The 57671-nt window shown below is 76.6% G+C and carries 53 protein-coding genes (1 of these 53 running past the window's edge); 42 read left to right on the top strand and 11 right to left on the bottom strand.

What is annotated here, in order from left to right; translation table 11 throughout:
• From mraZ to ACI78R_RS20785, 18 genes are all read left to right on the top strand, one after another.
• Positions 1-8: the 3' end of a division/cell wall cluster transcriptional repressor MraZ gene (gene mraZ, locus ACI78R_RS20870; RefSeq protein WP_073422411.1), read on the top strand. The gene continues 427 nt to the left of window position 1, outside the view; 8 of the gene's 435 nt are visible here — the last part of the coding sequence; its start codon lies off the left edge, out of view; it ends in the stop codon at positions 6-8.
• Between the two features lie 449 nt (positions 9-457).
• Positions 458-1483, top strand: a complete 1026-nt coding sequence (gene rsmH / locus ACI78R_RS20865; RefSeq protein ID WP_457042130.1) for a 16S rRNA (cytosine(1402)-N(4))-methyltransferase RsmH — start codon at positions 458-460, stop codon at positions 1481-1483.
• On the top strand, positions 1480-2193 hold the full coding sequence (locus tag ACI78R_RS20860; RefSeq protein ID WP_457042129.1) for a hypothetical protein: 714 nt from the start codon (positions 1480-1482) through the stop codon (positions 2191-2193). The genes rsmH and ACI78R_RS20860 overlap by 4 nt, the downstream gene beginning before the upstream one ends.
• 2 nt (positions 2194-2195) lie before the next feature.
• On the top strand, positions 2196-4235 hold the full coding sequence (locus ACI78R_RS20855; RefSeq protein ID WP_457042128.1) for a peptidoglycan D,D-transpeptidase FtsI family protein: 2040 nt from the start codon (positions 2196-2198) through the stop codon (positions 4233-4235).
• A gap of 88 nt (positions 4236-4323) precedes the next feature.
• Complete coding sequence (locus ACI78R_RS20850) at positions 4324-5868, top strand: UDP-N-acetylmuramoyl-L-alanyl-D-glutamate--2,6-diaminopimelate ligase (protein WP_457042127.1); 1545 nt, start codon at positions 4324-4326, stop codon at positions 5866-5868.
• Positions 5865-7292 (top strand): UDP-N-acetylmuramoyl-tripeptide--D-alanyl-D-alanine ligase, encoded by a 1428-nt coding sequence (locus ACI78R_RS20845; protein WP_457042126.1) that lies wholly within the window; start codon positions 5865-5867, stop codon positions 7290-7292. Before ACI78R_RS20850 ends, ACI78R_RS20845 begins: the two co-directional genes overlap by 4 nt.
• Positions 7289-8368, top strand: a complete 1080-nt coding sequence (gene mraY, locus ACI78R_RS20840; RefSeq protein WP_073422416.1) for a phospho-N-acetylmuramoyl-pentapeptide-transferase — start codon at positions 7289-7291, stop codon at positions 8366-8368. The genes ACI78R_RS20845 and mraY overlap by 4 nt, the downstream gene beginning before the upstream one ends.
• 155 nt (positions 8369-8523) lie before the next feature.
• Positions 8524-10026 (top strand): putative lipid II flippase FtsW, encoded by a 1503-nt coding sequence (gene ftsW, locus ACI78R_RS20835; RefSeq protein WP_457042125.1) that lies wholly within the window; start codon positions 8524-8526, stop codon positions 10024-10026.
• Positions 10023-11138 (top strand): undecaprenyldiphospho-muramoylpentapeptide beta-N-acetylglucosaminyltransferase, encoded by a 1116-nt coding sequence (gene murG / locus ACI78R_RS20830; protein ID WP_457042124.1) that lies wholly within the window; start codon positions 10023-10025, stop codon positions 11136-11138. Before ftsW ends, murG begins: the two co-directional genes overlap by 4 nt.
• Positions 11128-12627, top strand: coding sequence for a UDP-N-acetylmuramate--L-alanine ligase (murC, locus tag ACI78R_RS20825; protein WP_457042123.1), 1500 nt, complete (start codon positions 11128-11130; stop codon positions 12625-12627). The genes murG and murC overlap by 11 nt, the downstream gene beginning before the upstream one ends.
• Positions 12624-13409, top strand: a complete 786-nt coding sequence (locus ACI78R_RS20820) for a cell division protein FtsQ/DivIB (protein WP_457042122.1) — start codon at positions 12624-12626, stop codon at positions 13407-13409. The genes murC and ACI78R_RS20820 overlap by 4 nt, the downstream gene beginning before the upstream one ends.
• Positions 13410-13787: 378 nt before the next feature.
• Positions 13788-15050 carry a cell division protein FtsZ gene (ftsZ, locus tag ACI78R_RS20815; protein WP_073422419.1) on the top strand — a complete coding sequence of 421 codons (1263 nt, stop codon included), beginning with the start codon at positions 13788-13790 and terminating at the stop codon, positions 15048-15050.
• Between the two features lie 10 nt (positions 15051-15060).
• Positions 15061-15792, top strand: coding sequence for a peptidoglycan editing factor PgeF (pgeF, locus tag ACI78R_RS20810; protein WP_457042121.1), 732 nt, complete (start codon positions 15061-15063; stop codon positions 15790-15792).
• Positions 15793-15814: 22 nt separating this feature from the next.
• Positions 15815-16564, top strand: a complete 750-nt coding sequence (locus ACI78R_RS20805; RefSeq protein WP_457042120.1) for a YggS family pyridoxal phosphate-dependent enzyme — start codon at positions 15815-15817, stop codon at positions 16562-16564.
• Entirely contained in the window at positions 16564-17469 is a 906-nt protein-coding gene (locus ACI78R_RS20800; protein ID WP_457042119.1) for a cell division protein SepF, read from the top strand. Before ACI78R_RS20805 ends, ACI78R_RS20800 begins: the two co-directional genes overlap by 1 nt.
• A gap of 68 nt (positions 17470-17537) precedes the next feature.
• Positions 17538-17834: a YggT family protein gene (locus ACI78R_RS20795; RefSeq protein ID WP_073422422.1), complete on the top strand. Its 297-nt coding sequence runs from the start codon at positions 17538-17540 to the stop codon at positions 17832-17834.
• Between the two features lie 64 nt (positions 17835-17898).
• The gene (locus tag ACI78R_RS20790) at positions 17899-18618 is read left to right on the top strand and encodes a DivIVA domain-containing protein (RefSeq protein WP_073422423.1); all 720 of its coding nucleotides are present in this window, start codon (positions 17899-17901) and stop codon (positions 18616-18618) included.
• Positions 18619-18717: 99 nt separating this feature from the next.
• Positions 18718-19386 carry a hypothetical protein gene (locus ACI78R_RS20785; protein WP_457042118.1) on the top strand — a complete coding sequence of 223 codons (669 nt, stop codon included), beginning with the start codon at positions 18718-18720 and terminating at the stop codon, positions 19384-19386.
• 122 nt (positions 19387-19508) lie between these two features.
• On the opposite strand, the gene ileS is transcribed toward ACI78R_RS20785, so the two are convergent.
• Positions 19509-22664, bottom strand: a complete 3156-nt coding sequence (ileS, locus tag ACI78R_RS20780; protein WP_457042117.1) for an isoleucine--tRNA ligase — start codon at positions 22662-22664, stop codon at positions 19509-19511.
• A gap of 95 nt (positions 22665-22759) precedes the next feature.
• Between ileS and ACI78R_RS20775 the strand changes: the two genes are divergently transcribed.
• Positions 22760-24271 (top strand): potassium/proton antiporter, encoded by a 1512-nt coding sequence (locus ACI78R_RS20775; protein ID WP_073422426.1) that lies wholly within the window; start codon positions 22760-22762, stop codon positions 24269-24271.
• Between the two features lie 103 nt (positions 24272-24374).
• Here ACI78R_RS20775 and mqo read toward each other — a convergent pair whose 3' ends face one another.
• Positions 24375-25868 carry a malate dehydrogenase (quinone) gene (gene mqo, locus ACI78R_RS20770; protein WP_073422427.1) on the bottom strand — a complete coding sequence of 498 codons (1494 nt, stop codon included), beginning with the start codon at positions 25866-25868 and terminating at the stop codon, positions 24375-24377.
• A gap of 22 nt (positions 25869-25890) precedes the next feature.
• Here mqo and lspA point away from each other — a divergent pair, with 22 nt between their 5' ends.
• From lspA to ACI78R_RS20740, 6 genes are all read left to right on the top strand, one after another.
• Positions 25891-26676, top strand: coding sequence for a signal peptidase II (lspA, locus tag ACI78R_RS20765; protein ID WP_457042116.1), 786 nt, complete (start codon positions 25891-25893; stop codon positions 26674-26676).
• 77 nt (positions 26677-26753) lie between these two features.
• Entirely contained in the window at positions 26754-27689 is a 936-nt protein-coding gene (locus ACI78R_RS20760) for an RluA family pseudouridine synthase (protein ID WP_073422428.1), read from the top strand.
• Positions 27690-27748: 59 nt separating this feature from the next.
• Entirely contained in the window at positions 27749-28585 is an 837-nt protein-coding gene (locus ACI78R_RS20755) for a CPBP family intramembrane glutamic endopeptidase (protein ID WP_457042115.1), read from the top strand.
• The gene (locus ACI78R_RS20750; RefSeq protein ID WP_457042114.1) at positions 28582-29025 is read left to right on the top strand and encodes a GNAT family N-acetyltransferase; all 444 of its coding nucleotides are present in this window, start codon (positions 28582-28584) and stop codon (positions 29023-29025) included. Before ACI78R_RS20755 ends, ACI78R_RS20750 begins: the two co-directional genes overlap by 4 nt.
• A gap of 212 nt (positions 29026-29237) precedes the next feature.
• Complete coding sequence (gene dnaE, locus ACI78R_RS20745) at positions 29238-32810, top strand: DNA polymerase III subunit alpha (protein ID WP_245794837.1); 3573 nt, start codon at positions 29238-29240, stop codon at positions 32808-32810.
• A gap of 70 nt (positions 32811-32880) precedes the next feature.
• Positions 32881-33606 (top strand): hypothetical protein, encoded by a 726-nt coding sequence (locus ACI78R_RS20740; protein ID WP_457042113.1) that lies wholly within the window; start codon positions 32881-32883, stop codon positions 33604-33606.
• Here the strand turns inward: ACI78R_RS20740 and ACI78R_RS20735 are convergent.
• Positions 33603-34457, bottom strand: a complete 855-nt coding sequence (locus ACI78R_RS20735; protein ID WP_457042112.1) for an LON peptidase substrate-binding domain-containing protein — start codon at positions 34455-34457, stop codon at positions 33603-33605. The genes ACI78R_RS20740 and ACI78R_RS20735 overlap by 4 nt on opposite strands.
• 112 nt (positions 34458-34569) lie before the next feature.
• Here ACI78R_RS20735 and hisD point away from each other — a divergent pair, with 112 nt between their 5' ends.
• From hisD to hisH, 6 genes are read left to right on the top strand one after another with little or no spacing between them, the layout of a single operon-like run.
• Positions 34570-35874 (top strand): histidinol dehydrogenase, encoded by a 1305-nt coding sequence (gene hisD, locus ACI78R_RS20730; protein ID WP_457042111.1) that lies wholly within the window; start codon positions 34570-34572, stop codon positions 35872-35874.
• Positions 35871-36989: a histidinol-phosphate transaminase gene (locus ACI78R_RS20725; protein ID WP_457042110.1), complete on the top strand. Its 1119-nt coding sequence runs from the start codon at positions 35871-35873 to the stop codon at positions 36987-36989. Before hisD ends, ACI78R_RS20725 begins: the two co-directional genes overlap by 4 nt.
• A 5-nt stretch (positions 36990-36994) precedes the next feature.
• Positions 36995-37591: an imidazoleglycerol-phosphate dehydratase HisB gene (gene hisB, locus ACI78R_RS20720; protein ID WP_457042109.1), complete on the top strand. Its 597-nt coding sequence runs from the start codon at positions 36995-36997 to the stop codon at positions 37589-37591.
• Complete coding sequence (locus ACI78R_RS20715; protein WP_175562954.1) at positions 37592-37768, top strand: hypothetical protein; 177 nt, start codon at positions 37592-37594, stop codon at positions 37766-37768.
• 26 nt (positions 37769-37794) lie between these two features.
• A complete protein-coding gene (locus ACI78R_RS20710) occupies positions 37795-38382 on the top strand; it encodes a nucleotidyltransferase family protein (protein ID WP_457042108.1) in 588 nt (195 codons plus the stop codon).
• 1 nt (position 38383) lies between these two features.
• Positions 38384-39019: an imidazole glycerol phosphate synthase subunit HisH gene (hisH, locus tag ACI78R_RS20705; RefSeq protein WP_073422436.1), complete on the top strand. Its 636-nt coding sequence runs from the start codon at positions 38384-38386 to the stop codon at positions 39017-39019.
• A gap of 18 nt (positions 39020-39037) precedes the next feature.
• Here hisH and ACI78R_RS20700 read toward each other — a convergent pair whose 3' ends face one another.
• Positions 39038-40072 carry a molybdopterin-dependent oxidoreductase gene (locus ACI78R_RS20700; RefSeq protein ID WP_457042107.1) on the bottom strand — a complete coding sequence of 345 codons (1035 nt, stop codon included), beginning with the start codon at positions 40070-40072 and terminating at the stop codon, positions 39038-39040.
• Between the two features lie 63 nt (positions 40073-40135).
• Between ACI78R_RS20700 and ACI78R_RS20695 the strand changes: the two genes are divergently transcribed.
• From ACI78R_RS20695 to ACI78R_RS20680, 4 genes are all read left to right on the top strand, one after another.
• Positions 40136-42451: a M20/M25/M40 family metallo-hydrolase gene (locus tag ACI78R_RS20695; protein WP_457042106.1), complete on the top strand. Its 2316-nt coding sequence runs from the start codon at positions 40136-40138 to the stop codon at positions 42449-42451.
• An 87-nt stretch (positions 42452-42538) separates the two neighbouring features.
• Positions 42539-42931: a hypothetical protein gene (locus tag ACI78R_RS20690; protein WP_457042105.1), complete on the top strand. Its 393-nt coding sequence runs from the start codon at positions 42539-42541 to the stop codon at positions 42929-42931.
• A gap of 3 nt (positions 42932-42934) precedes the next feature.
• Positions 42935-44512, top strand: a complete 1578-nt coding sequence (locus ACI78R_RS20685) for a sensor histidine kinase (RefSeq protein ID WP_457042104.1) — start codon at positions 42935-42937, stop codon at positions 44510-44512.
• Positions 44509-45168 (top strand): response regulator transcription factor, encoded by a 660-nt coding sequence (locus ACI78R_RS20680; RefSeq protein WP_454555682.1) that lies wholly within the window; start codon positions 44509-44511, stop codon positions 45166-45168. Before ACI78R_RS20685 ends, ACI78R_RS20680 begins: the two co-directional genes overlap by 4 nt.
• Positions 45169-45223: 55 nt before the next feature.
• On the opposite strand, the gene ACI78R_RS20675 is transcribed toward ACI78R_RS20680, so the two are convergent.
• The 4 genes from ACI78R_RS20675 to ACI78R_RS20660 form a co-directional block, all read right to left on the bottom strand.
• Positions 45224-45583, bottom strand: a complete 360-nt coding sequence (locus ACI78R_RS20675; RefSeq protein WP_457042103.1) for a hypothetical protein — start codon at positions 45581-45583, stop codon at positions 45224-45226.
• A 130-nt stretch (positions 45584-45713) separates the two neighbouring features.
• Positions 45714-46172: a hypothetical protein gene (locus ACI78R_RS20670; protein WP_457042102.1), complete on the bottom strand. Its 459-nt coding sequence runs from the start codon at positions 46170-46172 to the stop codon at positions 45714-45716.
• An 88-nt stretch (positions 46173-46260) separates the two neighbouring features.
• Positions 46261-47499 (bottom strand): hypothetical protein, encoded by a 1239-nt coding sequence (locus ACI78R_RS20665; protein ID WP_457042101.1) that lies wholly within the window; start codon positions 47497-47499, stop codon positions 46261-46263.
• A 56-nt stretch (positions 47500-47555) separates the two neighbouring features.
• Positions 47556-48518 carry a helix-turn-helix transcriptional regulator gene (locus tag ACI78R_RS20660; RefSeq protein ID WP_457042100.1) on the bottom strand — a complete coding sequence of 321 codons (963 nt, stop codon included), beginning with the start codon at positions 48516-48518 and terminating at the stop codon, positions 47556-47558.
• 107 nt (positions 48519-48625) lie between these two features.
• On the opposite strand from ACI78R_RS20660, the gene ACI78R_RS20655 reads away from it, so the two are divergent.
• Positions 48626-49027 carry a VOC family protein gene (locus tag ACI78R_RS20655; RefSeq protein ID WP_073422445.1) on the top strand — a complete coding sequence of 134 codons (402 nt, stop codon included), beginning with the start codon at positions 48626-48628 and terminating at the stop codon, positions 49025-49027.
• Positions 49028-49030: 3 nt separating this feature from the next.
• Here the strand turns inward: ACI78R_RS20655 and ACI78R_RS20650 are convergent, their stop codons facing one another.
• Positions 49031-49786 (bottom strand): SDR family NAD(P)-dependent oxidoreductase, encoded by a 756-nt coding sequence (locus tag ACI78R_RS20650; RefSeq protein ID WP_073422446.1) that lies wholly within the window; start codon positions 49784-49786, stop codon positions 49031-49033.
• Between the two features lie 10 nt (positions 49787-49796).
• Positions 49797-50408: a nitroreductase family protein gene (locus ACI78R_RS20645; protein WP_336029639.1), complete on the bottom strand. Its 612-nt coding sequence runs from the start codon at positions 50406-50408 to the stop codon at positions 49797-49799.
• 59 nt (positions 50409-50467) lie between these two features.
• On the opposite strand from ACI78R_RS20645, the gene priA reads away from it, so the two are divergent.
• Genes priA through hisF form a run of 3 tightly spaced genes read left to right on the top strand, consistent with a single transcriptional unit; the run spans position 50468 to position 52382 of the window.
• Complete coding sequence (gene priA, locus ACI78R_RS20640) at positions 50468-51202, top strand: bifunctional 1-(5-phosphoribosyl)-5-((5-phosphoribosylamino)methylideneamino)imidazole-4-carboxamide isomerase/phosphoribosylanthranilate isomerase PriA (protein WP_073422448.1); 735 nt, start codon at positions 50468-50470, stop codon at positions 51200-51202.
• A complete protein-coding gene (locus ACI78R_RS20635) occupies positions 51199-51591 on the top strand; it encodes a RidA family protein (protein WP_457042099.1) in 393 nt (130 codons plus the stop codon). Before priA ends, ACI78R_RS20635 begins: the two co-directional genes overlap by 4 nt.
• A complete protein-coding gene (hisF, locus tag ACI78R_RS20630; RefSeq protein WP_073422450.1) occupies positions 51588-52382 on the top strand; it encodes an imidazole glycerol phosphate synthase subunit HisF in 795 nt (264 codons plus the stop codon). The genes ACI78R_RS20635 and hisF overlap by 4 nt, the downstream gene beginning before the upstream one ends.
• Positions 52383-52418: 36 nt before the next feature.
• Here the strand turns inward: hisF and ACI78R_RS20625 are convergent, their stop codons facing one another.
• Positions 52419-53057: a TIGR03085 family metal-binding protein gene (locus ACI78R_RS20625; RefSeq protein ID WP_073422451.1), complete on the bottom strand. Its 639-nt coding sequence runs from the start codon at positions 53055-53057 to the stop codon at positions 52419-52421.
• A gap of 112 nt (positions 53058-53169) precedes the next feature.
• Here ACI78R_RS20625 and ACI78R_RS20620 point away from each other — a divergent pair, with 112 nt between their 5' ends.
• The 3 genes from ACI78R_RS20620 to ACI78R_RS20610 form a co-directional block, all read left to right on the top strand.
• The gene (locus tag ACI78R_RS20620) at positions 53170-54945 is read left to right on the top strand and encodes an ABC transporter ATP-binding protein (RefSeq protein ID WP_457042098.1); all 1776 of its coding nucleotides are present in this window, start codon (positions 53170-53172) and stop codon (positions 54943-54945) included.
• Complete coding sequence (locus tag ACI78R_RS20615; protein ID WP_457042097.1) at positions 54942-56771, top strand: ABC transporter ATP-binding protein; 1830 nt, start codon at positions 54942-54944, stop codon at positions 56769-56771. The genes ACI78R_RS20620 and ACI78R_RS20615 overlap by 4 nt, the downstream gene beginning before the upstream one ends.
• A gap of 320 nt (positions 56772-57091) precedes the next feature.
• Positions 57092-57671, top strand: a 580-nt coding sequence (locus ACI78R_RS20610) for a DUF222 domain-containing protein (protein WP_457042096.1), incomplete at its 3' end; no start/stop codon positions are given.

Genomic DNA, 57671 nt, shown 5'->3' with positions numbered 1-57671 from the left:
TCTCCTGACCCCGTGCCGCCGGTCGCCCGGCAGCCGCGCACCGTCGCGAGCCGTCTTCCCCGCGGCTCGACCGGATGCGGCCCGAACCGCCTTCCCCGCGGCTCGGTCCGCCGCAGCGGCACCGCGACCGGCACCCGGCCCCACCCCCCGCGGGGTCCTCCTGACGCACTTCCCCGGCGCCAGGCGGCCCTCGCGGGGGGTGGGGACCCCACTCCACCCCACCGGCCCCACGCCGCCCCACCGCGGTCGCCGTCCCCGCGCGACCTCCTCCGCTCAGGACCTCCTCCGCTCAGGCACCCCCTCCCCGCGGCCCGCGCCCGTCCCCGGCGCCCCACCGGTCGCGCGGCACGCCCGCCGAGCTCCCCCAGCCGACCCGCTGTCCGCGCCACCATGTGCAGCACGTGCGTCCCGGTGACGCCCGTCCCCGCGCGGGGAGCCCGACCCGAGGAGACCGACGATGACCACGCCCGAGCCCCCGCGGCCCGCGCCGCAGGACTCGGCGGCATCCACACCGCAGGACTCGGCGGCGCCTCCCGTGCACGTGCCGGTCCTCCTCGACCGCGTCACCGACCTGCTCGGCCCGGCCTGCGCTGCCGAGGGCGCCGTGCTGGTCGACGCCACCCTGGGCCTCGCCGGCCACGCGCTGACCCTCCTCGACGCCCACCCCGGCCTGCGGCTGGTCGGCCTCGACCGCGACCCGCACGCCCGCGCCGAGGCCGCCGCCCGCATCGCGGCCGCCGGCCACGCCGACCGCGCCACGCTCGTGCCGGCCGTCTTCGACGAGCTGCCCGACGTCCTCGACCGCCTCGGCCTCGACGAGGTGCACGCGGTGCTGTTCGACCTCGGCGTCAGCTCCCTGCAGCTCGACCGCGCCGACCGCGGCTTCAGCTACGCCGCCGACGGCCCGCTGGACATGCGCATGGACCCCGGCGCGCCGCGCACCGCCGCCGACGTCGTCAACACCTACTCCGCCGCCGAGCTCGCCCGCGTCCTGCGCGTCTACGGCGAGGAGCGGTTCGCCTCGCGGATCGCCGGCGCGATCGTCCGCGAGCGCGCCCGGGAGCCGTTCACCGGCACCGAGCGGCTCGCCCACCTGGTGCGCGACTCGATCCCCGCCGCCACCCGCCGCACGGGTGGCAACCCGGCCAAGCGGACGTTCCAGGCGCTGCGGATCGAGGTCAACGACGAGCTCGGCGTCCTCCGGCGGGCGCTGCCGGCGGCACTGGACGCGCTGGCGGTGGGCGGCCGGGTCGCCGTCATCACCTTCCACTCCCTCGAGGACCGGATCGTCAAGCAGGCCCTCGCCGAGCTCGCCACCGACCGGACCCCGCCGGAGCTGCCCGTCCGGCTGCCCGAGTACGGGCCGGTGCTGCGGCTGCTCACCCGCGGCGGCGAGGCCGCCTCGGAGGCCGAGGTGGCCGCCAACCCCCGGGCCGCCTCGGCCCGCGTCCGCGCCGCCGAGCGCATCCGGCGGGCCGCGTGAGCGCCGCGGCCCGCGCGTCCCGCGAGGGCGCCGCCCGCGCCGTCCCGCCGTCCCCGAAGGGCGCGACGGCGTCCCGGTCGGCGACGGCGAAGGCCACGACGGCGAAGACGGCGACGGCGAAGACGGCGACGGCGAAGACGGCGACGGCGACGGCGACCGGGACGCCGGCCAGGACGCCCACGGCGACCACCGGCTCCGGGCACGCCGCCCGGCCGCTGCGCGCCCTGCCCTCCCGGCCCGTCCGCACGCTGCCCTCCCGGCCGGTGCGCGCCGGGGCGACCCGCGCCACCGGGCCCGCGCCGCGCGTGCCGTCGGTGCCGGACCTGCGGCTGCTCACCGGCGGGGCGGGCCTCGCGCGGGCCACCGGCGCCCGCCGCGCGCCCTTCGTGCTGCTGGTCGTGGTGCTGCTGGTGGCCACCACCATCGCGCTGCTCGTGCTCAACACCGCCATCGCCGTGAACTCGCTGCGGGCGGGGGAGCTGCGCAGCGAGAACGCCGAGAAGGCGGAGGAGGTGCAGGAGCTCGAGCGGCAGGTCGTCCAGGGCGGCGCGCCCGCGCGGCTCGCCGCCGCGGCCGTGGCCGCCGGGCTGGTCCCCGCCGGCACCGCCGCCTACCTGGTCGTCGGCCCTGACGGCACCGCCACCCTGCGCGGCACCCCCGAGCCGGCGCCCGCGCCGGAGACCGCACCGCCCGCCGCGAACGGAGGCTGACCGTGGGCCCGAGCGACCCCCCGCGCGACCGCCGTCGCGACCTCCCGCGCGAGCGGCCCCGCGACCTCGGCCGCGACGGGGCGCCGTCCCCCCGCGGCGCCCGCGTCCCGCGCGCCGGCGTCCCCCGGGACGGCTCCCGCCCGGCCTCCGTCCCGCGCCCCGTGCCCTCCCGCGACGGCGCCCCGCGCGCCGGCGGCCCCCGCGGCGGCGGGGCGACCCGCTCCGGCGCGTTCGAGCCGCGGCGCCCCGCCGGCCGCCGGCACAGCGGCCGCGCGCTGACCGTCGGACCCGCCCGCCTCTGGTGGGGCCTGGTGCTCGTCGTCGTCCCGCTGCTGGTGGTCACCACCCGGCTGGTGTGGCTGCAGGGCGTCGACGGGTCCGACCTCGCCTACCGCGCCGAGCAGAGCCGGCTGGCCGAGTACCCGCTCTCGGCGCTGCGCGGGGCGATCCTCGACCGCGACGGCAACCCGTTCGCCTACACCGTCGACGCGTCCCGCGTGACCGCCGACCCGCAGGCCGTCGAGGACCCGGAGCGCACCGCGCTGGCCCTCACCGCGCTGCTCGACGTGCCCGTCGACGAGCTCACCGAGCAGCTCGGCGGCGACGGCCGCTACGTGGTGCTGGCCCGCCAGGTGCCGCCGGAGACCGTCGACGCCATCCAGGACCTGGGCCTGGCCGGCGTGCTGTTCGAGGACGACCCGGTGCGGCTGTACCCAACTGGGATGGTCGGCGGCCAGGTGGTCGGGTTCACCGGCCGCGACGGCACCGGCCTGGGCGGGGTCGAGCTGCGCTTCGAGGACACCCTCGCCGGCACCGACGGCGACCGGCGGGTGGAGGTCGGCAGCGGCAACAACCCGATCCCCGCGGGCATCGACGAGTCGACGCCGGCCGTCGACGGCAGCACCGTCGAGCTGACCCTCGACCAGGACGTGCAGTTCGTCATGGAGCAGCGCCTCGCGCAGGCGTGCGCCGACGGCGCCACCACCCGCGCCTCGGCCGTCGTCCTCGACGTGCACACCGGCGAGGTCGTGGCCATGGGCTCCTGCCCGGGCTACGACCCCGCGCAGGCCGGCCGCACCGACCCCGAGCTGCTCGGCAACCCCGTCGTCTCCGACGTCTTCGAGCCCGGCTCGGTCATGAAGGCGGTGACGCTGGCCGCCGCGCTCGAGGAGGGCGTGGCCGAGCCGGACACCGTGCTGAACGTGAACGGCCACATCCAGGCCGGCGACGTCGTCGTCACCGACGCCCACGACCACGCCCCGGTGGACTGGACGGTCACCGGCATCCTGGCCAAGTCCAGCAACGTCGGCACGATCATGCTGGCCCGCGAGGTGGGCGACGAGCGGCTCGAGGAGTACCTGCGGGCCTTCGGCGTCGGGGCGGAGACCGGCGTCGAGCTCCCCGGCGAGAGCGCCGGCATCCTGCAGGACTCCGCGGAGTGGACCGAGAGCCGCGCGGCCAACGTGCCGATCGGCCAGGGCGTCTCGGTGACCACGCTGCAGATGGCCTCGGTCTACCAGGCCATCGCCAACGACGGCGTGCGGATCCCGCCGCGGGTGGTCTCCTCGGTGACCGCGCCCGACGGCACGGTGACCACCCCCGACGCGCCCGAGCCCGTCCGCGTCGTCAGCGAGCGGACCGCCGACGACCTCGCCTACATGCTCGAGGCCGTCGTCGGCCCCGGCGGCACCGCGCCGCTCGCGCAGGTCGAGGGCTACCGGGTCGCCGGCAAGACCGGCACCGCGCAGCGGGCCAACCCGGAGTGCAACTGCTACGACGGCGGCGGCTACGTGACGACGTTCGTCGGGTTCGCCCCGGCCGACGACCCGCAGTACGTCGTGGCCGTCGACCTCGAGCGGCCCAGCAGCTCCGCCGAGGGCGGGCAGGTGGCCGCGCCGGTGTTCGCCGACGTCATGCGCCACGTGCTCACCGACGCCGGCGTCGTGCCGTCGGGCACCGCCCGCCCCGAGTTCGCGATCACCCGCGAGGACCTCACCGGGGCGGTGGCGGGCGGACCGCCCGGCGGGCCCGCCGGCGACTGACGCCGGACCCGCGCGGGTGCGGGCGGTGCCCGGCGCGCGGGGCGCGGGTGCGCGGGGCCGGACCGGTCCGCCGGTAGATTGGCCCGACGTGACCCCGACCGGAACCGGGTCGGTGCCCCGGCCCCGGGGGACCCGCCCGCAGCCCCTCGCCGCGCTCGCCGACCTCGTCGGCGACCCCGTCCAGGGCGACCCCGCCACCGAGGTCGGCGGCGTCACCCTCGCCTCCACCGAGGTGCGGCCCGGCGACCTCTACGCCGCCCTCCCCGGCGCCCGCACGCACGGCGCCCGCTTCGCCGCCGACGCCGCCGCCCGCGGCGCCGTCGCCGTCCTCACCGACCCGGCCGGCCGCGAGCAGGCCGCCGCCACCGGGCTGCCGGTGTGCGTCGTCGACGACCCCCGCGGCCGCCTCGGCGACGTCGCCGCCCGCGTCTACGGGGAGCCCGCCCGCCGGCTGCCGGTCGTCGGCATCACCGGCACCAACGGCAAGACGACGACGAGCTACCTGGTCGAGGCCGGCCTCGCCGCCGCGGGCCGCGGCACCGGGCTGATCGGCACCGTGCAGTCGCGCACCCGCGCCGGCGGCACCGAGACGGCGTTCCCCAGCGTGCGCACCACCCCCGAGGCCCCGGTGCTGCACGCGCTGCTGGCCACGATGGCCGAGTCCGGCGTGGACGCCGTCGTCATGGAGGTCTCCAGCCACGCGCTGGTGCAGGGCCGCGTCGGCGGGGTGCCCTTCGCCGCGGCCGGGTTCACCAACCTCAGCCAGGACCACCTCGACTTCCACCGCGACCTCGAGGACTACTTCCAGGCCAAGGCGCTGCTGTTCGACGGCCGCGCCGCGCGCGAGGTGGTCGTCGTCGACGACGACGCCGGGCGGCGACTGGCCGGGATGCTGGGGGAGCGGGCGGTCACCGTCTCCGCCGACGGCGCCGCCGCGCACTGGACCGCCACCAACGTCGCGCCCGCCCCCGACGGCGGCTCCACCTTCACCGTCAGCGGCCCCGGCGGGTCGTGGCCGGCCAGCGTGCGGCTGCCCGGCCGGTTCAACGTCACCAACGCCGTCCTCGCCGTCGCGCTGCTCGACGCGGTCGGCGTCCCGGTCGCCGAGGCGCTGGCCGGCATCGCCGCCACCGTCGTCCCCGGCCGCATGGAGCCCGTCGACGCCGGCCAGCCGTTCACCGCCGTCGTCGACTACGCGCACACCCCCGACGCCGTCGCCACCGCGCTCGCCGCGCTGCGCGCCGCCACCCGGGGGAGGCTGATCACCGTGCTCGGCTGTGGGGGAGACCGCGACCAGGGGAAGCGACCGGCGATGGGCGCGGCGGCCGCGGCCGGCAGCGACCTCGTGGTCGTCACCGACGACAACCCGCGCTCGGAGGACCCGGCCGCGATCCGCGCCGCCGTGCTCGCCGGCGTGCCGGCCGACCGCCGCGACGCGGTCGAGGAGGTCGGCGACCGCCGCGCCGCGATCGCGCGCGCGGTGGCGCTCGCCCGCCCCGGCGACACCGTCCTGGTGGCCGGCAAGGGACACGAGTCCGGGCAGGAGGTCGCCGGCACGGTGACGCCCTTCGACGACCGCGCCGTGCTGCGCGAGGTGCTCGCCGCGACGACCGCCGGGGCGGCCCGCCGGTGATCGCCCTGTCCCTCGCCGAGGTCGCGCAGGCCGTCGGCGCCCCGCTGCCGGACGGTGCCTCCGGCACGGTCACCGCCGTCACCCTCGACTCCCGCGCCGTCGGCCCGGGCGCGCTGTTCGTCGCCGTCGCCGGCGAGCGCGTCGACGGGCACGACTACCTCGACGCCGCCGCGCAGGCGGGCGCCGTCGCCGCGCTCACCACCCGCCCCGGCGGCCCGCTGCCGGCGCTCGTCGTCGACGACACCGTGGCCGCGCTCGGCCGGCTCGCCGCCGAGGTGCACCGCCGGCTCGCCGCGGCGGGCCTGCGGACCGTCGGCCTCACCGGGTCCTCGGGCAAGACCTCCACCAAGGACCTGCTCGGCCAGGTGCTCGCCGCCGCCGGGCCCACGGTGAGCCCGCCCGGCTCGTACAACAACGACATCGGCCTCCCGCTGACCGTCCTCGACGCCGACGAGGGCACCCGCTTCCTCGTCCTCGAGATGGGCGCCCGGGGCGTCGGGCACATCGCCCGGCTGTGCGCCGTCGCCCGGCCCGACGTCGGCGTCGTCCTCAACGTCGGCTCCGCGCACCTCGGCGAGTTCGGCTCGGCCGACGTCATCGCGCAGGCCAAGGGCGAGCTCGTGGAGGCGCTCCCCGGGACCGGTACCGCCGTGCTCAACGCCGACGACCCGCGGGTGGCCGGGATGGCGCCGCGCACCCGCGCCCGGGTGGTCACCACCGGCCGCTCCGCGGGCGCCGACGTGCGCGCCGCCGGCGTCACCCTCGACGACGCCGCTCGCGCCCGGTTCACCCTCGTCGCCGGCGGCGAGGAGCACCCGGTCGCGCTGCAGGTCGTCGGCGAGCACCAGGTGGCCAACGCGCTGTCCGCCGCCGCCGCCGCGCTGGCCCTCGGCATGACGCCGGCCGCCGTCGCCGCGGCCCTGTCGCAGGCCACGCCGCGCAGCCGCTGGCGCATGGAGGTCACCCGCCGGGCCGACGGCGTCACCGTCGTCAACGACGCCTACAACGCCAACCCCGAGTCCATGCGCGCCGCCCTCGCCGCGCTGGCCGGGCTGCCGGCCGGCCGGCGGGTCGCCGTCCTCGGCGGGATGGCCGAGCTCGGCCCGGACGCCGCCGCCGAGCACGAGCGGCTCGGCCGCGACGCGGTCGCCGCCGGGGCCGACCTGGTCGTCGCCGTCGGACCCGATGCGGTAGGAGTAGTCACGGGTGCCACGGCCGCCGGTGCCCGCCACGGGGAGGGCGGCGAGGCGGACGCCGGGACCTCTCCGGGCAGCACCGCCGTCGCGGTGCCCGACCGGGCGGCCGCTCTCGTCTTCCTCTCGGAGGTGCTGGTGCCCGGTGACGTCGTGCTGGTGAAGGCCAGCCGGTCCCACGGGCTGGAGGTCCTCGCCGCGGACCTGCTGGACGCCGGGGCAGGCGCGTGAAGTCCGTCCTCATCGCCGCGGCGTTCGGGCTGGTCCTCTCCATCCTCGCCACGCCGCTGGCCGTCCGGGCGTTCCGGCGCCGCGGCTTCGGCCAGGAGATCCGCGACGACGGCCCCGAGTCGCACCTGTCGAAGAAGGGCACGCCCACCATGGGCGGCACCGTCATCGTCGGGGCGACCGTGGCCGGCTACCTGCTCGCCCACCTGTTCCTCATCGGCCAGCCCGGGCGGGGGGTCACCGCCACCGGCCTGCTGCTGCTGTTCCTCATGGTGGGCCTGGGCACCGTCGGCTTCCTCGACGACTACCTCAAGATCCGGCACCGCCGGAGCCTGGGCCTCAACAAGACGGCGAAGCTCGTCGGGCAGCTGGTGGTCGGGCTGACCTTCGCGATCCTCGCGCTCAACTTCCCCGACGAGGCGGGGGTGACGCCGGCGTCGGAGTTCGTCTCCTACGTCCGCGACATCGAGCCGCTGTTCGTCAGCGCCGTCGGCTTCGTCGTCCTGGCCTACCTGTTCATCGCCGGGTTCTCCAACGCGGTCAACCTCACCGACGGCCTCGACGGGCTCGCCGCCGGCTGCTCGGCGATGGTGTTCGGCGCCTACGTCGTCATGAGCTTCTGGCAGTTCACCCACGACTGCGCCGCGGCCGCCGTCGACGGCTGCTACCAGGTGCGCGACCCGCTCGACGTCACGCTCGTGGCCGCCGCGGCGATGGGCGCCTGCCTCGGGTTCCTGTGGTGGAACACCAGCCCGGCGCGGATCTTCATGGGCGACACCGGCTCGCTGGCCCTCGGCGGGCTGATGGCCGGCATCGCCATCGTCACCCGCACCGAGCTGCTGCTCATCGTCCTCGGCGGGCTCTTCGTCGCGGTCACGCTCTCGGTGGTCATCCAGGTGGCCTTCTTCCGCGCCACCCGCCGGCGGGTGTTCCGCATGGCCCCGCTGCACCACCACTTCGAGCTCGCCGGGTGGGCGGAGAACACCGTCATCGTGCGGTTCTGGCTGGTCACCGGCATGGCCGTCGCCTTCGGGCTCGGCCTGTTCTACGCCGACTGGCTGTCCATCACCGGCCTGTGACGGAGGACCCCCTCGCCCCCCACCCCTCGCAGGCTCGGGGCGGGCCCCTGCGAGGGGGCCGTTCCAGCACGTTCCGGCGGCGCGCGAGCGGGGGACCGGCGCGACACGCGGGGGAGCTGACCGTCCGGCGCGCCGTCAGCGGCGACGATGGCGGGATGGACGGCCGCTCCGAGTCCACCCGCACGCGCCGCACGCGCCGCAGCGGCGTCCCGGTGGCGTCCGCGGGTCCCGCCGCGCGGGTGCGCGGGCCGGCCTGGCTCGACGGGCCGATGACCAGCTGCCACCTCGTCATCGGGGCGGCCGGTCTGCTGCTGGCCATCGGGCTGGTCATGGTCTTCTCCGCCTCGGCCATCGAGGCGGCGCTCGACGACCAGCCGGCCTGGCGCCCCGGCGTCGACCAGCTCGTCTTCGCCGGCCTGGGCCTGGTCGCCCTGCTCATCGCCGTGCGCCTGCCCGCCGGGCTGATGCGCCGCTGGTCGGGGATGGCGCTCGTCGCCGTCCTCGTGCTGCTCGTCGCCGTCCTCGTGCCGGGGGTCGGCGTCGAGTACAACGGCTCGCGCGCCTGGATCGACCTCGGCGTCACCGACTTCCAGCCCTCCGAGCTCACCAAGCTCGTCGTCGCCCTGTGGGGCGCGCACGTCCTCGCCACCCGCGGCCGCAGCCTGACGCTCAGGACGCTGCTCGTGCCGCTGCTGCCGGTCTTCGTGGTCATCAGCGCGCTGCTCATGCTCGAGCCCGACTTCGGCGCCGTCGTCAGCCTGCTGCTCGTCGTCTCCGGCCTGCTGTGGGCCGGCGGCCTGCCCGGGCGGCTGTGGGGCCTCGGCATCGCGACCGCGGGCACGGTGGGCTACCTGCTGGTGAGCAGCTCGGAGTACCGCTGGGAGCGGGTGACCGCCTTCCTGCACCCCTTCGACGACCCCACCGACACCGGCTTCCAGGCCATCCGCGGCTTCTACGCGCTGGCCAACGGCGGCCTGTGGGGCGTGGGCCTCGGCAACAGCGCCATGAAGTGGAACCTGCTGCCCGAGGCGGAGTCGGACTACATCTTCGCGATCATCGGCGAGGAGCTCGGCTTGCTGGGCTGCCTCGTCGTGGTCACCCTCTACGCGGTGCTGGCCTTCGCCGGCTTCCGGATCGCCAACCGCTCGGCCGACCGCTTCGTGCAGCTGGCCAGCGTGGCGATCACCGTCTGGCTCGTCGGCCAGGCGGCCATGAACATGGGCTACGTGGTGGGGGTCCTCCCGGTCACCGGGGTCACCCTGCCGCTGGTCTCCGCCGGTGGCACCTCGCTGGTGCTCACCCTCTTCGTCGTGGGGATCCTCATCCGCTTCGCCCGATCCGAGCCCGAGGCCATCGAGCACGCCCGCAGCCGCGACCGCGGCCGGCTGGCGCGCTGGCTGCTGCCCGTGCCCGCACACGCCGTCGACCCGGTCCGCCCGGGCCGCACCCGTCCCACCACCCGGGGGGAGGCGCCCGCCGACGGCCGCCCCCGCGGCCGCTCCGGTGAGCGCCCGCCGGGCCGCCGGCCCGTCGAGCCGCGCCCGGTGCGCCGGCCCGCCGAGGCCCGCGGCGCCGAGCGCCGGGTGCCGCCACCGGCCGCGCGCCGGCCCGAGCGGGTGCCCGCCCGGCCCGCCGACCGCCCGGGGCGGTCCCGGTGAGCGCGCCGACCGGCCGCCCGCCGAGCGTCGTCCTGGCCGGCGGCGGCACCGGCGGTCACATCGAGCCGATGCTCGCGCTGGCCGACGCGCTGCGCCGCCGCGACCCCGCCCCGCGGGTCACCTGCCTGGGCACCGCCCGCGGCATGGAGACCCGGCTGGTGCCCGCGCGCGGCTACGACCTGCGGCTCATCCCGCCCGTGCCGCTGCCGCGCAAGCCGACGCCGGACCTGCTGCGCGTGCCCGGGCGGGTGCGCCGCGCCGTCGCCGACACCCGCGCGCTGCTGGCCGAGCTGCAGGCCGACGTCGTCGTCGGGTTCGGCGGATACGTGGCGCTGCCGGCCTACCTGGCCGCCCGCCGCGCGGGGGTGCCGGTCGTGGTGCACGAGCAGAACGCGTTGCCGGGCCTCGCCAACCGCATCGGCGCGCGGATCGCCGCCCGGGTCGCGGTCACCGTGCCCGGCACGCCGCTGCACCGCGGCGAGCACGTCGGCATGCCGCTGCGCACCGCGATCAGCGGCCTGGACCGCGCCGGGCGCCGTGCCGAGGCCCGAGCCGCCTTCGGGCTGGACGCCGACCGGCCCACGCTGCTGGTCTTCGGCGGCTCGCAGGGCGCCGCCTCGCTCAACCGCGCCGCCGTCGCCGCAGCCGACGCGCTCACCGCCGCCGGTGTCCAGGTGCTGCACGCCCGCGGCCCCAAGAACACCGACGTCGAGGTGCCGGCGCGACCGGCCGGCGCGGCACCGTACGTCGTCGTCGACTACCTGGAGCGGATGGACCTCGCCTACGCCGCCGCCGACCTCGCGCTGTGCCGGTCGGGCGCGGTGACCGTGGCGGAGCTGTCCGCGGTCGGGCTGCCCGCCGCGTTCGTGCCGCTGCCCATCGGCAACGGCGAGCAGCGGCGCAACGCGCTGCCGGTCGTCGAGGCCGGCGGCGGGCTGATCGTCGACGACGCCGACCTGTCCCCGCGGTGGATCGAGGCCACCCTGCTGCCGCTGCTCACCGACCCCGCCGCGCTCGCCGGGTACGCCGCCCACGCCGCCGCGGCCGGGGTGCCCGACGCCGACGACCGGCTGGCCGACATCGTCCTGGAGGTGGCCGCCGGTGACCGCTGACGCGACCGCCGCCTGGACCGCGCCCGTCCCCGCCCTCGCCGACCTCGGCGCCGTGCACTTCGTCGGCATCGGCGGCGCCGGGATGAGCGGCATCGCCCGCATCCTGCTGGCCCGCGGCGTGCGGGTGTCGGGCAGCGACCGGCGCGACACCCCGACCCTGCTCGCCCTGCGCGCCCTCGGCGCCCGGGTGGAGGTGGGCCACGCCGCGGAGCACCTCGGCGACGCCGACTCCGTCGTCGTCTCCTCGGCGATCCGGGAGGACAACCCCGAGCTCGCCGCGGCCCGCGCCCGCGGCCTGACCGTGCTGCCGCGCGCGGTCGCCCTCGCCGCGGTGATGGCCGGGCGGCGCAGCGTCGCCGTCGCCGGCACCCACGGCAAGACGTCGACCACCTCGATGCTCACCGTCGCCGTGCAGGCGTGCGGCGTCGACGCGTCCTTCGCCATCGGCGGCAACCTCAACGAGTCGGGCAGCAACGCGCACGCCGGCGAGGGCGACGTCTTCGTCGCCGAGGCCGACGAGAGCGACCGCTCGTTCCTGCTGCTCGCGCCGCACGGGGCGATCGTCACCAACGTCGAGGCCGACCACCTGGACAACTACGGCGACCTCGCCGCCGTCGAGGCCGCCTTCGACCGGTTCCTCGGCACCGTCTCGTCCGACGGGTTCGTCGTCGTGTGCGCCGACGACCCGGGCTCCGCCCGGCTGCGCGGCGTGCCCACCCCGGCGCGGCTGCGCACCTACGGCACCGCCGAGGACGCCGACCTGCGCCTGGTCGACCTCGACGTGGGCCCCGAGACCACCGCCTGGACCGCGGTGCTCGACGGCGCCGTCGTCGGGCGGGTGCGCATCCGGGTGCCCGGGGAGCACATGGCCCGCAACAGCGCCGCCGCGCTGCTGGCCGGCCTCGAGCTCGGCCTGCCCGCCGACGGGCTGATGGCCGGGCTCGAGCGCTTCGGCGGCGTGCACCGCCGGTTCGAGCTCAAGGGCACCGCCGCCGGCGTGCGCGTCTACGACGACTACGCCCACCACCCGACCGAGGTGACCGCGCAGCTGCGCGCCGCCCGGGCGGTGGCGGGGGAGGGCCGCGTGGTCGTGGCCTTCCAGCCGCACCTCTACAGCCGGACCCGCGAGTTCGCGACGGCGTTCGGTGAGGCGCTGGGCCTGGCCGACGAGGTCGTGGTGATGGACGTCTACGGCGCCCGGGAGGACCCGGTGCCCGGCGTCACCGGCGCGCTGGTCGCCGACGCCGTCCCGCTGCCGGCCGGCCAGGTGCTCTTCGAGCCGTCCTGGTCCGCCGCCGCGCCGGCGCTGGCCGCCCGCGCCCGCCCCGGCGACCTGGTCATCACCATGGGCGCGGGCAACGTGTCGATGGTCGGCCCCGAGGTGCTCGCCGTGTTGTCCGGGGAGGCCGTGCCCTCCGGGGAGGCCGTGCCCTCCGGGGAGGCCGTGCCCTCCGGGGAGGCCGTGCCCGGCGGGGACGCCGGCCGGTGAGCCGCTCCGGCCGGACGACGGCCGACCGGGAGCGCGCCGCGCCGGTCGAGGTCGCCCGGCCGGCCCGCCGCCGGCGGCGCGACAGCCCGCGCGACCGGCGGCGCCGCCGCCTGCTCGCCGCCGCCGCGGCGCTGGCCGTCCTGGCGCTGGCCGGGTGGGCGCTGTGGGCGAGCCCGCTGCTGTCGGTGCGCGACGTCCGCGTCGACGGCGCGACCACGCTGACCGCCGAGCAGGTGGTCACCGCGGCTGGGGTGGCCGAGGGCACGCCGCTGCTGCGGGTCGACGTCGACGCCGCCGAGGCGCGGGTGGCCCGGCTGCCCCAGGTGGCCTCGGTGCAGGTGGCCCGCGGCTGGCCGGGCAGCGTCGTCGTCACGGTGGTCGAGCGGCGGCCGGTCGCCGTCGTCGAGGAGGCCGGCACGCGCTCGCTGGTCGACGCCACCGGTGTGCTCTTCGACACCGTCACGGGCGAGTCGCCGGCCGGCGTCGTGCCCCTCGACGTCCGCTCGCCCGGGCCCGACGACCCCGCGACCCGGGCCGCGCTCGGCGCGCTCGTGGCGCTGCCCGGCGACGTCCGCGACCGGGTCACCGGCGCCGTGGCCCGCACCGCGGACGAGGTCACGCTGACCCTCGACGACGGCACCGTCGTCGTCTGGGGCGGCGGCGAGGAGGCCGAGGACAAGGCCGCGGTGCTCGCCGCGCTGCTGGCCGAGGTGGAGTCCGGTGAGCTGGAGCCGGCGGCGACCGTCGACGTCAGCGCGCCGGACGCCGTCGTCCTCCGCTGACGAGGTCTCCTGCCCGGCACGGGCGTCGCGCTGTGTGCGTGCCCGCCTCCGCACCGCTGACCGACCGGCGCGCCGCCGACACGCCCACATCCGCGACACGCCCGACACGGCAGATCGGTACGGATCCGTCCACGGACGTCGACGGCCGCGGGTCTCGACCTCGGATCGAGGGATCCGGCAGGCGGGTCGTCACCGGCTGTGGTGCAGATGTGACCAGCGGGTCGTGGGAGATCGGTGAGTTCCGGGACTCGCGACACGCCGGTGCGGGGAGGGTGCTTGATGGTCCCGACGCGCCCCACCTAACTTCGTCCGCGTCGACCCAGTTGACATAACACTAAGTCTCCACTTGAGGATGAGGGTCGAGGTCGGGAGCCCCACATGACACCTCCGCACAACTACCTCGCGGTCATCAAGGTCGTCGGCATCGGCGGCGGCGGTGTGAACGCGGTCAACCGGATGATCGAGGTCGGTCTGAAGGGGGTGGAGTTCATCGCCATCAACACCGACGCCCAGGCGCTGCTGATGAGCGACGCCGACGTCAAGCTCGACGTCGGCCGCGAGCTCACCCGCGGCCTCGGCGCCGGCGCGCAGCCCGACGTCGGCCGCCAGGCCGCCGAGGACCACCGCGAGGAGATCGAGGAGGTGCTCAAGGGCGCCGACATGGTCTTCGTGACCGCCGGCGAGGGCGGCGGCACCGGCACCGGCGGCGCGCCCGTCGTGGCCTCGATCGCCCGCAAGCTCGGCGCGCTCACCATCGGCGTGGTCACCCGCCCGTTCTCCTTCGAGGGCAAGCGGCGCGCGGTCCAGGCCGAGTCCGGGATCGAGGAGCTGCGCAACGAGTGCGACACGCTCATCGTCATCCCCAACGACCGGCTGCTCCAGCTCGGCGACCGCAACGTCAGCGTGATGGACGCCTTCCGCACCGCCGACCAGGTGCTGCTCTCCGGTGTCCAGGGCATCACCGACCTGATCACCACCCCCGGCCTGATCAACCTGGACTTCGCCGACGTCAAGTCGGTCATGTCCGGCGCGGGTTCGGCGCTCATGGGCATCGGCAGCGCGCGCGGCGACAACCGGGCGCTGCTGGCCGCCGAGCAGGCGATCGCCAGCCCGCTGCTGGAGGCCTCGATGGAGGGCGCTCACGGCGTCCTGCTGTCGATCTCCGGCGGCTCGGACCTCGGCCTGTTCGAGATCAACGAGGCCGCCTCGCTGGTGTCGGACGCGGCGCACGCCGACGCCAACATCATCTTCGGTGCGGTCATCGACGACGCCCTCGGCGACGAGGTCCGCGTGACCGTCATCGCCGCGGGCTTCGACGGCGGCCGGCCCTCGGCCCGCAAGGACGCGGCGGCCACCCCGGCACTGCCCACCCCGCCGGCCACCGGCCCGAGCCGGCTGCCCACCCCGCCGGTGGCGCCCGCGCCGTCGGCCGGCCTGCCGCGGGCCACCGGTGAGCGGCTGGTCGGCACCCCGCCGCCCGCGCCCGCCGCCCCGGCCCCCGCGCCGGTGCGCTCTGCCGGCATCACGGTGCCGCCGCTGCCGCCGGTGCAGAACGGCGGCCCGGCCGCCCAGGGGCGCCGTCCGCTGGGCAACGAGGACTTCGAGGAGGAGCTCGACATCCCGGAGTTCCTCCGTCAGTGACGGACCGAGCATGAGCGAGTCCCCGGCCGCCCCGCCGGCGGTGCGCCCCCGACGGGTGGTCACCGACCGGCGGGGCGGCCGCTCGCGTCCGCCCTACGACGCGTTCAACCTCGGCGTGCACGTCGGCGACGACCCGGCCGACGTGGCCGCCAACCGCGAGCGCCTGGCCCGCGAGCTCGGCGTGCCCGGCGACCGGCTGGTGTGGATGGACCAGGTCCACGGCACCGGGGTCGCCGTCGTCGACGGCCCGGTCGAGGGCCCGCTGCCGGCCACCGACGCCCTCGTCACCCGCACGCCCGGTCTGGTGCTGTGCGTGCTGGTCGCCGACTGCGTGCCGGTGCTGCTCGCCGACCCGGTCGCCGGCGTCGTCGCGGCGGTGCACGCCGGTCGCGAGGGCGTCCGGCAGGGCGTCGTCCCGGCCACCCTCGCCGCCATGGCCCGTTTGGGCAGCCGGCCGGGTGACACCACCGCGCTGCTCGGCCCGGCCGTGTGCGGCGCCGACTACGAGGTGCCGCGCGCCATGCAGGCCGAGGTGGCCCGCGTGGCGCCCGCGGCCGCCGTCCGCACGCGGAGGGGCACCCCCGGCCTCGACCTGCGCGCCGGCCTCGCCGAGCTCCTGACCCGCGCCGGCGTCGCGCAGGTCGTCCACGACCCGCGCTGCACCGTCGAGGACCGCCGGCTGTTCAGCCACCGCCGCGACGGCGTCACGGGGCGCCAGGCGGGCGTCACCTGGCTCGGCTGAGCCGGCGGGCAGGATCGGGGGCATGAGCACCCCGGCCCAGCGCCTGGCCGCCGTCCGGCAGCGGATCGCCGACGCCGCCCGCGCCGCCGGCCGCGACCCGGCCGGCGTCGCGCTCCTGGCGGTCAGCAAGACGTGGCCGGCCGACGACGTCCGGGCGCTGGCCGCCCTCGGGCAGACGGCGTTCGGGGAGAACCGCGCCCAGGAGCTCACCGCCAAGGCCGCGGAGCTCGCCGACCTGCCGCTGGAGTGGCACTTCGTCGGCCAGCTGCAGCGCAACAAGGCGGCGGCGGTCGCCCGGACCGGCGCCGTCGTGCACTCCCTCGACCGGGCGCCGCTGGCCCGCGCGCTGTCGCGGGCGGGGGAGGAGCGCGGCACGCCGGTCGGCGTCTTCGTGCAGGTCGACCTCGGCGGCGCGGCGGGGGAGCTCGCCGAGCGCGGCGGGGTGGCCCCCGAGGACGTCGCCGCGCTGGCCGACGAGGTGGCCGAGCTGCCCGGCCTGCGGCTGCGCGGGCTCATGGCCGTCGCGCCCCGCGGCGAGGAGCCCGGCCCCGCCTTCGCCCGCCTCGCGGAGCTCGCGGCGCGGCTGCGCGCCGACCACCCCGGCGCGGACGAGCTGTCGGCCGGCATGAGCGGCGACCTCGAGGAGGCGATCGCGGCCGGCGCCACGCTGGTGCGTGTCGGAACCGCGCTCTTCGGCTCGCGGCCCCTAACCTCCCCCCGAGTCACACCAGTCACAGGGGCCCCACCCGGGGCGCCGGAGGAGGTCGTCTGATGGCCGGGGCCATGAAGAAGATGGGCATCTACCTCGGGCTCGTCGAGGACGACGACGCGCGCGCCTACGGGCGCTACGACGCCCGCCAGTCCGACCACCACGACCGGTACGACGACGGCTACGACGAGCGGTACGACGACGGCCGCTACGACGACGCGCGCTACGACGACCGCCGCCCCGCCCGCGCCGAGGGCCGGTACGAGGGCCGCTACGACGACCGCTACGCCGGCGGCACGGGCTACTACGACTCGCTGACCGGCGACCCCGGCTACGACGAGCGCCACGCCGACCGCCACCTCGACGAGCGGCGTGACGACCGGCGTGACGACCGGCACCGCGACGGGCGCCCCGAGCCGGCCCTCGCCCCGGAGCCCGCCGTGCTGCGCCGCGGCGGGGCGACCCGCCTGGGCCTGGCCACCCCGCCGCCGGCGGGCGTCGCCTCCGGCCCCGTGCCGGCCGCGGCCGAGGTGCGCACGGCGTCCCCGGCCGGCGCGCGCCTGGGCACGGTCGGCGGCACGGTCGGCGGCGCGGGCACCGTCGGCGGCGGCACGGCCGGCGCCTCCGCCGGCCTGGCCGCGCGCGAGGCGGTCGCGGTCGCCGAGCCCGCGCCCGAGCCGGTCAAGCAGCCCTACCGGATCACCACGCTGTGCCCGAAGACCTACAACGAGGCGCGGGCCATCGGCGAGGCGTTCCGCGAGGGCAGCCCGGTGATCATGAACCTCACCGACCTCGACCACGCCGACGCGCGGCGGCTCGTCGACTTCGCCGCGGGACTGATCTTCGGGCTGCGCGGTAGCATCGAGCCCGTCACGGCCAAGGTGTTCCTGCTCAGCCCGCGGGACGTCGACGTGACGGCCGAGGACAAGGCGCGGATCCGCGAGGGCGGGTTCTCCGCCGAGTCCTGAGCCGTCGGCCGGGGCGCTGCAGCGTAGGCACTCACGGCACCGCAGGTGCCCCGGGACGAGCGAGGACAGTGGCTCTCTTCTGGCAGATCGTCTCGTCGATCCTGCTCGTCTTCCTCATCCTCCTGTTCGCGCGCTTCGTCGTGGACTGGGTGATGGTGCTGGCGCGCAGCTGGCGTCCGTCCGGCTTCGTCGCCGCGGGGCTGGAGGTCGTGTACGCGACCACAGACCCGCCGCTCAAGGCGATCCGGAAGGTCATCCCGCCGCTGAACCTGGGGTCCATCCGTCTCGACCTCGCCTTTATGGTGTTGTTGATCGCCGTCTACATCCTGCGGAGCATCACGTCCGGGCTCGCCCTCACCGCGTGACCGACGCGCGCCGCGGCGTGACCCGACAGACCCCGTATCCGCCGTCCGACCCGAGGTGAGCCCCTTGCCACTCACGCCAGCCGACGTGCACAACGTCGTCTTCAAGAAGCCGCCGATCGGGAAGCGTGGCTACGACGAGGACGAGGTCGACGCATTCCTCGACGTGGTGGAGGCCGAGCTCGCCCGCCTCATCGAGGAGAACAACGAGCTGCGCGCCGGCTCGGGCACCGGCCGCGTGGCCGCGCAGCCCGTCGCCCCGGAGCCGGTGGCCGCGCCGGCCCCGCCGCCGCAGCAGCCCGCCCCGCGCGAGGACGACACCACCCGCGCCTCCCGCATGCTGGCGCTGGCGTCGGAGACCGCCGACCGCTACGTCAACGAGGCCAAGGCGCAGGCCGACCAGATGGTCGCCGCCGCCAAGACCACCAGCGACCGCACCGTGGCCGACGCCCGCGCCAAGAGCGAGCAGATGGTCAACGAGGCGAAGATGCGCGCCGACTCGATGATCGGCGACGCCCGCACGCGCGCCGACACGATGGAACGCGAGGCCCGCGCCAAGGCCGCCGCCCTCGAGCAGGACGCCGAGCGCCGGCACCGTGAGGTCATGGGCCCGCTGGAGGAGAAGCGCACCAACCTCGAGCGCAAGATCGAGGAGCTGCGCACCTTCGAGCGCGAGTACCGCACGCGGTTCCGCTCCTACCTCGAGTCGCACCTGCGCGACCTCGACAGCCGCGGCTCGGCCGAGCCGTCGTCGACCAGCCGCCAGACGCAGCACGTCTCCGCCTGATCCGGCCTGACAGGGCCCCCGGACACCCGTCCGGGGGGCCCTGTCGCGTTCCCGGCCGTCCGCGCCGGCGCGCGACGTGCCCGCCGTTACAGTCGCGCCGTGGTCCTCGTCGCCGCCTTGCTCGTGCTCGCGGGCCTCGCGCTGTTCGTCCTCGGCGTGATGACCGCCGTGACCGCCTGGTACTGGGCCTGCGTCGCCGCCTGCGGCCTGGCCGCCGTGCTGCTGGTCGTCGCCCGGCTGCGCGCGCCGGCGGGCACGCGGGTGCCCGCCCCTCGCGAGCCGGAACCGGCCCGCGCCCCGGCCGGGAGGACGGCGGAGCGGCCGCCCGCGGAGCGGCGGCCGGCCGCGGCGGAGGAGCCACCCGCGGGGGAGCCACCCGCGGGGGAGGCGACCGCGGGGGAGCGCCCCCCGGCGACGACGCCGGCAGCCCCCGGGCCCGCCGTGGCGCCGGTCGCGGAGACCCCGCCGCAGACCCCGGCACGGACACCGGCCGCCCCGGTGGCCGCCGCCGACGCCGGCGACCCGGCCGAGGAGGACGTCGAGGTCACCGACCTGCTGATGGTCGTCGACCTGCGCGACGAGGTGCTCGTGGTCGACGAGCACCCGCGCTACCACCTGGCCGACTGCCCCTGGCTGGCCGGGCGGGAGACGATCCCGCTGCCGGTGGACGAGGCGCGCACCGACGGGTTCACCCCGTGCGCGCGCTGCGGCCCCGACCGGTTCCTGGCCGATGCCGAGCGCGCCCGCCGCGCCGCCCGGCGGGGCTGAGCCCGCACCCGTCCGAGCTCACCGCGGCGCGTCCTGGGTCACCCCAGCGCGTCCTGGCGCACCGCCGGCCGTGAGCCAGGACGCGGCACGATCAGGCGGCCTGATCGTGCCGCGTCCCGGCGTCAGGCGCGGGCGAGCCAGAAACGGGAGCCGTCGGGCCCCTCGACGCCGGGACCCTCGCCGGCCGCGCCGGCGTGCACCGCGGTGGCCAGCACCTCGCCGGCCAGCGCCTCGCCCTGCTCGGTGAGCGCCTCGGCCATCGGGCCCTCGGCGGTCCACCACAGCGCGATCCGGTCGCTGACGGCCAGCCCGGCGTTCTTGCGGGCCTCCTGCACCAGCCGCACCGCCTCGCGCACCAGCCCGGCGCGCTCCAGCTCGGGGGTGAGCGTCAGGTCCAGCGCGACGGTGAGCCCGCCGGCGCTGGCCACGGTCCACCCCTCGCGCGGCGTCTCGGTGACCACGAGGTCGCCCTCGGCCAGCGGCACCGCCTCGCCGTCGACGTCGACGGTCGCCGTCCCGGCCCGGTAGGCGGCCACCAGGTCGGCGGCGTCGGCCGCGGCCACGGCCTTCGCCACCGCCTGCACCTGCTTGCCCAGCCGCCGGCCGACGGCGCGGAAGTCGACCTTCACGCTCACGTCGACGAGGTCACCGCCGACGGCGCCCAGCTCGGCGAGCTCGGCCACGTTGAGCTCGTCGGCCACCTCGGCCACCAGGTCCCGGGCCAGCGCCGACCAGCCGGGGGCGGCGACCAGCGCGCGGGCCAGCGGCTGGCGGGTGCGCACCTTCGCCGAGGTGCGGGCCGCGCGGCCCAGCTCGACCAGCCGGCGCACCAGGTCCACCTGTGCGACCAGCTCGGGGTCGCGGGCGTCGGCGTCGACGGCCGGCCAGGACGCGAGGTGCACCGAGTCGGGGGCGTCGTCCCCGAGACCGGGGCGGACCACCCGCGTCCACACCTCGTCGGTGACGAACGGGCAGAACGGGGCCATGAGCCGGGTCAGCCCGTCGAGCACCTCGTGCAGCGTGGCCAGCGCAGCCGGGTCGCCGTCCCAGAAGCGACGGCGCGAGCGGCGGACGTACCAGTTGGACAGGTCGTCGACGAACGAGGCGAGCAGCCTGCCCGCGCCCTGGGTGTCGAAGGCCTCCAGCGCCGCGGTGACGCCCTCGGTGACGGCGGCCAGCTCCGCCAGGGCCCAGCGGTCGAGCAGCGAGCGCTCCGCCCGCGCCGGGGCGGGGGACGCCCCATCGCCACCCGGCCCACCCCAGCCGTTGGTCTCGGCGTAGAGGGTGAAGAAGCTCGCGGTGTTCCAGTAGGTCAGCAGGACCTTGCGGACCACCTCGGACAGCGTCTCGTGCCCGACCCGCCGCGCCGACCACGGCGAGCCGCCGGCGAGCATGAACCAGCGGACGGCGTCGGCGCCGTGCCGGTCCATCAGCGGGATCGGCTCGAGGATGTTGCCCAGGTGCTTGCTCATCTTCCGGCCGTCCTCGGCCAGGATGTGGCCCAGGCACAGCACGTCCTCGTAGGAGTTCTTCCCGAACACGAGCGTGCCGACGGCCATGAGCGAGTAGAACCAGCCGCGGGTCTGGTCGATCGCCTCGCAGATGAACTGGGCCGGGTAGGCGGCCTCGAACTGCTCGTTGTTGCGGTGCGGCGCGCCCCACTGGGCGAAGGGCATCGAGCCGGAGTCGTACCAGGCGTCGATCACCTGCGGCACCCGCCGGTAGGTGCCCTCCTCGCCGTCGAGGGTGAAGGTCACCTCGTCGATGAACGGGCGGTGCGGGTCGAGGTCGGCGAGGTCGCGCCCGGCCAGCTCCGAGAGCTCGGCGAGCGAGCCGACGACGACCATCCGCGACGGGTCGGCGTCGTTGCGCCAGATCGGCAGCGGCGTGCCCCAGTAGCGGTCGCGGGACAGCGCCCAGTCGACGTTGTTGTTCAGCCAGTCGCCGTAGCGGCCCCACTGGATGGTCTCGGGGTGCCAGGACGTCTTCTCGTTCTCGGCGAGCAGCTGGTCCTTGACCGCGCTGGTGCGGATGTACCAGGACGGCTGCGCGTAGTACATGAGCGGCGTGTGGCAGCGCCAGCAGTGCGGGTAGCTGTGCTCGTAGCGCTGCTCGCGCCACAGCACCCCGCGGGACTGCAGGTCGACGACGAGCTCGTCGTCGGCGGCCTTGAAGAACCGCCCGCCCACCAGCGGCACCTCGCGCAGGAAGTGGCCCGAGGCGTCGATCGGGTTGACCACCGGCAGGCCGTAGGCGCGGCAGACGGCGAGGTCGTCGGCACCGAACGCGGGGGACTGGTGCACCAGCCCCGTGCCGTCGTCGGTGGTGACGTAGTCGGCCAGGACGACGTAGTGCGCGTCCTCCCCCTCGGGGAAGTCGACCAGCTCGAACGGGCGCCGGTAGTGCGTGCGCTCCCACTCGCGGCCCTGCGTGCGGGCGAGCACCTCGACGTCGTCGAGGTCGCCGAAGACCGCGCCGAGCAGCGGCTCGGCGACGACGAGGGTGTCGTCCCCGCGCCGGGCGACGACGTAGGTCACGTCGGGGTTGACCGCGACGGCGGTGTTCGACGGCAGCGTCCACGGCGTCGTCGTCCAGACCAGCAGGTCGGCCCGGCCGGCCCACTCGCCGTCGGTGACCGGGAGCCGCACGTACACCGACGGGTCGGTGATCGACTCGTACCCCTGGGCGACCTCGTGGTCGGACAGCCCGGTGCCGCAGCGCGGGCAGTAGGGCGCCACGCGGTGGTCCTCGACGAGCAGCCCCTTGCCGAAGACCTGCTTGAGCGACCACCAGACGCTCTCGATGTAGGAGGGGTCCATCGTCCAGTAGGCGGTGGACATGTCGACCCAGTAGCCCATGCGGCGGGTCAGCGCGGAGAAGTCGCCGACGTGGCGCTCGACGGACTCCCGGCAGCGGGCGTTGAACTCCGCGATGCCGTAGCGCTCGATGTCGGGCTTGCCGGCGAAGCCGAGCTCCTGCTCGACGGCGATCTCGACCGGCAGGCCGTGGCAGTCCCAGCCGGCGCGGCGGGGCACGTGCCAGCCCTGCATCGTCTTGAAGCGCGGGAAGACGTCCTTGAACGCGCGGGCCTCGATGTGGTGGGTGCCCGGGCGGCCGTTGGCGGTGGGCGGGCCCTCGTAGAACACCCACTGCGGCCGGCCCTCGGTGGCGGCCAGCGAGCGGGCGAAGACGTCGGCGTCCTCCCAGCGGCGCAGCACGTCCTGCTCCAGCGCGGGCAGGTCGACCTGGGGTGGCAGCGCACGGAAGACAGAACTCACACGCCCATTGTCCCCGAGCCGTCGAGCGCGATCCGGCGGGGCAACGGCCGCGACACCTGGGTACGGGACACTGCCCCCGTGATCGGGGGCGGGCGGTGAACACCACGGTCACCGTCGCCCTGGCCGTCGGCGCGCTGGTGGTGCTGGTGGCCGCCGTCGCCCTGCGTGTGGCCGACCGCCTCGGGCTGCCCAGCCTGCTGCTCTACCTGGCGCTCGGGGTGGCGCTGGGGGAGAGCGGGCTGGGCATCCAGTTCGAGGACGTCGCCCTCACCCAGACCCTCGGCGTCGCCGCGCTCGTCGTCATCCTCGCCGAGGGCGGGCTGACCACCCGCTGGGCCGACGTCCGGCGGGCGGTGGGCCCGGGGCTGGCGCTGTCGACGGTCGGCGTCGTGGTCAGCATCGCCACGACCGCGGCGATCGCCGTGTGGCTGCTCGGCCTGGACTGGCCCTTCGCCCTGCTGCTGGGCGCCGTCGTCAGCTCCACCGACGCCGCCGCGGTGTTCGCGACCCTGCGCCGGCTGCCGCTGCCGCGGCGGATGGTGGCGGCCCTGGAGGTCGAGTCCGGCCTCAACGACGCCCCGGTCATCCTGCTCGTCGCCGTCCTCTCGGACGTCCTCACCGGCGGCGAGACCGACGCCTGGTGGCTGACCGCGGTGGTGGTGCTGGCCGAGCTCGCGGGCGGCGCGGTCCTCGGGCTGGTCCTCGGCGCGGCCGGCGCGTGGCTGCTGCGCCGGTCGGCGCTGCCGCTGTCGGGGTTCTACCCGCTGGCCACCCTGGCGCTGTGCGTGCTGGCGTTCGCCTCGGCGTCGCTGCTGCACGCCTCGGGCTTCGTCGCCGTCTACCTGTGCGGGCTGGTGCTCGGCAACGCCGCGCTGCCGCACCGCTCGGTGACGATCGGGTTCGCCGAGGGCATGGCGTCGCTCGCCCAGATCGGGCTGTTCGTGCTGCTCGGTCTGCTCGTCTCGCCGGGCCGGCTGCCCGACGCGATCGGCCCGGCGCTGCTGGTCGGCGGGGCGCTGCTTCTGGTCGCCCGGCCGCTGTCGGTGGCGGCCAGCCTGGTCTGGTTCCGCATGCCGTGGGCGCAGCAGGCCTTCGTGTCCTGGGCCGGACTGCGGGGCGCGGTGCCCATCGTGCTGGCCACCTTCCCGCTCACCGCGGGCGTCCCCCGGGCGACCACGGTGTTCGACACCGTCTTCGTGCTGGTCGTCGTCTTCACGCTGGTGCAGGGCTCGTCGCTGCCGTGGGTGGCCCGCCGGCTGGGCATCGCCGCGCCGCTGACCCCGCGCGAGATCGAGGTGGAGTCCGCGCCGCTGGAGGAGCTCGACGCCGAGCTCATGCAGCTGCGGGTGCCCGCGGGCTCCCGGCTGCACGGCGTCTACCTGCCGGAGCTCCGGCTGCCCGAGGACGCCGCCGTCGTGCTCATCGTCCGCGACGGACGGTCGTTCGTGCCCGACGAGACCACCCGCCTCATGCGCGGCGACCAGGCGCTGCTGGTGTCCGCCCGGGCCTCCCGCGCCGAGGCCGAGCGGCGGCTGCGGGCGGTCAGCCGGGCGGGCCGGCTGGCGAGCTGGCGCGGCGAGCAGGGCGCCGCCGGCGAGGCCGACTGACGCTCACCGGGCGACACGGCGGACGACGACACGGCAGAGGCCCCCTCGCCGGAGCGGAGGGGGCCTCTGCCGTGTGCCCGTGCCGGTGCGGGCGCGGCGGCGGTCAGCCGTTGAGCTCGAGGGTCTGCATCGTGTCCGCGCGGACGGCGGCGAGCAGGCCGGGGTCGGCGGACAGGTCGCGCCCGTAGGACGGGATCGCCTCCTCCAGCGCCGCCCGGTTCGCCGCGACCCGCTCGGGGAACGCGCGCTGGACCAGCGTGAGCATCGCCGAGACCGCCGTCGAGGCGCCCGGGGAGGCGCCCAGCAGGCCGGCGATCGTGCCGTCGCCGCCCACGATGAGCTCGGTGCCGAACTGCAGCACGCCCTTGCCGCTCGTCGGGTCGCGCTTGATGACCTGCACCCGCTGCCCGGCGGTGATCATCTCCCAGTCGGCCTGCTCGGCCAGCGGGACGAACTCCAGCAGCGTGCGGTGCCGGGCGCCGCGCGACTGCAGCAGCTCGGTCACCAGGTACTTCGTCAGCGCCATCTCGGTGCGGGCGACGCCGAGCATCGAGGAGAGGTTGTTCGGCTTGACCGACAGCGGCAGGTCGAACATCGAGCCGGCCTTGAGGAACTTCGGCGAGAAGCCGGCGTAGGGGCCGAACAGCAGCGAGTACTCGCCGTCGACCAGGCGCAGGTCCAGGTGCGGCACCGACATCGGCGGCGCGCCGACGGCGGCCTGGCCGTAGACCTTGGCCTGGTGGCGGGTGACCAGCTCGGGGGAGCGGGTGCGCAGGAACAGGCCGCTGACCGGGAAACCGCCGAACCCGCGGATCTCGGGGATCGCGGCCCGCTGGAGCAGCGGCAGCGCGCCACCGCCGGCGCCGACGAAGACGAACCGGGTGCGCACCGAGCGCTCCTCGCCGGACCGCTTGTCGGTGACGGTGACCTTCCACCGGCCGTCGTCGAGCTTCTCCAGGCCCGAGACGCGCTGGCCGGTGTGCACCTGTACGCCGCGGCCCTCGGCCTGGGTGAGCAGCAGCCGGGTGAGCTCGCCGAAGTTGACGTCGGTGCCGGCGACCGAGCGGGTCGCGGCGACCACCTGCGCCGGGTCGCGGCCGTCCATCACCAGCGGCACCCAGTCGCGCAACTCGGCGTGGCCGTCGGTGTACTCGAGGCCCGCGAACAGCGGCTCGGCCGACAGCGCCTGGTGGCGGGCGCGCATGTAGCGGCGGCCGTCCTCGCCGGTCACGAAGCTGACGTGCGGGACCGGGGAGATGAAGTCCTTGGGCGAGCCGGTCAGGCCCGTGCGCACCAGGTGCGACCAGAACTGCCGGGACACCATGAACTGCTCGTTGATGGTGCGGGCCTTGGTCGTGTCGACCCGGCCGTCGGCCCCGGCGGGCGTGTAGTTGAGCTCGCACAGCGCCGCGTGGCCGGTGCCGGCGTTGTTCCAGGCGTCCGAGCTCTCGCCGGCGACCGCGTCCGCGGACTCGAAGACGGTGATGCTCCACTCCGGCGCGACGACGCCGAGCAGCGACGCGAGGGTCGCGCTCATGATGCCGCCGCCGACGAGGACTACGTCAGGGTCGGTTGCTGAACCGAGGTCGGGGGACACGACTGCCTTCCTGCCGGGGGACGTGCGCCACCTCCGACGATCGGCCGATCGGCGCGCGGAGACGTCATCGGCGGGGTGTGAGATTCGTCTACCCCAGCATGAGCTCCGTCACCCGGGGGGACCGGTACCGCTCCGGAGCGCATCCCCGGGGGCCGCGCGGCGGCCCGGGAGGCGGGGTCCCGCCGACTATCGTCGGGCCCGTCGGGCGGCCCGCGCCCGGCCCGACCGAGGAGCCCCGCTGAGCGAGCAGCCCGAGGACGCCGCCCGAGCGACGTCGGCCCGCCGGCCGCGCACGCGGCTGCTGCTGACCCTCGCGGCGCTGCTGTTCCTCGTCGACCTCGCCACCAAGCTGCTCGTCGTCGCCACGATCGACCGCGGCGAGAACATCCGGCTGCTCGGCGGGCTGGTCTACCTCACCCACGCCCGCAACACCGGCGCCGCGTTCTCCTTCGCCGAGGGCTTCACCGTCGTCTTCACGCTCATCGCCGCCGTGGTGGCCGTGGTGATCGTCCGGGCGGCGCGGCGGCTGTTCTCCACCGCGTGGGCCGTGGCGCTGGGCCTGGTGCTCGGCGGGGCGCTGGGCAACCTCGTGGACCGCGTCTTCCGCGACCCCGGCTTCCTCCGCGGCGGCGTCGTCGACTTCGTGTCGGTGTTCGCGCCGAACGGGGAGTTCTACCCGATCTTCAACGTCGCCGACTCGGGCATCGTCGTCGGCGGCCTGCTCGGGGCCTACCTGGCGCTGCGCGGCGTGGAGTTCGACGGCACCCGCAGCCGCGACCGCGGCGACGGCGCGGTCACGTCCTCCTGAGCGGCCCGCTCCCGGGCACCGCCCCGAGCCTGCGAGGGGGAGGGAGGAGGGGGTCCTCCCTCTGTCACGATGGACCGGTGAGCGCTCCCGGGCTGCACCGTGCCCTCCCGGTGCCCGACGGACTCGAGGGCCAGCGCGTCGACCAGGGCCTGGCCCGGCTGTTCGGCCTGTCCCGCGCCGCCGCCGCCGACCTCGCCGACGCCGAGCGGGTGTGGGTCGACGGCCGCGTCCGCGGCAAGGGCGACCGGCTCACCGGCGGCAGCTGGCTGGAGGTCGAGCTGCCCCCGCCCCCGGGCGAGGCGCCGCCGCCGGAGCCCGTGCCCGGCCTGACCGTCGTCCACGACGACGACGACGTCGTGGTCGTCGACAAGCCCGTCGGCGTCGCCGCGCACCCGAGCCCCGGCTGGGACGGGCCCACCGTCTCCGGCGGCCTGGCCGCCGCCGGCTACCGCATCTCCACCTCCGGCGCGGCCGAGCGGCAGGGCATCGTGCACCGCCTGGACGCCGCGACGACGGGGCTCATGGTCGTCGCCAAGAGCGAGCGGGCCTACACGCTGCTCAAGGCGGCGTTCAAGGAGCGCACGGTCGACAAGGGCTACCACGCGCTGGTGCAGGGCCACCCCGACCCCTCGCGCGGCACGATCGACGCCCCGATCGACCGGCACCCCCGCTCGGACTGGAAGTTCGCGGTGGTGAGCGGCGGGCGCCCGTCGGTCACCCACTACGAGGTCATCGAGGCGTTCGCGGCGGCCAGCCTGGTCGACATCCACCTGGAGACCGGCCGCACCCACCAGATCCGCGTGCACTTCTCGGCGCTGCGCCACCCCTGCGTCGGCGACGCCACCTACGGCGCCGACCCGACGCTGGCCGCCCGGCTGGGCGTCTCGCGGCAGTGGCTGCACGCCGTCCGGCTCGGCTTCGCCCACCCCGCCGACGGCCGTTGGGTCGAGTTCACCAGCGACTACCCGGCCGACCTCGCCGGCGCCCTGGCGATCCTGCGCGCCGAGTCCTGAGGGCCGCCCGCCCGCCGTGACCGTGCACCCGTGACCCTTGCGACCGTGACCGTGCAGCCGTGACCGACCTGCCCGCCTCCCTCGCCGACTTCGGCCCGGCCGCGCTGTCGGCCGTCGTCGTCGCCGGGTACCTGGTGGCGGGCGAGCCGGTGGTCGGGCACGTGCTGCACCGCCGGTTCGAGGGGCGGCTGCGCACCGACCCGGCGGCGCGCCGGTCGTTCTACCTGCGACTGCTGGTCCTCGAGTGGGGGCTGGCGCTGCTCGCCCTGGTCCTGTGGCTGTCCTCCCCGGGGGTCGACGCCGCCGCCGTCGGGCTGGCCTGGCCCACCGGGCTACCGGGCCCGGTCACGGGGGCGGCGACCCTGCTGGTCCTGCTGCTCTCGCTGGCCTCGGTGCGGGCGCTGCGCTCCGGCGCGCTCGCCCGAGCCGCGGAGCCCCGGCCGGGCACCTCCCCGCCCACCCGGGGGCGGCACGCCGAGCCCGCCGGGCACGCCACGCTCGCGCTGCTGCCGCGCTCGCCCGCGGAGCGCCGGCTGTTCTCCGTGGTCGGCGTCACGGCGGGGGTGTGCGAGGAGTGGCTCTACCGCGGCTTCTTCCTCGCGGTGGTGGCCGCGGTCGCGGGCGACGTGCCGCAGGTCGTGCTCGTGGCCGTCGGCGCCCTGGCCTTCGGGCTGGCGCACGCCTACCAGGGCCTGCCCGGCGTGGTGCTCACCGGCGTCCTCGGGGCGGTGTTCGCGGGCCTCTACCTGGAGACCGGGTCGCTGCTGCTGCCGGTGCTGCTGCACGCCGCCGTCGACCTGCGCTTCCTGCTGGTGCCCGAGTCGGCGCTGCCGGGCGGCACGCCGCTGCCCGGGACGCGCCGCGGCCGGCGGCCGGCCGGGGGAGCGCCCGCGTGAGCCGGCCGACCGCGGCGGTGGCGACGGCGGCCGACTGGCCCGAGGTGGTGGCGCTGCGCACCCGGGTCTTCGTCGAGGAGCAGGGCGTGCCGCCGGAGATCGAGCAGGACGCCGCCGACGCGACCGCGGTGCACGCCGTCGCGCGGGACGGCGCCGGGCGGGTGGTGGCCACCGGGCGGCTGCTCGAGCGCGACGGGCGGGCGGCGATCGGCCGGATGGCGGTCGACGCCGGCGCGCGCGGCGGCGGGTACGGCGCCGCGGTGCTCGGCGTGCTGCACCGCGAGGCCCTGGCGCGGGGCCTGACCGAGGTGGAGCTGCACGCGCAGGTCACCGCCCGCGGCTTCTACGAGCGGGCCGGCTACACCGCGGTGGGCGGCGAGTACGAGGAGGCCGGGATCGTGCACGTGACGATGCGGCGCGCGCTGGAGCAGCCGCTGTGACGGGGGCGACCCGCCCGGCCGAGACACGTCCTGTCAGACCCTCGGCGTAGAACGAACCCGGTGCGAGGATCGGGGGACCGGCCCGGGCCCGCGCCGGTCGCCCGGCCGGCACCGTCCGCGCCTGCACCGCACCGCCCGGTCTTCCCCGCCGGTCGCCCGCCGGAGCACCCGACGGCCGGGCCAGCACGACCCGTGAGGAGCACCGCACCCCCGTGAGCAGCACAGCCGCCCAGGGCAACGACTCGTTCGTGCACCTGCACGTACACACCGAGTACTCGATGCTCGACGGGGCGGCGAAGCTGCCCGAGGTCACGAAGGCCGCCGCCGAGCAGGGCATGCCGGCGCTGGCGATGACCGACCACGGCAACGTGTTCGGCGCCTACGACTTCTACAAGCAGGCCAACGCCGCCGGCGTGAAGCCGATCATCGGCATGGAGGGCTACTACACGCCCGGCTCGCGCTTCGACCGCGCGCCCTACGACTTCGGCGACAAGCTGATCGACGAGGAGGGCGACGGCGGGTCCAACCGCGGCAAGGCGGCGTACACCCACATGACGCTGCTGGCCCGCACCACCGAGGGGATGCACAACCTCTTCCGCATCTCCTCGCTGGCGAGCCTCGAGGGCCAGTACCGCAAGCCGCGCTTCGACCGCGACCTGCTCGAGCGCTACGGCAAGGGCCTGATCGCCACGACCGGCTGCCCCTCGGGCGAGGTCAACATGTGGCTGCGCGCGGGCAAGCACGACCGCGCCCGCCAGGCGGCGGCGGACTTCCAGGACATCTTCGGGAAGGAGAACTTCTACGCCGAGCTGATGGACCACGGTCTGTCGATCGAGCAGAAGACCCGCCCGGCGCTGCTGGAGATCGCCAAGGACCTCGGCATCCCGCTGCTGGCCACCAACGACCTCCACTACACGCACAAGGAGGACGCCGAGGCACACGACGCGCTCCTGTGCATCCAGACCGGCTCGCGGCTCAACGAGCCCAACCGCTTCAAGTTCAACGGCGACGGCTACTACCTGAAGAGCGCCGCCGAGATGCGCGCGCTGTTCCCCGGTGACCTGAGGTCGGCCTGCGACAACACGCTGCTGATCGCCGAGCAGTGCGAGGTGACCTTCACCGAGGGCGCCGACCTCATGCCGCGCTTCCCGCTGCCGCCGGGGGAGGACGAGACCTCCTGGTTCGTCAAGGAGGTCGAGCGCGGACTGCACAAGCGCTGGCCGAACGGCATCCCCGACCACGTGCGCAAGCAGGCCGACTACGAGGTCGGGATCATCACGCAGATGGGCTTCCCGGGGTACTTCCTCGTGGTCGCCGACTTCATCAACTGGGCCAAGGACAACGGCATCCGCGTCGGTCCCGGCCGTGGCTCGGCCGCGGGCTCCCTGGCCGCCTACGTCATGGGCATCACCGACCTCGACCCGCTGGCGCACGGGCTGATCTTCGAGCGGTTCCTCAACCCCGAGCGCGTCTCGATGCCCGACGTCGACATCGACTTCGACGACCGCCGCCGCGGCGAGGTCATCCAGTACGTCTCGCAGAAGTACGGCGAGGAGCGGGTCAGCCAGATCGTCACCTACGGCACCATCAAGGCCAAGGCCGCGATCAAGGACGCCGCCCGGGTGCTCGACCGGCCCTACTCGGTGGGCGACGAGCTGACCAAGCTCATGCCGCCGGACGTCATGGGCAAGGGCATCCCGCTGTCGGGCGTCTTCGACCCGGCGCACCCGCGCTACAAGGAGGCCGCGGAGTTCCGCGCCCGCTACGAGTCCGACCCGGGCGCGGCCGAGGTGGTCGACCAGGCCCGCAAGCTCGAGGGCCTGAAGCGCCAGTGGGGCGTGCACGCCGCCGGCGTCATCATCGGCCGCTACCCGCTGATCGACTCGATCCCGATCATGCGCCGGGAGGCCGACGGCGCGATCATCACGCAGTTCGACTACCCGACCTGCGAGACGCTCGGCCTGCTCAAGATGGACTTCCTGGGCCTGCGCAACCTCACGGTCATCGACGACGCGCTGCGCAACATCGTCGCGAACGGCAAGGAGCCGATCGACCTCGACGAGATCAGCAAGGACCTCACCGACAAGGCCACCTACGAGCTGCTGGCCCGCGGCGACACCCTCGGCGTCTTCCAGTTCGACGGCGGCCCGATGCGCTCGCTGCTGCGGCTCATGCGGCCGGACAACTTCGAGGACATCTCCGCCGTCGGCGCGCTCTACCGCCCGGGCCCGATGGGCGCGAACTCGCACACCAACTACGCGCTGCGCAAGAACGGCCAGCAGGAGATCACGCCGATCCACCCCGAGCTGGCCGAGCCGCTCGAGGAGATCCTGGGCGGCACGTACGGCCTGATCGTGTACCAGGAGCAGGTCATGGCCATCGCGCAGAAGGTCGCCGGGTACTCGCTCGGCAAGGCCGACCTGCTGCGCCGTGCGATGGGCAAGAAGAAGAAGTCGGTCCTCGACGCGGAGTTCGTCGGCTTCGAGGCCGGCATGGTGGCCAACGGGTTCTCCCCGGCGGCGGTCAAGACGCTGTGGGACATCCTCGTCCCGTTCGCCGACTACGCCTTCAACAAGGCCCACTCGGCCGCCTACGGGCTGGTCAGCTACTGGACGGCGTTCCTCAAGGCGAACTACCCGGCCGAGTACATGGCCGGCCTGCTCACCAGCGTCGGCGACGACAAGGACCGCCGGCCCATCTACCTGGCCGAGTGCCGGCGCATGGGCATCAAGGTGCTCCCGCCCGACGTCAACGAGTCCTCGTGGGACTTCACCGCCGTCGGCACCGACATCCGCTTCGGCCTGGCCTCGGTGCGCAACGTGGGCACCAACGTCGTCGACTCGATCGTGCGGGCGCGCGAGGAGAAGGGCGCGTTCAAGGACTTCGCCGACTTCATGCGCAAGATCGACACGGTGGCCTGCAACAAGAAGGTCATCGAGTCCCTCGCCAAGGCCGGCGCCTTCGACTCCCTCGGCCACTCGCGGCAGGGGATCGCCGCGATCCACGCCCAGGCCGTCGACGCCGCCATGTCGCTCAAGCGCAAGGAGGCCGAGGGCCAGTTCGACCTGTTCGGCAGCTTCGGCGACGAGGGTGGCGCCGACGACCCGTTCGGCGGCGCGCTGGACATCGCCGTCCCGACGGCGGACTGGTCGAAGTCCGAGCGGCTGGTGTTCGAGCGCGACATGCTCGGCCTCTACGTCTCCGACCACCCGCTGCACGGCGTGGAGCACGTGCTCGCCGCCAACGCCGACACCCCGATCGCGGAGATCAACGCCGGCGGGGTCGAGGACGGCGCCAACGTGACGATCGCCGGCATCCTCACCGGGGTCTCGCCGCGGACGAACAAGCAGGGCGCGCCCTGGGCGATCGCCACGCTGGAGGACCTCGAGTCCGGCATCGAGGTGCTGTTCTTCCCGAAGACGTGGGCCGAGGTGTCGGAGAAGGTCGTCCGCGACCAGATCGTCGTGGTCAAGGGCCGGATCAGCCGGCGCGACGACCAGCCCTCGCTGTTCGGCTCCGAGGTGACGATCCCCGAGCTCACCGAGGGCCCGCGCGGCCCGGTGATGGTGCAGATGGCCGCGGCCCGCTGCACCCCGCCGGTGGTGGAGCGGCTGCGCGAGGTGCTGGGCAGCCACCCGGGCACCACCGAGGTCCACCTGAAGTTGGTGAACGGCGGCCGGGAGACGGTGCTGCGGCTGGACCAGGGGCTGCGGGTGCGCCCCAGCACGGCCCTGATGGGCGACATCAAGGCGCTGCTCGGGCCCACCAGCGTCGCCCTGCTGTGAGCCGCGGGTGAGCCCGGCCGGGCCCGCCCCCGGCGGCGGGCCCGGCGGCGAGCGGGGTTCACTGGGTGCCGTGACCAGCCCCGCGCCGCTCCCCGACGGCCCGTACCCCGGTCCGGTGCCCGCGGCCGGCGTAGGACCCCTGTCCGGGCACGCCGGGCACGCGGCCGGAAGCACGGCCGGGCACGCCGCCGCGTCCCTCGCGGAGGCGCCGGCCGCCGCGCGCCCGGCCGCCGGACGGTGGGTGGCCGAGGCCCGCGCCGACCTGCGCGGCGCGATCGCCTGGGGCTGCGCGCTGGCGCTGTGCGGTCTGCCGGCCGGGCTGCTGTGGGTGTGGCTGGCCCCGCGCGCGGAGTTCGACGTCGTCGAGGGCGGCGCGGTGCCGGTGGGCCGGCCCTCGCCGGAGCTGCTGGTGGCCGACGACGGCGTGCTCGTGCTGGTGCTCGCGGGCCTCGGCCTGCTGGCCGGTGCTGTCGCGTGGGCGATGCGCCGGCGCCGCGGCGTCGCCACGGTGGTGGCCACCGCGGCCGGCACCGCCGTCGCCGGGCTGCTGGCCTGGCAGCTGGGGGGGCTGCTCGCGCCCGGCCCGACGGCCGAGCAGCTGGCCGACGTCGGCGCCCGGGTGACCACCGGCCTGCAGCTGTCCTCGCTGCCCGGGCTCGCGGTGGGCCCGTTCGTCGCGCTGGCGGTCTATGTCGTCGCGGCGCTGTTCTCCTCCCGCGACGACCTCGGCCGGGACGACGCCGGCCGGGACGACGCCGGCCGGGACGGGCCGTCCCCGGAGGCTCCCGGCCGCTAGTTCAGGCTGGTCTCGCCCGCGAACTGGTGCAGCGCCGCCGGCACCGCGCCGACGGTCTCCAGCAGCGTCAGCTCGCGGCGCAGCATCCGGCTCTCGGTGGCCAGCCGCCGCCGGGTGGCCGACTCCGCCAGCAGCGCCTGCCGGTCCTCGGTGGTGAGCAGCGCCGCGGAGGCCACCAGGTAGGACAGCGCCCGCGGGTCGCCGGCCACCGCCTCCAGCAGCGCCGCGGCACCCGTCGGGTCCTCCCCGGCGCCGGCCAGCTCCGCCGCCCGGCCCACCTCCTCGCCGTCGAGGCCGGCCTGCAGCCCGGCGACGGCGGTCACGTACCGGGTGAACAGGTCGCCCACGCCGCGCTCGAGCAGCCCCAGCGACCCGCGCGCCGCCGCGGCCACCAGCCCCTCGTCGAGCTGGTCGGGCCCCGGGGCGGCGCTGTCGGCCGGCTCGTCGAGGACCTCCTCGCGGTCGCCCGCCGCCTCCTCGGCGGCCTCCTCGTCGGCGAGCCACTCGACCTCGGCCTGCAGGTAGGGCGGGTCCTCCCCGACGACGACGTCCAGCAGCCGGAACCGCTCGCCGCCGACCGCGACGATCCGGAAGCCGCCGTCGGGCTGCGGGCGCACCGCCTGCAGCAGCGCGGTGCAGCCGACGTCGTAGAGCGCCTCGGCCGGCGCCACCCGCTCGACCTCCCAGCCCTGGCGGATGGCCACCACGCCGAACCGCCGCTCGCCGCCCTCGGGCAGCGCCAGCAGGTCGCGCACCAGGGCCCGGTAGCGCGGCTCGAAGACGTGCAGCGGCAGCACGATCCCCGGGAACAGCGGCGTCCCGAGCGGGAACAGCGGGACGAGGTCACCCACGGGCCGGAGCCTACGGGCGGCCGGGGGCCCGGGCGCTCCGGCGAGGAGGCCGATCCGCCCCGACTACCCTGGGAGGTCGTCCGCTCCCCGTCGCGCCCCCGGAGGCCCGCCCGTGCTCGCCCGCATCGACCTGCGCGGATCCGCGCTGCCGGGGGTCCGCGACCTGGCCGGCCTGCTGCCGCGCGCGGCCACCGACATCGACTCGGTCCTGGCCACCGTCCGGCCGCTGTGCGAGGACGTGCGCCTCCGCGGCGCCCAGGCGGTCCGGGAGATCACCGCCCGCCTCGACGGCGTCGACGCCGAGGACTTCACCGTCCCGCCGGCGGCGATCCAGGCGGCGCTCGACGGCCTGGCCCCGGAGGTCCGCGCCGCGCTGGAGGAGTCCATCGCCCGGGTGCGGAAGGTGCACGCCGACCAGGCCCGCACCGACGTCACCACCCAGGTCGTGCGCGGCGGCACGGTCACCGAGCGCTGGGTGCCGGTGCGCCGCGTCGGCCTCTACGTGCCCGGCGGGCTCGCCCCGCTGCTGTCCAGCGTGGTCATGAACGTCGTCCCGGCGCAGATCGCCGGCGTCGAGTCGATCGCCGTCGCCTCCCCGCCGCAGCGCGACCACGGCGGCCTGCCCGACCCCGGCGTGCTGGCCGCGTGCGCGCTGCTCGGCGTCACCGAGGTGCACGCCGTCGGCGGCGCCCAGGCCATCGCCGTGTTCGGCTACGGCGCGGGCTCCTGCGAGCCCGTCGACATGGTCACCGGCCCCGGCAACGTCTACGTGACCGCCGCCAAGCGGCTGCTGCGCGGGCTCATCGGCATCGACTCCGAGGCCGGCCCCACCGAGGTCGCGATCCTCGCCGACGACACCGCCGACCCGGTGCACGTCGCCGCCGACCTCATCAGCCAGGCCGAGCACGACCCGCTGGCCGGCGCGGTCCTGGTCACCACCAGCGAGCAGCTGGCCGACGCCGTCCTCGACCTGGTGCCCGCCCAGGTGGCGGCCACCAAGCACTCCGAGCGCATCCTCACCGCCCTCGACGGCAGCCAGTCGGGGATCGTGCTGGTCGACGACGTCGACGCCGGCCTCGCGGTGGTCGACGCCTACGCCGCCGAGCACCTGGAGATCCAGACCCGGGACGCCCGCGCGGTGGCACTGCGGGTGCGCAACGCCGGCGCGGTGTTCGTCGGCGCCTGGTCGCCGGTGTCGCTCGGCGACTACATCGCCGGGTCCAACCACGTGCTGCCCACCGGCGGCTGCGCCCGGCACTCCAGCGGCCTGTCGGTGCAGTCGTTCCTGCGCGGCATCCACCTCGTCGAGTACGACGAGCAGGCCCTCGCCGAGGTGGCCGGCCACGTCGACGCGCTCGCCCACGCCGAGGACCTGCCCGCGCACGCGGCCGCCGTCCGGGTGCGGCAGACGCCGTGACGGCCGCTCCGCGGACGTCGGTCGACGAGCTGCCGCTGCGGCCGGAGCTGCGCGGCCGCACGCCCTACGGCGCCCCGCAGCTGCAGGTCACGCACCGGCTCAACACCAACGAGAACCCGCACCCGCTGCCCGCGGAGCTGCTCGCGAGCCTCGGGGAGGCGCTCGGGCACGCCGCGCTGGAGCTCAACCGCTACCCCGACCGCGACGCCGTCGCGCTGCGCACCGACCTCGCGGCCTACCTCTCCCGCGGCGGGGACCGCGTCGAGCTGGCGCAGGTGTGGGCGGCCAACGGCTCCAACGAGGTGCTGCAGCAGCTGCTGCAGGCCTTCGGCGGCGCCGGGCGCACCGCGCTGGGCTTCACGCCGTCCTACTCGATGCACCCGATCATCTCCGCCGGCACCGGCACGGGGTGGGTCGACGGGCACCGCCGCGCGGACTTCACCATCGACGCCGAGGCCGCCGTCGCGCAGGTGCGCGAGGTGCGCCCCGACGTCGTCTTCGTGACCAGCCCCAACAACCCCACGGGCACGGCGGTCGCGCTGGAGACGATCGAGCGGCTGTACGACGCCACCGAGGGCGTGGTCGTCGTCGACGAGGCCTACGCGGAGTTCGCCCGCACCGGCACGCCCTCGGCGCTGGGCCTGCTGCCCGGCCGCCCGCGGCTGGTGGTCAGCCGCACGATGAGCAAGGCCTTCGGGATGGCCGGCCTGCGGCTGGGCTACCTCGCCGCCGACCCGGCCGTCGTCGACGCGGTGCAGCTGGTCCGGCTGCCCTACCACCTGTCCTCGCTGACCCAGGCCGCCGCGCGCGCCGCGCTGGCCCACACCGACGCGCTGCTGGCCACCGTCGACGCGGTCAAGGAGCAGCGCGACCGGATCGTCGCCGCGCTGCCCTCCCTCGGCCTGACCAGCGTGCCCAGCGACGCCAACTTCGTCCTCTTCGGCCGGTTCGCCGACGCGTCCGCCGCCTGGAAGGCGCTGCTGGCGCACGACGTCCTCGTCCGCGACGTCGGCATCCCCGGCTGGCTGCGGGTCACCGCCGGCACGCCCGCCGAGACCGACGCCTTCCTCACCGCCCTGGGTGAGGTGGCCCCCGAGCACCGCCTGGGAGACTGACAGCCATGAGTCGTACCGCCCGCGTGGAGCGCGCCACCAGCGAGACCAAGCTGGTCGTCGAGCTCGACCTCGACGGCACCGGGAAGAGCTCGATCAGCACCGGCGTCGGCTTCTACGACCACATGCTGACGGCGCTGTCCAAGCACAGCGGCATCGACCTCACCGTGCAGGCCGACGGCGACCTGCACATCGACGCCCACCACACGGTGGAGGACGTCGCCATCGCCCTCGGCCAGGCGTTCGCCGAGGCGCTGGGCGACAAGAAGGGCATCACCCGCTACGGCGACGCCACGATCCCGATGGACGAGGTGCTCGTGCAGGCCGCGGTCGACCTCTCCGGCCGGCCGTACTTCGTGCACGCCGAGCCCGAGACCATGACGCCGATGATCGGCCCGGACTACCCGACGTCGCTCACCAAGCACGTGCTGGAGTCCTTCGCCTTCAACGCGCGGATCACCCTGCACGTGCGCGTGCTCTACGCCGGCCGCGACGCCCACCACATCGTCGAGGGCCAGTTCAAGGCCCTGGCCCGGGCACTGCGCACCGCCGTCGCGCTCGACCCGCGGATCACCGGCGTGCCCTCCACCAAGGGCGCGCTCTAGGTGAACTTCGGCGTCGTCCTCGTCGTCCTCGGCGGGTTCCTCCTCGGCGGGGCGTGGAGCATCTGGCGGGCCGACCACGACACCCGGGGCCGCACCGGCCCGCAGGTGTTCTTCGCGCTCGTCCTGCTGGTGGCCGCCCTGCTGGCCACCGCCTCGGGGATCCTGAGGCTCGTCTGAGCGACGCCGACCGGTTCCTCGGCCTCGTGCTCGGCGACCCGACGGTGGCCGCGGTGCTCGAGCGGGCGCCCGCGCTCGGCGCGGGGGAGTGGTGGCTGACCGCGGGGCTGCTGTTCCAGACGGCGTGGAACGGGCTCACCGGCCGCCCGCCGGGCACCGGCATCCGCGACGCCGACCTCTCCTACTGGGACGACGACCCGTCCTGGGACGCCGAGGACGCGGTCATCCGCCGCGGGGCGGAGCTGTTCGCCGACGTGGCCGTGCCGGTCGAGATCCGCAACCAGGCGCGGGTACACCTCTGGTACGCCGGCCGCTTCGGCGCCGCGCCGCCCGCGCCGTTCCGCTCGTGCACCGACGCCGTCGACGTCTTCGCCGCGCCGTGCTGCGCGGTCGCCGTGACGGTCGAGGACGGCCGGCCGCGGCTGTACGCGCCGTTCGGCCTCGGCGACCTGCTCGGCCTCGTCGTCCGCCCCAACCCGGCCAGCCCCGCGCCGCGGGAGGTCTACGAGGCCAAGGCCGCCCGCTGGCGGTCGGTGTGGCCGGAGCTCACCGTGCTGCCCTGGACGCCCGGGAATCCCGGCGGGCGCCCGGCGCCTTCCACGTACCGTGGCTGACGTGAAGAAGGTGGTCGTCCTCGACTACGGCTCGGGCAACCTGCGGTCGGCGGAGCGGGCGCTGACCCGCGTCGGCGCCGACGTCACCGTCACCGCCGACCGGCAGGCCGCGCTCGACGCCGACGGCCTCGTCGTGCCCGGCGTCGGGGCGTTCGCGCACTGCATGCAGGAGCTGCGCGCCGTCGACGGGCCGCGCACCATCGGCCGCCGGCTGGCCGGCGGGCGCCCGGTGCTCGGCATCTGCGTGGGCATGCAGGTGCTCTTCGAGCACGGCGTCGAGCACGGCCACGACGCCGAGGGCTGCGGCGAGTGGCCCGGCACCGTGGAGGCGTTGGAGGCGCCGGTGCTGCCGCACATGGGCTGGAACACCGTCTCCGCCCCCGAGGACACCGTGCTGTTCGACGGGATCGCCGACGAGCGCTTCTACTTCGTGCACTCCTACGGCGTGCGGGAGTTCCCTCTCGGCCAGGACGGCCGCCCCGGCCCGCTGGCGCCGCCGAAGGTGACCTGGGCCGAGCACGGCGACCGGTTCGTGGCCGGGGTGGAGAACGGCGCGCTGTCGGCCACCCAGTTCCACCCGGAGAAGAGCGGCGACGCCGGTGCGCAGCTGCTCACCAACTGGCTCGCCACGCTCTGACGCCCGACCGGCGGCGGCCTACTGGAGGGGCACCGGGGGCTGCAGCCACCACGGCGCGTCGACCACCTCCACCCGCGCCACCCACTTGACCCACCAGTAGCCGCGCCGGCCCGGCGCCACCAGCCGCACCGGCGCCCCGTGGCCCGCCGACAGCCGCTCCCCGGCGCAGTGCGTGGCCAGCAGGAGCGACCCGGCGTCGGCCAGCGGCAGCCGCCGGCGGTACCCGGTGACGCTGACGACGTCGACGCTGCCGCCCGGCGGCAGGCCGGTGCCGGCCAGCAGCCGGTCCAGCCGCACGCCGCGCCACTCCTGCTCGGCGTACCAGCCGCCGGTGCAGTCGAGGACGGCGGTGACGGTGTCGCCGCGGTCGAGGGCGGCGACCCGCAGCGCGGTGGTGCGCCCACCGGCGACCAGGTCGAGCGTGCGCCCGGGCTCGTCGGGCACGGCGTCGGTGAACCACTGGGTCACCGGCATGGCGGCCGGGTCGCCGCTGCCGCGCTCGTGCGAGCCGGTGGCCCGCCGCCGGGCGCCCGGCGCGCCGGTCAGCCGCAGGACGCCCTCCAGCCCCGCCCACAGCGCGAGCGACCCGGCCGCGAGGCCGCCGGTCTGCAGCAGCGCCCGCCGGGAGGCGTCGGTGCGCCGCGGCCGCTGCCGGCTGCCGACCGCGTGCAGCACCACCACGAGCCCGGTCGCCACCCCCGCGGCGACGTGCACCTGCAGCACCCCGACGCCGCCGACGGTGGTGCCGGCGACGCCGTGCAGCACCCCGGTGGCCACGGTGAGCGCGGTGAGCCCGGCCAGCGCCCAGGCGACCGCCGGGTCGCGCCGCCCGCGGGTGCGGCCCCGGGACCGGCGCACGACCACGGACTTCCACGGCACGAGCAGCAGCAGGCCCAGGCCCGCGGCGCCGTGTGCGACGGCGACCACGCGGGAGGGCAGCGGCGTGCCCACGCCGAAGGCGAGCAGCCCGGTGACGCCGGCGAGCGCGAGCAGGACCAGCAGGCCCAGGTTGGTGCGGCGCCCGGCTCGGCGGGTCCACGCTGCGGCGGGCATCCCCGGAGTCTCCCCCCGTCGCCCCTAGGGTTGCCCGGTCCCGCACCCGGCACAGGAGGCACGTTGCCCGCGTCGCGCCCGTCCGCCCCGGTCCCGGAGCGCCGCGGCCGGCTCCTCGGGTCGCTCGCCGTCCCCCTGCTGCTGGCGGGTCTTGCGGCGTGGAGCGTGCTCGCGCTGCAGCCGCCGGACCCCGCGCCGGCCGACGCGCCGGCGACCGCCTTCAGCGCCGCGCGCGCCGGCGTCACCGTCGAGGAGATCGCCGGCGAGGTGCACCTGACCGGCAGCGACGCGCACGCCCGCGTCGTCGACGGGCTGGTCGCGCAACTGACCGCACTCGGGCTCGACACCCGGGTGCAGAACGCCGTCGGCACCGGGCAGGCCGGGCCCGGCGAGACCGAGATGGCCCGGCTGCGCAACGTCGTCGCCGTCCTGCCGGGCACGGCGAGCACCGGCCGGCTGTTCCTGGTGGCGCACACCGACTCGGTGGAGACCGGCCCCGGGGCCGCCGACGACGCCGCGGGCGTGGCCACGCTGCTGGAGACGGTGCGGGCGCTGACGGCGGGCGAGTCGCTGCGCAACGACGTCGTGGTGGTCCTCACCGACGCCGAGGAGGCCTGCCTGTGCGGCGCCGAGGCGTTCGCCGCGAGCCACCCGCTGGCCGCGCAGGGCGGGGTGGTGCTCAACCTCGAGGCGCGCGGCACGTCGGGCCCGCCGATCGCGTTCGAGACCTCGCGGGGCAACGCCGCGCTGGCCGAGCGCTACGCCGCCGCCGTGCCGCACCCGGTGGCCAGCAGCTTCGCGGTCGAGGTGTACCGGACGCTGCCCAACGACACCGACCTCAGCGTGCTGCTCGCCGACGGCGACTTCACCGGCGTCAACACCGCCTTCATCGACGGCAGCGCGGCGTACCACACCCCGCAGGACACGCCCGCGCGGCTGGACCGGCGGACGCTGCAGGCGCTCGGCGACAACACCCTCGCGCTGGCCCGCGAGCTGGGCGGCGCGGACCTCGCGGCCCTGGCCCGGCCGGCCGCCGACGACGCCACCTACTTCCCGCTGCCGACGGGGCTGGCGCGCTACCCCGGGTCGCTCGTGGAGCCGCTGGCCGGGGCGGCGCTGCTCGGCGTCGTCGTGCTGGCGGCCGTCGACCGGCGCCGCGGGTCGTCGCTGCCCCGGACGCTGCTCGGTACGGCCGCCGCGCTGGTGCCGCTCGTCCTGGCGCCGCTGGCGGTCGGCGGGCTCTGGCGGCTGCTGGCGCTGGTGCGGCCCGGCTACGCGGTGATGACCGACCCCTGGCGGCCCGGCTGGTTCCGGTTGGCGGCGGTCGCGCTGGTCGCCGTCGTCGTGCTGGCCTGGTACGCGCTGCTGCGCCGCCGGCTCGGGGCGGCGGCACTGCGCACCGGGTCGCTCGCGGTGCTCGCCGTCCTCGCGGCCGTCCTCGCCGCGCTGGCGCCCGGCGGGTCGTACCTGGCGGCGCTCCCGGCGCTGGCCGGGGTCCTCGCGGGGCTGCTGCCGGCGCGGGTGTCGCTGCTCGGCGGCGCGGTCGCCGGCGCGGTCGCCGTCGTCGTGCTCGCCCCCACCGTCGCGCTGTTCTTCCCGGCCCTCGGGCTGGCCGGTGCGGCCGCGCCCGCCGCGGTCGTGTCGCTGCTGCTGCTCGCCCTGCTGCCGGTGCTGGAGGGGCTGTTCCCCGCCGGCCCGGCGGGGTGGCGGACCCTGGCCGTGCCCGCGGCCGCCGCCGGCCTGGCGCTGCTGCTGACGGCGGCGGGGCTGGCGGTGGACCGCTTCGACCAGCAGCACCCGGTGCCGAGCCGGCTGGCGTACGCGCTGGAGGCCGACACCGGCGAGGCGTGGTGGTTCAGCACGGAGGCGCAGCCGGGCGAGGAGGCGGCGCGCCACGTCGGCACCCCGCGCACGCTGCCGCACGACTACCCGTACGTGCGCGGCGTCCCGGTCGCGGCGGGGCCCGCCGAGGACGCCGGGCTGACCCCGTCGACGGTCGAGGTGCTCGAGGACCGGAGGGCCGGCGACGAGCGGACGGTGACGGTGCGGGTGACGCCGCAGCGGGCGGTCGGCTTCGTCGTGCTCGACCTGGACACCGGCGGCGGCCGGGTCGTGGCGGCGCGCGCGGAGGCCCGCGACGTGCCGGCCGGCACGGTGGGGGAGGACCGGCTGTGGCTGACCTTCCACGCCCCGCCGGAGCAGGGCCTGGAGGCGACGGTGACCGTGGCGGGCGGCGGGCCGCTGCGGCTGCGGGTCGTCGACGGCAGCACCGGTCTCGACGGGCTGCCCGGCTTCGAGCCGCGGCCGCCGACGGTGGACACCGCCGGGTCGCACACCGCCGACCTCGTCGTCGTGGGGGCCACCACCGACCTCGGCTGACCAGGAGATGTCGGCGGCCCCGGCGGATGAGAGTGCTCTCACCACCGTCTCACCGGCCGGCCACCGCGGCGGGCGAGGCTCGGCGCCGTGCGCTCCCGCCTCCTGCTCGCCGTCCTGGCCGGCCTCGCCGTCGTCCTGCTGGCCGGCGGCACCGCGTGGGCGCTGCTCGGCCCGGCCGGCGGGGGCACGCCGGCGGTGCCCGCCCGCATCGACGTGCCGGCCCGGGAGCCGTCCGGCCCGTCGCCGTTCCCGGACCCCGGCCCCTCGGCGGAGCCGTCGCCGGAGCCCGTGCCGACGCCCGCCCCGCAGCCCGCCCCCGCCCCGCAGCCCGCGCCGCCGGCCACCGACGTCGTCCCGCCGCCGCCGCTGCCCGACGACGACGGCCCGGGGGACGACGGGGACGACGAGGGGGACGACGACGTTGACGACGACGGCGGCGACGACGGGAACGACGACGGGAACGACGACGGGAACGACTGACCGATGAGCGAGGAGCCGACCCCGGCGACCGGGTGGCGCGCTGCTGCCCGGCGGCGGCTGACGCCCCGCGCCGCCCGCGTGCGCATCATCGGCTGGGCGCTGCTGCTGGTCCTGCTGGCGCTGGCCCTGGTGACGCTGGTGACCTGGCGGCTGCTGGTGCGCGCCACCGACGAGCGGATGGACGTGGCGCTCGCCGCGGAGGTCGAGGAGTTCGACCGCATCACCGCCTCGGGCATCGACCCCGACACCGGCGAGCCCTTCGCCTCGGTCGCCGACGTGCTGCAGACGGTCATCACCTACAACCTCGCCCGGCCGAACGAGAAGTTCCTCGGCTACGTCGACGGCGCCTACCGCTTCCAGAGCCGCATCGAGGCGCCGGTGCTGCTCAGCGAGGACGCCGCGTTCGCCCGGCTGGCCGGCGACGTCCGCGAGCCCACGTCCGGCCGGTACGCCAGCGGCGCCGGCGAGGTCCGCTACCTGGCCGTGCCGGTGACGCTGGAGGGCGACCCGGCGCGCGGGGTCGCCGTCGTCGCCTACTTCGCCGACCAGGAGCGGCAGGCCGCCGACGACACCGCGCAGCTGATGCTCGCCGTCGGCGCGGTCACCGTGCTGCTCGCCGCCGCCGGCGCCTGGGTGGTGGCCGGGCGCGTGCTCGCCCCGGTGCGGGAGGTCGCGGCCACCGCCCAGGGCATCACCGAGACCGACCTGTCCGGCCGGATCCCCGTCGAGGGCCGCCCCGACGACGAGCTCACCGGCCTCGCCCGCGCCGTGAACGCGATGCTCGACCGGGTCGAGGGCGGGGTCGCCGCGCAGCGCCGGTTCCTCGACGACGCCGGACACGAGCTGCGCACGCCGATCACCATCGTCCGCGGCCACCTCGACGTCCTCGACCCCGCCGACCCCGACGACGTCCGGGCCACCGTCGCCCTCGTCGACGACGAGCTCGAGCGGATGAACCGCATGGTCTCCGAGCTGCTGCTGCTCGCCCGCGCCGAGCAGCCGGAGTTCGTCCGCCCGCAGCCGGTCGACGTCGCCGAGCTGACCGCCGAGGTGTTCGGCAAGGTGCGCCGGCTCGGGGACCGCGACTGGCGGCTCGGCGCCGTCGCGCGCGCCGACCTGCTGCTCGACCCGCAGCGGCTCACCCAGGCCGTGGTGGCGCTCGCGGACAACGCCGTCCGCTACACGGAGCCCGGCGACCGGGTGGTGCTCGGCAGCCGGCTCAGCGGCGCCGACCTGCTGGTGTGGGTGGACGACGCGGGCCCCGGCATCGCCGCCGCCGACCAGGAGCGGGTCTTCGAGCGGTTCGCCCGCGGCAGCGCCGGTGCCCGCCGCAGCGACGGCGCGGGGCTCGGCCTGTCGATCGTGCGGGCGATCGCCGCCGCGCATGGCGGCCGCGTCGAGCTGCACAGCCGCCCGGGGGAGGGCGCCACCTTCACGCTGGTGCTCCCCGCGCGCCTCGCCCCGCCCGAGCCCGACGACCCGGGTGACGACCCGCTGGACACCGTGGACGACGACCTGGCGACCCCGGCGCTGTCCGACCGGGTGCCCGACCCCGTACCGACCGAGGGAGGTCCCCGGTGAGCCGGGTGCTGATCGCCGAGGACGAGCCGCGGATCGCCGCGTTCGTCGAGAAGGGCCTGCGGGCCAACGGGTTCGCCACCACGGTGGTCGGCGACGGCCTGTCCGCGCTCGACCACGCCCGCGGCGGGGAGTTCGACCTCGTCGTGCTCGACATCGGCCTGCCCGTCCTCGACGGGTTCGCGGTGCTGCGCGCGCTGCGGGCCGAGCGCAACGCGGTCCCGGTGGTCGTGCTCACCGCCCGCGACAGCGTGCAGGACACCGTCGCCGGGCTCGAGGGCGGCGCCGACGACTACATGGCCAAGCCGTTCCGGTTCGAGGAGCTGCTGGCGCGGGTGCGGCTGCGGCTGGCCGGCGCGCGGCAGGGCGAGGTCACGGTGCTCACCGCCGGCGACCTGTCGCTGGACCTGCGCACCCGCCGGGCCAGCGTGGGCGACCGCACCGTCGACCTCTCGGCGCGTGAGTTCGCCCTCGCGGAGACCTTCCTGCGCCACCCGGGGCAGGTCCTCGCCCGGGAGCAGCTGCTCAGCCACGTCTGGGGCTACGACTTCGACCCGGGCTCCAACGTCGTCGACGTGTACGTGCGGTACCTGCGCCGCAAGCTCGGCGCCGACCGCATCGAGACGGTGCGCGGGATGGGCTACCGCCTCGCGGCCTGAGACGCGCCGCGGCCCCGGCCCCCGCGAGGGGACCGGGGCCGCGGCGTGCCGGAGGTCAGTCGAGCGGGGTGTCGTCCGCGTCGGGGTTGACGTCGTCGGGCGTCGCGTCGTCCGGGGTCGCGTCGTCCGGGGTCGCGTCGTCCGGGGTCGCGTCGTCGGGGGTGGTGTCCGGGGTGTCGACGGCGCTCTCCGCGGGGGAGTCGGCGGTCTCGGGCGAGGCGTCCGCCGCGGGGGCGGCGGACACGGCGTCGGGAGTGGCGTCGGGGGTGTCGTCGGCCGTGTCGACGGCGGCGGCCGCGGGCGGCTGCGCGGAGCCGTCGTCCGCGGCGGCGGCGACACCGATCCCGGCCAGGCCGAGGCCGGTGAGCGCGGTGCCGAGGGTGACGACCTTCCAGGTGGCGGGGCGGCGGGTCACGGGGTCCTCCAGGGTCTCGTCTCGCTGTCGGGGTCCACGGTCCCCACCGGGGGTGAGGGGACCGGGAGAGGCGGATGAGCGGTTCCTCATCCGCGGGCCGCGCCGGCGGGGGCCGGCGCGGCCCGTCCGGTCAGTCGTCGGTGTCGGGGGTGTCGGTGTCGGGGGTGTGGACGTCCGGCGTGTGGACGTCCGGCGTGTGGACGTCGGGCGTCTGCACGTCCGGGCTGTCGACGTCGGCGACCGGCGGGGCGGGGACGACGTCCGGGCTGTCCACGGCGCTCTCGGCGGGGGAGTCGGCGGTCTCGGGTGAGGCGTCGGCAGCCGGGGCGACCGGGGCGGCGTCGGGGCTGTCGACGGCGCTCTCGGCGGGGGAGTCGGCGGTCTCGGGCGAGGCGTCGGCGGCCGGGGCGGGAGCGGCCGCGGCGTCCGGGGTGTCGTCGGCGCCGTCGTGCGCGGCGACCGACACGGCGGCCGGCTGCGGGGCGGGCCGGTCGTCGTCGGCCGCGGCGGCACCGGCGCCGGCGATGCCGAGGCCGGCGAGCGCGGTGCCGAAGGTGACGACCTTCCAGGTGGCGGGGCGAGCGGTCACGGGGTCCTCCTCAGGGGGTCGAACTGCTGACACCTCCCACGGTGTCCGCCGCCGGTGAGGCCCCCGGGAGACCGCGGTGAGCGCCCGCTCATCGGGATGAGGACGTCCTCATGACCTCCTCGGCCAGCGCCACCCGGGCCTCGGTCGCCTCCGCCCACGCCGCCTGCTGCACCCGGAACGGGCCGGTGGCCAGGCCCACCAGCACGCCGGCCACCCGCGCGGCCAGGTCCGCCCCGCCGCCGGCCACCGCCTCCACCCGCGCCCGGTAGGCCGCGACCGGCGCCGGGTCGGCGGCCAGCCGCTCGAGCAGCAGGAGGTGGCCGAGCAGCGTGGCCCGGTCGTCGGCCCGCGCGCCCGGCCCGGCGGTGTCGACGTCGAGCAGCCCCACGACCGCGCCGCCGCCGACCAGCAGCTGGGCCTCGTAGAAGTCGCCGTGCACCGGCACCACCGGCCGGCGCTCCACCGCGGCCGCCACCGCGGCGGTCAGCCGCTCCAGCCGCGGCGCCAGCCCCGGGCACACCATCCCGAGCACCGCCGCGTGCCCGCGCAGCCGGGGCAGCGGGTCGGTGGGGTCGCGGCGCCCGGGCGGGGCGAGCGCCGGCAGGCCGAGCGGGGGCAGAGCGTCGAGCAGCTCCTCCAGCGCGGCCGGGGGCGGCAGGACGGCGGGGTCGCCGCCGAGCGCCTCGCGCATCGGCGTCCCGGGCAGCGCGGGCAGCACGAGCACGCCGTCGTCGGTGGCGGCGAGCACCGGGGGCACCGGCACCGCCGGGACGAGCGCGGCGTGCCGGGCGGCGAGGCCGGCGGCCGCGGACGGGCGGACCACCTTGAGGAACCAGCGCCCGGCCGGCGAGGTCACCTCCACCACGGCCCGCCGGCCCGGCCGGTAGGCGCGCAGCCGCAGCCGCGGCGCCCCGGCGTCGACGCCCAGCTCCGCCAGCCGCCGCGCCACCCCGGCCGCCGAGGCCGCCCAGGCCAGCCCGGGCAGCGCCGGGTCCAGCGGCCAGCGCCACAGGCCCACGGTCACCGTCTCCCCGCCGACGTCGCCGGCCAGCACGGCCGCCCCCGCGGGGACCTCCGCGCCGGTGGTCGCGGCGAGGGACTCCCGCGTCGCGCGCCCGTCGGCCCAGTCGACGACGGCGCTCCAGCGCACCGTGGCCGCGGCGTCGGGCCGCAGCGTGACCGTGACCGGCGCGAGGGTGCGCAGCCGCCCGCCGAGCGGGCCGAGGACGGCGGACCACAGCTCCGGCGCCTCCTCGCCGAGCAGGACCTGCAGCGACGGCGGCCACGACGGCGGCACGGGGGCGGGGGCGAGCACGGCGGAGTCCACGCCGCCACGCTCCGGGGCCGCGGTGACGGCGGGGTGAGACGGCGATGAGGCCGCTCTCACCCGCGGTTGCGCTCGACCAGCTCCGCCCCGATCGCGGCCAGCTCCGCGCGCACCGCGGCCGGCTCCAGCACCTCGACCGCGCCGCCGAACCCGGCCAGCTGCTCCGCGACCGACCGGGCGGTGTGCGCGGCCACCCGCAGCACCGCCCGGCCGTCGCCGTCCGGGTCGTCGTCCGGGCCCGCCGCCTCGCAGTGTCGGCCGAAGCGGTCCCGCAGCACGGGCGCGAGCCGGGCGGGCACGCGCACGCGGGCGCCCACGAGCGAGCGGCGGCGCTCCAGCTCGCCGACCACCTCCTCCCACACCCCCGGCAGGTCGAGGCCGTCCGGTCGCTCGAAGACCTCGCCGGTGGGCGCCACCGCGCCCATCCGGTCGACGCGGAAGGTGCGCCGGCCCTGGGCCGTGCCGGCGACGAGGTACCAGGTGCCGTCCTTGTCCACGAGGCCCCACGGCTGCGCGCGCCGCCGGGCCGGGGGACCGCCGCGGCCGGCGTAGTCGAACGCCACCTCCCGCCGCCCGACGACCGCGTCGAGCAGCGGCGCGAGCTCCGGCCGGTCGCGGGCGCGCTCGCCCCACCCGGCCGGGTCGACGACGACCGCCTCCGCGGCGGCCGCGGCCTCGGCGCGGAAGGTGCCGGGCAGCGCCCGCAGCAGCTTGCGCAGTGCCGCCCGGGAGTCCGGCGCCGCCGGGGCGGACCCGGACGCCGGGCCGAGCAGCAGGAACAGCGCGCGGGCCTCCGGCGCGGTGAGCCCGGTGAGGTCGGTGCGGGCGCCGCCGAGCAGCTGCCACCCGCCGCCGCGGCCGGCCTGCGGGTAGACGGGGAGGCCGGCCGCCGACAGCGCCTCGAGGTCGCGGCGCGCGGTGGCCACCGACACCTCGAGCTCGGCGGCCAGCGACGCGGCGGTCACCCGGCCGCGGGCCTGCAGCACCAGCAGGGCGGCGACGAGGCGGTCGGCTCGCATGGTGGTGAGGATGCCGTGGAAAGTGCTCAGGAGGTGAGCACGTTGCGCGGCAGTGTGGTCGGCGAGCGGGACGCACCGGGCGGCCCGCCGGACGGAGGGACCCCCCCGTGCTCCGAGGCCTGGCCACCGTGACCCTGACCGCCGACGACGTGCCCGCCGCCGTGCGGTGGTACGCCGACCTGCTCGGCGTGCAGCCCTACTTCGCGCGGCCGGTGGAGGGGCCGCCGGCCTACGTCGAGTTCCGCCTCGGCGACGACGAGGACGAGCTCGGCGTCATGGACGCCCGCTACGCCGCCTGGCCGGTCGGCCGGCCCGCCGGCGTCGTCGTCCACTGGCACGTCGACGACCTGCCCGCCGCCGTCGACCGGTTCGAGGCGCACGGCGGCACCGTGGTGCAGCCGCCCACCGTGCGCGGCGAGGGGTGGGCGACCGCCGTCGTCGCCGACCCGTTCGGCAACCTGCTCGGCCTGATCACCAGCCCGCACTGGGCCGGGGCGCACGCCGGGTGAGGCTCAGCTGCGCAGGTAGGAGGCGCCGTTGACGTCGACGATCGTGCCGGTGCTGAAGCGGGCCTCCGGCGAGGCGAGCCACAGCACCGCCGCGGCCACCTCCTCGGGGCGGGCCACCCGGCCGAACGGCGACTGCGCCCGCACGGCGTCGCCGCCGGGGCCGTCGAGCACCTCGCGGGCCATCTCGGTCTGCACGAAGCCCGGCGCCACGGCGGTGACCGAGATGCCCAGCGGCGCCAGTGCCAGCGCCATCGACTGCGCGAAGGCGTTCATCCCGGCCTTCGACGCCCCGTAGGCGGGGTTCTGCGGCTCGCCGCGGAAGGCGCCGCGGCTGGACACGTTCACCACGGCGCCCCCGCCGGCGGCCCGCAGGTGCGGCACGGCGCGGAAGGTGGCGTGCGCGGCGCCGAGCAGGTTGACCGCGAGCGTCCGCTCCCACACCTGCCGCCAGTGCTCGAACGAGGACTCCAGCGGCGGGGAGGCCACGAAGACGCCGGCGTTGTTGACCAGCACGTCGAGGCCGCCGAGCGCCCCGGCGGCCTCGTCGACCATCGCGCCCACCGCGGCGGCGTCGGCCATGTCGGCCTGCACCAGGACGTGGCCGTCCCCGGGCAGCTCGGCGAGCACCGCCTCGGCGCGCTCGCGGGAGCTGCCGAAGTGGACGGCGACCCGGTCCCCCCGCCCGGCGAAGGCCCGGGCGATCGACCGGCCGATGCCGCGGGAGCCACCGGTGACGAGGACGGCGCGCGAGGAGGTCACGGCGGGGGAGTCAACCAGCCGCGCCCCAGCGGCCCCGGTGCACGACCTCCTCGACGCCCCGCCGGCCCCGCTTGAGCGACGGCGAGCGCCGGTCGCCGTCGCCGGGGTACCCGACCGACACGACGCCCACCGGGCGGTGGGTGGCGGGGACGCCGAAGGCGTCGCGGAAGGGGTCCACCCGCTCGGCGGGGATCCCGAACAGGCAGGCGCCGAGCCCCTCGTCGACGGCGGTCAGCAGCACCATCAGCGCGGCCATCCCGGCGTCGACGTCCCAGTAGGGCACCGGCCAGCGCGCCTCGTCGCGGTCGGTCCAGCCCTTGTCCGGCTCGGCGTAGCGGTCGAGGTAGGCGTCCTTCGACGACAGCGGCACCACCAGCAGCGGCGCGCGGCGCATCCGGGTGAGCCACGCGTCGGGGGCGCCGTCGGAGGCGGTCACCGACCAGAACAGGTCCCGCTCCTCGGGTGACTCGAGCACCAGGAACGCCCAGCCCTGGGTGAACCCGGCCGACGGCGCCCGGATCGCGTGCGCGAGCAGCCGCTCGCGGACCTCCGGAGGCACCGGCCGGTCGGGGTCGTAGTCGCGCACCATGCGGCGCCTGCGGACGACGTCGGCGAACTCCACCGCCGCAGCCTGCCGGAGGCGAGGCAGGTCACCCTCGCCCGGTCCCTACGCTGGTCGCCGTGCCGACCCTGCAGCTGCTCCCCGCCGTCGACGTCGCCGACGGCCAGGCCGTCCGTCTCGTGCAGGGGGAGGCCGGCAGCGAGACCTCCTACGGCGACCCCCTCGACGCCGCTCTGCAGTGGCAGCGCGACGGCGCCGAGTGGGTGCACCTGGTCGACCTCGACGCCGCCTTCGGCCGCGGCAGCAACCGCGAGCTGCTGGCCCGCGTCGTCGGCGAGCTCGACGTCGACGTGGAGCTCTCCGGCGGCATCCGCGACGACGAGTCGCTGGCCGCGGCCCTGGCCACCGGCTGCCGCCGGGTGAACCTCGGCACCGCGGCGCTGGAGTCGCCGGAGTGGTGCGCCCGCGCCATCGCCGAGCACGGCGACCGGATCGCCGTCGGCCTCGACGTGCGCGGCACCCGGCTGGCCGCCCGCGGCTGGACCCGCGAGGGCGGCGAGCTCTACGAGACCCTCGCCCGCCTCGACGCCGAGGGCTGCGCCCGCTACGTGGTCACCGACATCACCAAGGACGGCACGCTGCGCGGCCCGAACCTCGAGCTGCTGCGCGAGGTCTGCGCCGCCACCCCGAAGCCGGTGGTCGCCTCCGGTGGCGTCAGCTCGCTCGACGACATCCGGGCGCTGGCGGGCCTGGCCGCCGTCGGCGTCGAGGGCGCGATCGTCGGCAAGGCGCTCTACGCCGGCGCCTTCACGCTGCCCGAGGCCCTCGCCGTCACCCGCGAGGCGTCGTCGTGAGCGTGCGGCGGATCGGCTCCGGCGGGCCCTGGGAGGACGTCGTCGGCTACAGCCGGGTCGTCGTCGCCGGGGACGCCGCCTGGGTGAGCGGCTGCACCGCCACCGTCGACGGCGAGGTCGTGCACCCCGGCGACATGGCCGCGCAGGCCCGGGTCGCGTTCGGCGTGCTGGTCGACGCGCTCGAGTCGGCGGGCCTGTCCGCCGCCGACGTCGTCCGGACCCGCATGTACGTGACCGACACCGGCCGCTGGGAGGAGGTCGGGCGGGTGCACGGCGAGGTGTTCGGCGCGGTCCGGCCGGCCACCGCGATGATCGGCGTGGCCTCCCTCCTGCACCCCGACATGCTGGTCGAGGTCGAGGCCGACGCGGTCCGGGGGGCCGGGTCGTGAGCCTCGCCGTGCGGGTGATCCCCTGCCTGGACGTCGACGCCGGCCGGGTGGTGAAGGGCGTCAACTTCGTCGACCTGCGCGACGCCGGCGACCCGGTGGAGATGGCGCGCGTCTACGACGCCGAGGGCGCCGACGAGCTGACCTTCCTCGACATCACCGCCAGCTCCGGCGACCGCGAGACCACCTACGACGTCGTCCGGCGCACCGCCGAGAGCGTCTTCATCCCGCTCACCGTCGGCGGCGGCGTGCGCAGCCCCGACGACGTCGACCGGCTGCTGCGGGCGGGCGCGGACAAGGTCGCGGTCAACACCGCCGCCGTCGCCCGGCCCGAGCTGATCAGCGAGATCGCCGACCGCTTCGGCAACCAGGTGCTGGTGCTCTCCCTCGACGCCCGCCGGGCGCGCGACGGCGCGGTCACCGACTCCGGCTTCGAGATCACCACGCACGGCGGGCGCCGCGGCACCGGCCGCGACGCCGTCGAGTGGGTCGTGCAGGCCGCGGAGCTCGGCGTGGGCGAGGTGCTGCTCAACTCGATGGACGCCGACGGCACCCGCGCCGGGTTCGACACCGAGCTGATCCGCGCGGTCCGCCGCGAGGTGAGCGTGCCGGTGATCGCCAGCGGCGGCGCGGGCGCGGTCGAGCACTTCCCGCCCGCGGTGGAGGCCGGCGCGGACGCGGTGCTCGCGGCCAGCGTCTTCCACTTCGGCACGCTCCGGATCGGCGACGTGAAGGCCGCCCTGGCCGGCGCCGGCGTCCCCGTCCGGCACGAGAGGGACACCCCGCTCACCTGACGGCGTCCCCTGCACCCCCGCGGACCTGCACGGGACTCACTCCGCGGGGGCGCCCCCGCGGACCGCGACCCGGGCGACCTCGCGCCGGCCGGTCGCCCACAGCAGGACCTCCAGCGGCTCGCCCTCGACGGTGGTGACGTCGGAGCCCGCGCGGATCCGCTTGCCGGGACCGGGGACGTCGCTGCGCTGCAGCACCAGCCCGCCGGGGTACCGCGGCGCCATCGAGCGGGCGAACAGCTGCGCCGCGCCCCACAGCCGGTCGGCGTCGCGCAGCGGCAGCGCCCGCGGCTCCCAGTCCGGCTGCGCCCGGCGCACGTCCTCGTGGTGGATGGCGAACTCCGGCCCGTCCACCAGCGACGCCGTCGCCCAGGACCCCGGCATCCACACCGGCGCGCCCGCCCGCACGCGGGACACCAGCTCCGGGTAGGGCGTCGTCGTCCGCAGCCGCTCCTCCAGCCGGGTGGCGTGCGCGTGCAGCCGGTCGCCCACCGGGGTGCGCTCCAGCGCGTAGCCCGGCAGCGCGTCGGGCCGCCGGTCGCGGGTCACCAGGTGGGCGGCCAGGTGGGCCGTCGTCCAGCCCGAGCAGCAGGTCGGGGCGTCGGGCCCGAGCTCGTCGAGCAGGTCGGCGAGCCCGGCGCGCTCCCGGGCGGCGAGGGGGCGGGAAGCATCGGTCACCGCGCGGGGTTACCGATCCCGTCGAGCCGGAAAACCCGCAGGCCCCTGTCGGCGGTACCGGTTAGCCTGACTAACGACCGCGGACCTCCGCGGTCGGACCCCGAGGAGACCCGTGCCCCGCGCCAGAGACGCCGTCGTCCGGCGGGGTCTGCGCCACGTCGGCCTGGCCATCCGCGAGCAGCGGACGATGTTCACGCTCGCCGTCCTCGCCAGCAGCCTCTACGCCGGCATGACCGTGCTGTCGGCGTTCGTCATCGGCGGCATCACCGACCGCGTGGTGCTCCCGGCCTTCGCCGACGGCGACACCACCGCCGGCGCGCTCACCCTCGCCGTCGCCGTGCTCATGGGCGTCGCGCTGCTGAAGATCCTCGGCATCCTCGGCCGGCGGCTGTTCGCCGGGATCATGGCCTACCGGCTGCAGGCCGACTACCGCCGCCGCGTCACCGCGCAGTACCTGCGGCTGCCGCTGTCCTGGCACCAGCGCCACCCCACCGGGCAGCTGCTGTCCAACGCCAACTCCGACGTCGAGTCGGCCTGGTACTTCGTCTCCCCGCTGCCCTTCGCCTGCGGCACGCTGGTGATGATCGCGATCACCGTCGTCGCGCTGGTGCTCACCGACCCGCTGCTGGCGCTGGTCGGCCTGGTCGTCTTCCCGCTCGTGTTCGTGCTCAACGCCGTCTACTCGCAGGTGATGAGCCCGCGCATGCAGCGGGCCCAGCAGCTGCGCGCCGAGGTCAGCGAGATCGCCCACGAGAGCTTCGACGCGGGCCTCGTGGTGAAGACCCTCGGCCGTGAGGACGTCGAGAGCGCCCGGTTCACCGAGCGCGCCGAGGAGCTGCGCGACGGCCTGGTCGCCGTCGGCCGGGTGCGCGGCCTGTTCGACCCGCTCATGGAGGCGCTGCCCAACCTCGGCACCCTCGCGGTGCTGGTGGTCGGCGCCGGCCGGGTCGCCTCGGGCGCCACCGACGCCGGCGACCTGGTGAGCATCGCCTACCTGTTCACCCTCCTCGCGCTGCCCATCCGCGCGATCGGCTGGGTGCTCGCCGACCTGCCCCGCGCGCTGGCCGGCTTCGACCGGGTCACCCCCGTCCTCGACGCCACGGGGGAGACCCCGCACGGCCCGGAGGCCGCGGCCCCCGGCGACGGCGGCGCGCGCCTGGGCCTGCGCGCGGTCGACCACGTCTTCGACGGCGCGAGCCGGCCGGTGCTCTCCGGGGTCACCTTCGAGGTGGCCGCCGGCTCCACGGTCGCCGTCGTCGGGCCCACAGGCTCCGGCAAGTCCACGCTGGCCGGCCTGCTCGTCCGGCTGGTCGACCCGGCGAGCGGCGAGGTGCTGCTCGACGGCGTCGACGTCCGGCGGCTGCGCGAGGGCGAGGTCAGCGGCCAGGCGGCGTTCGTGCCGCAGGGCACCTTCCTGTTCGACGACACCGTCCGCGGCAACGTCACCCTCGGCGCCGGGTACGACGACGACGAGGTCCGCGCCGCGCTGCGGGTGGCCGCCGCCGACGACTTCGTCGACCGGCTCCCCGAGGGCCTCGACACCCGGGTCGGCGAGCGCGGCGCCACCCTCTCCGGCGGCCAGCGACAGCGCCTGGCGCTCGCCCGCGCCGTCGTCCGCCGGCCCCGGCTGCTCGTGCTCGACGACGCCACCAGCGCCGTCGACCCTGCCGTGGAGGCGCGCATCCTCGACGCGCTGCGCTCCGCCGACCGCCCCTCCACCGTGGTCGTGGTCGCCTACCGGCAGGCCACGATCGCGCTGGCCGACGAGGTGGTGTGGCTGGAGAACGGGCGGGTCACCGCCCGCGGCAGCCACGAGGAGCTGCTGGCCACGGTGCCCGGCTACGCCGCCCTGGTCCGCGCCTACGCGCAGGCGGAGGTGGCGGCGTGAGCGCGGTCGCCACGGGAGCCTCGGAGCGCAGGGAGGGCGCGATCGCCACGCTGCGGCGCGGGCTGCGGATGCTGCCGGAGTTCCGTCGCGGCCTGCCCGCCACCTTCGCGCTGGCGCTGGTCGCCACCGCCGGCCGCGTCGTCGTGCCGATCGCCGTCCAGCAGGTCATCGACCGCGGCCTGCTCGCCCCCGGCGGGCCCGACCTCGGCCTGGTCCGCACGCTGGTGCTGGTCTGCGCCGTCGTCGTGCTGGTCACCGGCGTCGCGGTCTACCGGATGAACGTCCGGCTCTTCCGCACCACCGAGACGGCGCTGGCCGGGCTGCGCGCGCGGGCCTTCCGGCACGTGCACGACCTGTCGGTGCTGCACCAGCAGGGCGAGCGCCGCGGCTCGCTGGTCTCCCGTGTCACCAGCGACGTCGACCAGCTGTCGACCTTCATGCAGTGGGGCGGCGTCATCGGCGTGGTGAGCCTTGGCCAGCTGGTCGTCGCCACCGTCGTCATGTCGATCTACTCGTGGCAGCTGACCCTGCTGGTCGTCGTCTGCTTCGTGCCGCTGGCGATCGCGGTGCGCTGGTTCGCCCGCCGCCTGCAGGTGGCCTACGGCATCGTCCGCGAGCGGGTCGGCGACGTGCTGGCCGCGGTCTCGGAGTCCGTCGTCGGCGCCTCCACGGTCCGCGCCTACGGCATCCGCGAGCGGACGGCGGCCCGCCTCGACCGCTCCATCGGCCGGCACTACCGGGCGCAGGTCGACGCGCAGAAGGTCACCGCCGCGGTGTTCGTCAGCGGCGAGCTCGTGGCCGCCGTCGCCAACGCCGCCGTCATCGTCGTCGGCGTGCTGCTCGGCCTCGCCGGGCAGGTCAGCGCCGGCACGCTCGTGGCCTTCCTGTTCCTCGTCACGCTGTTCGTCGCCCCCGTGCAGACCGCCACCGAGGTGCTCAACGAGGGCCAGAACGCCATCGCCGGGTTCCGCCGCGTGCTCGACGTCCTCGACACCGAGCCCGACGTCCGCGACCCCGCAGCCACCGGCGCCGCCCGCGAGCTGCCCGCCGGGCCGCTCGGCGTCGCGCTGGAGCACGTCACCTTCCGCTACGCCCCGGGCGCCCGCGCCGCGCTGGACGACGTCGACCTCGTCCTCCCGCCGCGGCGCCGCTACGCCGTCGTCGGCGAGACCGGCTCGGGCAAGACGACGTTCGCCAAGCTCGTCACCCGGCTCATGGACCCCACCGCGGGCCGCGTGCTGCTCGGCTCCGACGCCGGCGGCTGGGTGCCGCTGACCGAGGTCGCGTTCGCCTCGCTGCGCCGCCGGGTGGGCATGGTGCCGCAGGACGGGTTCCTCTTCGACGCCACCGTCGCCGACAACGTCCGCTACGGCCGGCCCGGCCTGACCGACGCCGAGGTGACGGCTGCCTTCGAGGAGCTCGGCCTCGGCGACTGGCTCTCCGGCCTGCCCGACGGCGTCGCGACGGCGGTCGGCCAGCGCGGCGAGTCGCTGTCGGCGGGGGAGCGGCAGCTGGTCGCCATCGCCCGCGCCCACGTCGCCGCGCCCGACCTGCTGGTCCTCGACGAGGCCACCAGCGCCGTCGACCCGGCCACCGAGCGGCGGCTCACCCTGGCGCTGGACCGGCTCACCGAGGGCCGCACCACGCTGACGATCGCCCACCGGCTGTCCACCGCCGAGCGCGCCGACGAGGTGCTCGTCGTCGACGCGGGCCGGGTGGTTCAGCGCGGCACGCACGCCGACCTGGTCGACGCCGTCGGCCCCTACGCGCGGCTGCACGCCTCGTGGCGGCGCTCCTCGGCCGCGGCGCCCGAGCGCGTCGGCTGAGCCGGCGCCTCATCGCCCCGTGGCCCTCCGGCTCAGGGAGCGGCCGACCCGCTGGGCAGTGCGCTCTGACGCCGCCGGTCCCCTTGGCGCCGCCCCCAGGCGACTCGGCGGGATGGCGCCGGGTGGACGTCGCGGTTCCCGGTCGCGGGCACGGTCCCGGCTGATGCGCGGCTGAGGCTGACGAGGGCTCACCGAGTAGCCGGCCGGATTGCCGATCGGCAGGGTGTCGTCCGGGATCTAGCCTCTGACCTGCGGTTTCGTCTTGTGCGGCCGCCTCCGGTCGGCTAGTGTCGAACACACGTTCGATGCGAGGTCGGGAGGTGAGCAGGGTGGGGGAGCTGGCCTCCGCGCTCGACGCCCTGGCCGCGGTCGACCTCGACGAGCTCGGCGACGCCGAGCTGCTGGACCGGGCCCGCGAGCTCGTCGTCGCCGCCCACCGGGTGCACGCCGAGCTGACCCGGGTGGTGCGCCGCAGCGACGTGCGCGGCGCGAGCGAGCACGACGGCGCGCGCACCGTCCGCGGCTGGCTGCGCGGCGTCCCGCGGATCTCCGGCGCCTGGGCCGGTGACCTGGTCCGGCACGGCCGCGCCCTGGAGTGGCTGCCCGCGACCGCCCGCGCCTACGCGCAGGGAGCGCTCGGCGCCGACCAGGTCGACGTGATCGCCGTGATCGTCACCCCCGCCCACCTCGACCTCGCCCGCGCCCAAGGCATCGACGTCGGCGCCGTGGAGGCGACACTGGTGCAGCTGGCCGGTGCGGGCACCCACCGGCAGCTGCAGCAGGCGGTCGGGGACTACCTGGCCAAGCTCGACCCCGACGGCGCCGAACCCGACCCGGCCACCGAGCGGGCGGTCACCCTCGTCCAGCACCCCGACGGCACCTGGACCATCGGCGGGCACC

This window comes from Geodermatophilus sp. SYSU D01106 (assembly GCF_054049995.1).
The sequence above is the reverse complement of the archived record's forward strand: the minus strand, read 5'-3'. Positions and strand labels throughout refer to the sequence as shown.

Excerpts from the sequence above, each read along its gene's own strand:
- rsmH (WP_457042130.1), top strand. The coding sequence starts at position 458 with ATGACCACGCCCGAGCCCCCGCGGCCCGCGCCGCAGGACTCGGCGGCA.
- ftsW (WP_457042125.1), top strand. The coding sequence starts at position 8,524 with ATGGACGGCCGCTCCGAGTCCACCCGCACGCGCCGCACGCGCCGCAGC.
- ftsZ (WP_073422419.1), top strand. The coding sequence starts at position 13,788 with ATGACACCTCCGCACAACTACCTCGCGGTCATCAAGGTCGTCGGCATC.
- pgeF (WP_457042121.1), top strand. The coding sequence starts at position 15,061 with ATGAGCGAGTCCCCGGCCGCCCCGCCGGCGGTGCGCCCCCGACGGGTG.
- ACI78R_RS20805 (WP_457042120.1), top strand. The coding sequence starts at position 15,815 with ATGAGCACCCCGGCCCAGCGCCTGGCCGCCGTCCGGCAGCGGATCGCC.
- ACI78R_RS20800 (WP_457042119.1), top strand. The coding sequence starts at position 16,564 with ATGGCCGGGGCCATGAAGAAGATGGGCATCTACCTCGGGCTCGTCGAG.
- hisB (WP_457042109.1), top strand. The coding sequence starts at position 36,995 with ATGAGTCGTACCGCCCGCGTGGAGCGCGCCACCAGCGAGACCAAGCTG.
- ACI78R_RS20700 (WP_457042107.1), bottom strand. The coding sequence starts at position 40,072 with ATGCCCGCCGCAGCGTGGACCCGCCGAGCCGGGCGCCGCACCAACCTG.
- ACI78R_RS20685 (WP_457042104.1), top strand. The coding sequence starts at position 42,935 with ATGAGCGAGGAGCCGACCCCGGCGACCGGGTGGCGCGCTGCTGCCCGG.
- ACI78R_RS20660 (WP_457042100.1), bottom strand. The coding sequence starts at position 48,518 with ATGCGAGCCGACCGCCTCGTCGCCGCCCTGCTGGTGCTGCAGGCCCGC.